54 protein-coding genes (1 of these 54 running past the window's edge) are annotated in these 56,108 nt (G+C 60.9%); 25 read left to right on the plus strand and 29 right to left on the minus strand.

The features are described from left to right. The 5 genes from AC07VV_RS27755 to AC07VV_RS27775 all read left to right on the plus strand — a co-directional run. Positions 1 to 335, plus strand: partial view of a PepSY-associated TM helix domain-containing protein gene (locus AC07VV_RS27755; RefSeq protein ID WP_495038066.1) — the 3' end only. Its footprint begins 1,252 nt before the window's first position; the window shows 335 of its 1,587 coding nt (coding positions 1,253-1,587); its start codon lies beyond the left edge, outside the window; the stop codon is at positions 333 to 335. Further along, the gene (locus AC07VV_RS27760; RefSeq protein WP_495038067.1) at positions 335 to 658 is read left to right on the plus strand and encodes a DUF3325 domain-containing protein; all 324 of its coding nucleotides are present in this window, start codon (positions 335 to 337) and stop codon (positions 656 to 658) included. Before AC07VV_RS27755 ends, AC07VV_RS27760 begins: the two co-directional genes overlap by 1 nt. Before the next feature lie 4 nt (positions 659 to 662). Further along, complete coding sequence (locus tag AC07VV_RS27765; protein ID WP_495038068.1) at positions 663 to 1,229, plus strand: RNA polymerase sigma factor; 567 nt, start codon at positions 663 to 665, stop codon at positions 1,227 to 1,229. After that, positions 1,226 to 2,215 (plus strand): FecR family protein, encoded by a 990-nt coding sequence (locus AC07VV_RS27770; RefSeq protein WP_495038069.1) that lies wholly within the window; start codon positions 1,226 to 1,228, stop codon positions 2,213 to 2,215. The genes AC07VV_RS27765 and AC07VV_RS27770 overlap by 4 nt, the downstream gene beginning before the upstream one ends. Before the next feature lie 104 nt (positions 2,216 to 2,319). Continuing rightward, positions 2,320 to 4,749 carry a TonB-dependent siderophore receptor gene (locus tag AC07VV_RS27775; protein WP_495038070.1) on the plus strand — a complete coding sequence of 810 codons (2,430 nt, stop codon included), beginning with the start codon at positions 2,320 to 2,322 and terminating at the stop codon, positions 4,747 to 4,749. Here the strand turns inward: AC07VV_RS27775 and AC07VV_RS27780 are convergent, their stop codons facing one another. Then, positions 4,750 to 5,625, minus strand: coding sequence for a helix-turn-helix domain-containing protein (locus tag AC07VV_RS27780; protein ID WP_495038071.1), 876 nt, complete (start codon positions 5,623 to 5,625; stop codon positions 4,750 to 4,752). A 139-nt stretch (positions 5,626 to 5,764) separates the two neighbouring features. Here AC07VV_RS27780 and AC07VV_RS27785 point away from each other — a divergent pair, with 139 nt between their 5' ends. Beyond that, entirely contained in the window at positions 5,765 to 6,667 is a 903-nt protein-coding gene (locus tag AC07VV_RS27785; protein WP_457382034.1) for a DMT family transporter, read from the plus strand. Between the two features lie 20 nt (positions 6,668 to 6,687). Here AC07VV_RS27785 and AC07VV_RS27790 read toward each other — a convergent pair whose 3' ends face one another. The 4 genes from AC07VV_RS27790 to AC07VV_RS27805 form a co-directional block, all read right to left on the minus strand. Further along, positions 6,688 to 7,197, minus strand: coding sequence for a DUF2165 family protein (locus AC07VV_RS27790; protein ID WP_495038072.1), 510 nt, complete (start codon positions 7,195 to 7,197; stop codon positions 6,688 to 6,690). Between the two features lie 138 nt (positions 7,198 to 7,335). Continuing rightward, positions 7,336 to 8,310 carry a 2-hydroxyacid dehydrogenase gene (locus tag AC07VV_RS27795; RefSeq protein WP_495038073.1) on the minus strand — a complete coding sequence of 325 codons (975 nt, stop codon included), beginning with the start codon at positions 8,308 to 8,310 and terminating at the stop codon, positions 7,336 to 7,338. Positions 8,311 to 8,427: 117 nt separating this feature from the next. Then, positions 8,428 to 8,883, minus strand: a complete 456-nt coding sequence (locus tag AC07VV_RS27800) for a hypothetical protein (RefSeq protein ID WP_495038074.1) — start codon at positions 8,881 to 8,883, stop codon at positions 8,428 to 8,430. Positions 8,884 to 9,025: 142 nt separating this feature from the next. Further along, on the minus strand, positions 9,026 to 9,994 hold the full coding sequence (locus tag AC07VV_RS27805) for a LysR family transcriptional regulator (RefSeq protein WP_085729683.1): 969 nt from the start codon (positions 9,992 to 9,994) through the stop codon (positions 9,026 to 9,028). Between the two features lie 182 nt (positions 9,995 to 10,176). On the opposite strand from AC07VV_RS27805, the gene AC07VV_RS27810 reads away from it, so the two are divergent. The 4 genes from AC07VV_RS27810 to AC07VV_RS27825 are packed head-to-tail and all read left to right on the plus strand — an operon-like array spanning position 10,177 to position 14,962. Beyond that, positions 10,177 to 11,688 carry an efflux transporter outer membrane subunit gene (locus AC07VV_RS27810; RefSeq protein ID WP_495038075.1) on the plus strand — a complete coding sequence of 504 codons (1,512 nt, stop codon included), beginning with the start codon at positions 10,177 to 10,179 and terminating at the stop codon, positions 11,686 to 11,688. 10 nt (positions 11,689 to 11,698) lie between these two features. Beyond that, positions 11,699 to 13,891: an FUSC family protein gene (locus AC07VV_RS27815; protein WP_495038076.1), complete on the plus strand. Its 2,193-nt coding sequence runs from the start codon at positions 11,699 to 11,701 to the stop codon at positions 13,889 to 13,891. Then, positions 13,881 to 14,081: a DUF1656 domain-containing protein gene (locus tag AC07VV_RS27820; RefSeq protein ID WP_003221811.1), complete on the plus strand. Its 201-nt coding sequence runs from the start codon at positions 13,881 to 13,883 to the stop codon at positions 14,079 to 14,081. The genes AC07VV_RS27815 and AC07VV_RS27820 overlap by 11 nt, the downstream gene beginning before the upstream one ends. 17 nt (positions 14,082 to 14,098) lie before the next feature. Further along, the gene (locus tag AC07VV_RS27825; RefSeq protein WP_096819130.1) at positions 14,099 to 14,962 is read left to right on the plus strand and encodes an efflux RND transporter periplasmic adaptor subunit; all 864 of its coding nucleotides are present in this window, start codon (positions 14,099 to 14,101) and stop codon (positions 14,960 to 14,962) included. A 44-nt stretch (positions 14,963 to 15,006) separates the two neighbouring features. Here the strand turns inward: AC07VV_RS27825 and AC07VV_RS27830 are convergent, their stop codons facing one another. After that, positions 15,007 to 15,405, minus strand: coding sequence for a DUF4440 domain-containing protein (locus AC07VV_RS27830; RefSeq protein ID WP_495038077.1), 399 nt, complete (start codon positions 15,403 to 15,405; stop codon positions 15,007 to 15,009). Continuing rightward, entirely contained in the window at positions 15,402 to 16,772 is a 1,371-nt protein-coding gene (locus AC07VV_RS27835; protein WP_495038078.1) for an MFS transporter, read from the minus strand. Before AC07VV_RS27835 ends, AC07VV_RS27830 begins: the two co-directional genes overlap by 4 nt. A 109-nt stretch (positions 16,773 to 16,881) precedes the next feature. Here AC07VV_RS27835 and AC07VV_RS27840 point away from each other — a divergent pair, with 109 nt between their 5' ends. Further along, the gene (locus AC07VV_RS27840; RefSeq protein ID WP_495038079.1) at positions 16,882 to 17,763 is read left to right on the plus strand and encodes a LysR family transcriptional regulator; all 882 of its coding nucleotides are present in this window, start codon (positions 16,882 to 16,884) and stop codon (positions 17,761 to 17,763) included. A gap of 7 nt (positions 17,764 to 17,770) precedes the next feature. Here AC07VV_RS27840 and AC07VV_RS27845 read toward each other — a convergent pair whose 3' ends face one another. From AC07VV_RS27845 to yaaA, 15 genes are all read right to left on the minus strand, one after another. Next, positions 17,771 to 18,595, minus strand: coding sequence for an SDR family oxidoreductase (locus tag AC07VV_RS27845; RefSeq protein WP_495038080.1), 825 nt, complete (start codon positions 18,593 to 18,595; stop codon positions 17,771 to 17,773). A 35-nt stretch (positions 18,596 to 18,630) separates the two neighbouring features. Beyond that, positions 18,631 to 19,095 carry a multidrug transporter gene (locus AC07VV_RS27850; protein ID WP_495038081.1) on the minus strand — a complete coding sequence of 155 codons (465 nt, stop codon included), beginning with the start codon at positions 19,093 to 19,095 and terminating at the stop codon, positions 18,631 to 18,633. A 138-nt stretch (positions 19,096 to 19,233) separates the two neighbouring features. Continuing rightward, positions 19,234 to 20,685: a mannose-1-phosphate guanylyltransferase/mannose-6-phosphate isomerase gene (locus AC07VV_RS27855; RefSeq protein ID WP_096819141.1), complete on the minus strand. Its 1,452-nt coding sequence runs from the start codon at positions 20,683 to 20,685 to the stop codon at positions 19,234 to 19,236. 106 nt (positions 20,686 to 20,791) lie between these two features. After that, on the minus strand, positions 20,792 to 21,448 hold the full coding sequence (locus AC07VV_RS27860; RefSeq protein WP_102619493.1) for an alginate O-acetyltransferase AlgF: 657 nt from the start codon (positions 21,446 to 21,448) through the stop codon (positions 20,792 to 20,794). Positions 21,449 to 21,462: 14 nt separating this feature from the next. Further along, the gene (locus AC07VV_RS27865; protein ID WP_495038082.1) at positions 21,463 to 22,638 is read right to left on the minus strand and encodes an alginate O-acetyltransferase; all 1,176 of its coding nucleotides are present in this window, start codon (positions 22,636 to 22,638) and stop codon (positions 21,463 to 21,465) included. A gap of 10 nt (positions 22,639 to 22,648) precedes the next feature. After that, the gene (locus tag AC07VV_RS27870; protein ID WP_495038083.1) at positions 22,649 to 24,214 is read right to left on the minus strand and encodes an MBOAT family O-acyltransferase; all 1,566 of its coding nucleotides are present in this window, start codon (positions 24,212 to 24,214) and stop codon (positions 22,649 to 22,651) included. Positions 24,215 to 24,301: 87 nt separating this feature from the next. Next, positions 24,302 to 25,426, minus strand: a complete 1,125-nt coding sequence (locus tag AC07VV_RS27875) for a mannuronate-specific alginate lyase (RefSeq protein WP_495038084.1) — start codon at positions 25,424 to 25,426, stop codon at positions 24,302 to 24,304. A gap of 8 nt (positions 25,427 to 25,434) precedes the next feature. Continuing rightward, positions 25,435 to 26,886 carry an alginate O-acetyltransferase gene (locus tag AC07VV_RS27880; RefSeq protein ID WP_495038085.1) on the minus strand — a complete coding sequence of 484 codons (1,452 nt, stop codon included), beginning with the start codon at positions 26,884 to 26,886 and terminating at the stop codon, positions 25,435 to 25,437. 10 nt (positions 26,887 to 26,896) lie between these two features. Next, positions 26,897 to 28,468 carry a mannuronan 5-epimerase AlgG gene (gene algG, locus AC07VV_RS27885; RefSeq protein WP_495038086.1) on the minus strand — a complete coding sequence of 524 codons (1,572 nt, stop codon included), beginning with the start codon at positions 28,466 to 28,468 and terminating at the stop codon, positions 26,897 to 26,899. Between the two features lie 26 nt (positions 28,469 to 28,494). Further along, a complete protein-coding gene (locus AC07VV_RS27890; protein WP_495038087.1) occupies positions 28,495 to 29,976 on the minus strand; it encodes an alginate export family protein in 1,482 nt (493 codons plus the stop codon). Further along, complete coding sequence (gene algK / locus AC07VV_RS27895) at positions 29,973 to 31,385, minus strand: alginate biosynthesis TPR repeat lipoprotein AlgK (RefSeq protein WP_495038088.1); 1,413 nt, start codon at positions 31,383 to 31,385, stop codon at positions 29,973 to 29,975. Before algK ends, AC07VV_RS27890 begins: the two co-directional genes overlap by 4 nt. A 9-nt stretch (positions 31,386 to 31,394) precedes the next feature. Next, positions 31,395 to 32,564, minus strand: a complete 1,170-nt coding sequence (locus tag AC07VV_RS27900) for a PilZ domain-containing protein (protein WP_495038089.1) — start codon at positions 32,562 to 32,564, stop codon at positions 31,395 to 31,397. 35 nt (positions 32,565 to 32,599) lie between these two features. Next, the gene (alg8, locus tag AC07VV_RS27905) at positions 32,600 to 34,081 is read right to left on the minus strand and encodes a mannuronan synthase (RefSeq protein ID WP_495038090.1); all 1,482 of its coding nucleotides are present in this window, start codon (positions 34,079 to 34,081) and stop codon (positions 32,600 to 32,602) included. 82 nt (positions 34,082 to 34,163) lie between these two features. Then, positions 34,164 to 35,480 carry a nucleotide sugar dehydrogenase gene (locus AC07VV_RS27910; RefSeq protein WP_096819160.1) on the minus strand — a complete coding sequence of 439 codons (1,317 nt, stop codon included), beginning with the start codon at positions 35,478 to 35,480 and terminating at the stop codon, positions 34,164 to 34,166. 810 nt (positions 35,481 to 36,290) lie between these two features. Continuing rightward, the gene (gene yaaA / locus AC07VV_RS27915) at positions 36,291 to 37,070 is read right to left on the minus strand and encodes a peroxide stress protein YaaA (RefSeq protein WP_495038091.1); all 780 of its coding nucleotides are present in this window, start codon (positions 37,068 to 37,070) and stop codon (positions 36,291 to 36,293) included. A 139-nt stretch (positions 37,071 to 37,209) separates the two neighbouring features. Between yaaA and AC07VV_RS27920 the strand changes: the two genes are divergently transcribed. The 6 genes from AC07VV_RS27920 (at position 37,210) to AC07VV_RS27945 (ending at position 42,308) form a co-directional block, all read left to right on the plus strand. Beyond that, positions 37,210 to 38,334, plus strand: coding sequence for a polysaccharide deacetylase family protein (locus tag AC07VV_RS27920; RefSeq protein ID WP_495038092.1), 1,125 nt, complete (start codon positions 37,210 to 37,212; stop codon positions 38,332 to 38,334). Between the two features lie 349 nt (positions 38,335 to 38,683). After that, positions 38,684 to 40,078, plus strand: a complete 1,395-nt coding sequence (locus tag AC07VV_RS27925; RefSeq protein ID WP_096819166.1) for a PhoH family protein — start codon at positions 38,684 to 38,686, stop codon at positions 40,076 to 40,078. Between the two features lie 102 nt (positions 40,079 to 40,180). Continuing rightward, on the plus strand, positions 40,181 to 40,654 hold the full coding sequence (moaC, locus tag AC07VV_RS27930; protein ID WP_007957321.1) for a cyclic pyranopterin monophosphate synthase MoaC: 474 nt from the start codon (positions 40,181 to 40,183) through the stop codon (positions 40,652 to 40,654). Next, positions 40,651 to 40,893: a molybdopterin converting factor subunit 1 gene (moaD, locus tag AC07VV_RS27935; RefSeq protein WP_096819168.1), complete on the plus strand. Its 243-nt coding sequence runs from the start codon at positions 40,651 to 40,653 to the stop codon at positions 40,891 to 40,893. The genes moaC and moaD overlap by 4 nt, the downstream gene beginning before the upstream one ends. A 3-nt stretch (positions 40,894 to 40,896) precedes the next feature. After that, positions 40,897 to 41,349 (plus strand): molybdopterin synthase catalytic subunit MoaE, encoded by a 453-nt coding sequence (gene moaE, locus AC07VV_RS27940; protein WP_219095795.1) that lies wholly within the window; start codon positions 40,897 to 40,899, stop codon positions 41,347 to 41,349. A gap of 182 nt (positions 41,350 to 41,531) precedes the next feature. Then, on the plus strand, positions 41,532 to 42,308 hold the full coding sequence (locus tag AC07VV_RS27945) for an ABC transporter substrate-binding protein (protein ID WP_085711691.1): 777 nt from the start codon (positions 41,532 to 41,534) through the stop codon (positions 42,306 to 42,308). Between the two features lie 37 nt (positions 42,309 to 42,345). On the opposite strand, the gene AC07VV_RS27950 is transcribed toward AC07VV_RS27945, so the two are convergent. The 5 genes from AC07VV_RS27950 to AC07VV_RS27970 form a co-directional block, all read right to left on the minus strand. Continuing rightward, positions 42,346 to 42,987 (minus strand): helix-turn-helix transcriptional regulator, encoded by a 642-nt coding sequence (locus AC07VV_RS27950; RefSeq protein ID WP_495038093.1) that lies wholly within the window; start codon positions 42,985 to 42,987, stop codon positions 42,346 to 42,348. 91 nt (positions 42,988 to 43,078) lie between these two features. After that, positions 43,079 to 44,206, minus strand: coding sequence for an NAD(P)/FAD-dependent oxidoreductase (locus tag AC07VV_RS27955; protein ID WP_495038094.1), 1,128 nt, complete (start codon positions 44,204 to 44,206; stop codon positions 43,079 to 43,081). Between the two features lie 14 nt (positions 44,207 to 44,220). Then, positions 44,221 to 45,165, minus strand: a complete 945-nt coding sequence (locus AC07VV_RS27960) for an ornithine cyclodeaminase family protein (RefSeq protein WP_495038095.1) — start codon at positions 45,163 to 45,165, stop codon at positions 44,221 to 44,223. A gap of 124 nt (positions 45,166 to 45,289) precedes the next feature. Further along, entirely contained in the window at positions 45,290 to 46,768 is a 1,479-nt protein-coding gene (rhlB, locus tag AC07VV_RS27965) for an ATP-dependent RNA helicase RhlB (protein WP_096819178.1), read from the minus strand. Positions 46,769 to 46,878: 110 nt separating this feature from the next. Next, positions 46,879 to 47,535 carry an alpha/beta hydrolase gene (locus AC07VV_RS27970; RefSeq protein ID WP_495038096.1) on the minus strand — a complete coding sequence of 219 codons (657 nt, stop codon included), beginning with the start codon at positions 47,533 to 47,535 and terminating at the stop codon, positions 46,879 to 46,881. A gap of 467 nt (positions 47,536 to 48,002) precedes the next feature. Between AC07VV_RS27970 and AC07VV_RS27975 the strand changes: the two genes are divergently transcribed. The 4 genes from AC07VV_RS27975 (at position 48,003) to AC07VV_RS27990 (ending at position 52,165) form a co-directional block, all read left to right on the plus strand. Further along, entirely contained in the window at positions 48,003 to 49,034 is a 1,032-nt protein-coding gene (locus AC07VV_RS27975; RefSeq protein ID WP_096819182.1) for an amino acid ABC transporter substrate-binding protein, read from the plus strand. Between the two features lie 65 nt (positions 49,035 to 49,099). Next, positions 49,100 to 50,281, plus strand: a complete 1,182-nt coding sequence (locus AC07VV_RS27980) for an amino acid ABC transporter permease (protein ID WP_102619510.1) — start codon at positions 49,100 to 49,102, stop codon at positions 50,279 to 50,281. Positions 50,282 to 50,291: 10 nt separating this feature from the next. Then, positions 50,292 to 51,389, plus strand: coding sequence for an amino acid ABC transporter permease (locus AC07VV_RS27985; RefSeq protein WP_096819186.1), 1,098 nt, complete (start codon positions 50,292 to 50,294; stop codon positions 51,387 to 51,389). An 11-nt stretch (positions 51,390 to 51,400) separates the two neighbouring features. After that, entirely contained in the window at positions 51,401 to 52,165 is a 765-nt protein-coding gene (locus AC07VV_RS27990) for an amino acid ABC transporter ATP-binding protein (protein WP_008080191.1), read from the plus strand. A 52-nt stretch (positions 52,166 to 52,217) separates the two neighbouring features. On the opposite strand, the gene AC07VV_RS27995 is transcribed toward AC07VV_RS27990, so the two are convergent. Together AC07VV_RS27995 and AC07VV_RS28000 are read right to left on the minus strand one after the other, a co-directional pair. Then, on the minus strand, positions 52,218 to 52,709 hold the full coding sequence (locus tag AC07VV_RS27995; protein ID WP_495038097.1) for a type II TA system antitoxin MqsA family protein: 492 nt from the start codon (positions 52,707 to 52,709) through the stop codon (positions 52,218 to 52,220). Then, positions 52,706 to 53,017, minus strand: coding sequence for a type II toxin-antitoxin system MqsR family toxin (locus AC07VV_RS28000; protein ID WP_074691191.1), 312 nt, complete (start codon positions 53,015 to 53,017; stop codon positions 52,706 to 52,708). The genes AC07VV_RS27995 and AC07VV_RS28000 overlap by 4 nt, the downstream gene beginning before the upstream one ends. 166 nt (positions 53,018 to 53,183) lie before the next feature. On the opposite strand from AC07VV_RS28000, the gene AC07VV_RS28005 reads away from it, so the two are divergent. The 4 genes from AC07VV_RS28005 to AC07VV_RS28020 all read left to right on the plus strand — a co-directional run bounded on the left by AC07VV_RS28005 (position 53,184) and on the right by AC07VV_RS28020 (position 56,053). After that, the gene (locus tag AC07VV_RS28005; RefSeq protein WP_096819192.1) at positions 53,184 to 53,843 is read left to right on the plus strand and encodes a FadR/GntR family transcriptional regulator; all 660 of its coding nucleotides are present in this window, start codon (positions 53,184 to 53,186) and stop codon (positions 53,841 to 53,843) included. Next, entirely contained in the window at positions 53,833 to 55,137 is a 1,305-nt protein-coding gene (locus AC07VV_RS28010; protein ID WP_495038098.1) for a CynX/NimT family MFS transporter, read from the plus strand. The genes AC07VV_RS28005 and AC07VV_RS28010 overlap by 11 nt, the downstream gene beginning before the upstream one ends. Positions 55,138 to 55,237: 100 nt before the next feature. Then, positions 55,238 to 55,711 carry a nuclear transport factor 2 family protein gene (locus AC07VV_RS28015; protein ID WP_064593559.1) on the plus strand — a complete coding sequence of 158 codons (474 nt, stop codon included), beginning with the start codon at positions 55,238 to 55,240 and terminating at the stop codon, positions 55,709 to 55,711. 39 nt (positions 55,712 to 55,750) lie between these two features. After that, positions 55,751 to 56,053: a GIY-YIG nuclease family protein gene (locus AC07VV_RS28020; RefSeq protein WP_495038099.1), complete on the plus strand. Its 303-nt coding sequence runs from the start codon at positions 55,751 to 55,753 to the stop codon at positions 56,051 to 56,053. Positions 56,054 to 56,108: the final 55 nt, after the last annotated feature.

The following is a 56,108-nucleotide window of genomic DNA, read 5'->3' on the forward strand; positions in this document are numbered from 1 at the left end:
GGGAAGTGAACGCGTTCTTCATCGCTTGGGCTTTGAGCCTGGTGCATGCCTTGCTCCGACCGGGTCGCAAAGCCTGGGTCGAACAATTGACACTGGCAGCGCTGCTGTTCACCACGGTGCCGCTGCTCAACGCGTTGACCACCTCGCATCACCTCGGCGTCACGCTGGCGCAGGGTGACTGGGCCTTGGCCGGTTTCGACCTGACCTGCTTCGGCGCCGGTCTGTTCCTGGCGTGGGCCGCCTGGAAAATGCAGCGTGCCGGCCACACCGTCCGCGTGAAAAAAACACCTCGCGAAACCGCCCGGCCGATCACGCTTGAGCAGGGGACGCACTGATGCTGCTGGCGCTGTTGCTGTGTTACGCCGGATTTACTGCGCTGTGTCTGTCGATGCCGCGGCATCACGATGAGCTGCTGGGTCACAAGCCTTCAACCCGACGCGCAAAAAGTCTGAAGCTCGCCGGTGGGTTGCTGCTGTGCCTTTCACTTTGGGCCGCCGTGGCTGCCAACGGCTGGGGTTTCGGTCTGGTCGACTGGTTCGCCGTGTTGATGATCAGCGCATTGTTGCTGGTGCTGCTGATGCCGTATCGACCGAAGCTGGCAATGGCACTGGCGGCGTTGAGCCTGTTGGCGACGCCGGTCGCCGCATGGGCGTGGTGATGCAATGCTGATCGGTCATCCCCCGGAATCCCGCGACGACGAACCGAGCGGCGCGCGTGCGCATTTTCTTCAGGTGTTCCTCTCGCAGCGTCCGCAAATGGAAGCGCTGGTGAACCGTCGCGTCGGTTGCCGGGCCACGGCAGCGGACCTGGTGCAGGATCTGTTCCTGCGATTCTGGCGCCGACCGCTGGTGCAGGTCGAAGAACTCAGCACCTACCTGCTGCGCTGTGCCGGCAATATCGCCATCGACCATTTGCGCAGCGAAGGCACGCGGGTTCGGGTCAACGAAGGCTGGAAGCCGGATGAGCCGGACAGCAGCGCCAGCGAGCCGCAAGCCGCACTCGAAGCAGGCAACGATCTGCGCCACGTCGAAGCGGCGTTGCGCGCATTGCCCGAGCGCACGCGGCAGATCTTTTTGCTCAATCGTATCCACGGGCGCAAGTACGCCGAGATCGCCAAGGCCATGGGCCTGTCCCAAAGCGCCGTGGAAAAACATATGATGCGCGCCCTCGAGGCCTGCAAGGCCAGCCTGCGCGAACCCGCGCCACGCCTGCCAGGGAAAGCACCGTGAATCACATCGACCGCGTCACCCCGACGCCCGCTCAGGAGCAGGCGGCTTTTGCCTGGCTGAGCCTGTTGCACGACCGCCCCAGCACCGGTGATCAACTGACCTTCAGCCAATGGTTGCGAGCCGATCCGGCCCACGCCGAGGCATACGCCCAGGCACAGGTCATCTGGGAATTGAGCGAAGGGCCGGCGCGCACTCTGGCCGATGAAGATTCGTTTGCGTTGCAGGGCTATCTGAATGCGATGGACCGGCCGCGCCGTCCGCAGATTCGACGTTGGGCCGGAGCACTGGCCATGGCGGCCTGCCTGTTGTTGATGGTCAGCCTCGGCACCGGTTGGCAGCCGCAGCGCTGGATCGATGATCTGGGCGCCGATTATGTTTCGGCACCCGGCGAAATCCGCACCGTGACTTTGGCCGATCAGTCCCAGGTCACGCTGGATGCCGACAGTGCCATCGCCGTGGATTTCAGTCATGGCGAGCGGCATGTCCAGGTGCGTCGGGGCGCCGGGTTTTTCAGCGTGACCCACACCGGCGAGCCGTTCGTGGTCGACGCCGAAAAGGGCCAGGCGCGGGTGCTCGGCACGCAGTTCGAAGTGCGCCTTCAACCGCATGGCGCACAAGTCACCGTGTTGTCCGGGCGCGTTGGCGTGACGGCGGCGCGGGATGCCGAGCAGCAGATTCTCACCGCCGGCCAGCAAGTGGCATTTGGCAAAGGCATCGCGGAAAAACTGCACGCCGTGGACAGCGAAGCGCAACTGGCCTGGCGTCAGGGCTGGCTGACTTACTACAAGTCGACACTGGCGGATGTGGTGCAGGATCTGCGGCGTTATTACCCCGGGCGCATCGTGTTGCTCAACGACGAACTGGGCGCGCGCAAGGTCAGCGGAAGCTTTCCGAGCAAGGATCCGCAAGCCGTGCTGAATTCGCTGCAGGGGGTTCTGGGATTCGAGCAGCATCAGGTGCTGGGCAAGCTGATTATCCTGCGCTGAAAATATTTTCAAATTTGTGGTGAGGTAAATCCCGACGCCATCCGTGTAGTGACTGAAACTGCGAGTCATTCGCATCCGTTGCGGTTCTACACAGGTCATGAGCAATGAAGTCCAGGGCAAAATCGGGTTCGGTCAAACAGTGGTTCGGTGCCTCGGCGCTGAGTTTTGCGGCGTTGGCGTTGCTGCCGATGAGCGTGGCGCAGGCCGCTGAAAGCAACAGCAGCCAGCCACAGAAACAGTTCAGTTTTTCCCTGGCCGTCAAACCGCTGCCCCAAGCCTTGAGCGATTTCAGTCGCGTGACCGGCCAGAGCGTGGTCTACACCGTTGAAGCGCCGTACGGCCTCGACGCCCCAGCGGTCAACGGGCAGATGAGCGCGGAACAGGCGTTGCAGCGTCTGCTCACCGGATCCGGCCTGACCTTCCGCCGCACCGACAGCCATACCCTGGCACTCGAACCGCAACCGACCGCAGGTGCGTTGAACCTCGGTGCGACCAACATCACCTCGGTTATGGATCAACCGATGAGTTACCAGCCACCGGAAACCAGTTCGGTGATGCGTTCCTCGGCCTCGCTTCAGGAAATCCCGCAGACCGTCAACGTGATCCCGGCCCAGGTCATTCGCGATCAGGCACCGCGCAACCTCGATGATGCGCTGGCCAACGTCAGTGGTATCACCCAGGGCAACACGCTGGGCAGCACCCAGGATTCGGTGATGACCCGTGGCTTCGGCGACAACCGCAACGGCTCGATCATGCGCGACGGCATGCCGGTGGTGCAGGGCCGTGGCATGAACGCGACCGTGGATCGTGTCGAAGTGCTCAAGGGCCCGGCCTCGCTGTTGTACGGGATTCAGGATCCGGGCGGCGTGGTCAACATGGTCAGCAAGAAACCCGAACTGACCCAGTACAACGCCCTGACCCTGCGCGGTTCGACCTACGGCGATGGCAAGAACGGCAGCGGCGGCTCGTTCGACAGCACCGGTGCGCTGGGTGACTCCGGTCTGGCCTATCGCATGGTGCTCGATCACGAAGACGAAGATTACTGGCGCAATTTCGGTACCCACCGTGAAAGCCTGATCGCGCCGTCGCTGGCCTGGTACGGTGAGCGCACCAAGCTGTTGTTTGCCTATGAGCATCGGGAATTCCTGACGCCGTTCGACCGTGGCACGCTGATCGATCCACGCACCAACCATCCGCTGGACATCTCGCGCAACGAACGTCTCGATGAGAAATTCAACGACATGGAAGGGCGCTCGGACCTCTATCACTTCGAGGCCGACCACGAACTCAACGACGACTGGAAAGCCCATTTCGGCTACAGCTGGAACCGCGAAACTTACGACGCCAGCCAGGTCCGCGTGACCGCGATCGACACCAAGAAAGGCACGCTGACCCGCAGCATGGACGGCACCCAGGGCGCGATCAGCACCGACCGTTTCACCACCGCCAGCCTCGAAGGCAAGGTCAATGTACTGGGCATGCAGCATGACCTGGTGTTCGGCGTCGATGACGAGTACCGCAAGATCTACCGCGCGGACCTGATCCGTCAGAAAAGCCTGAGCACCTTCAGCTACGTCAATCCGGTCTACGGCCGCGAAGTCGCCGGCACCACCGTCAGCCCGGCGGACAGTGCACAGACCGATCTGCTGCGCAGTGACTCGGTGTTCCTGCAGGACTCGATCCACCTCAACGACCAGTGGATTCTGGTGGCCGGCGGGCGCTTCCAGGAATACGACCAGTACGCCGGCAAAGGCGTGCCGTTCAAGGCCAACACTGACAGCAACGGCCAGAAGTGGGTGCCGCGTGCGGGCCTGGTGTATCGCTACACCGACGCGTTGTCGTTCTACGGCAGCTACACCGAGTCGTTCAAACCGAACTCGACCATTGCCCCGCTGAGCGGCAGCAGCACCGTGCTCGACGGTAGCATCGCGCCGGAAGAAGCCAAGTCCTGGGAGCTGGGCGCACGCCTCGACATTCCGGGGCGTGTCACCGGCAACATCGCCTTGTTCGACATCAAGAAACGCAACGTGCTGGTGGCCAACGCCGAAGGCCCGACCACAATCTACAGCGCCGCCGGTGAAGTGCGTTCCCGTGGCCTGGAAATGGACCTGACCGGCCAGCTCAGTGATCGCTGGAGCATGATCGGCAGCTACGCCTACACCGACGCCGAGGTTACGGAAGATCCCGACTACAAAGGCAACAAGCTGCAAAACGTGGCGAAGAACACCGGCTCGCTGTCGGCGGTCTACGACTTCGGCAGCGTGATCGGCGGCGATCAACTGCGCGTCGGCGCTGGTGCGCGGTATGTCGGTGAGCGAGCGGGTAACGCGGTGAATGATTTCGAGTTGCCGAGCTACACCGTGGCCGATGCGTTCGCCACGTACGACACCAAAGTCGAAGGGCAGAAGGTCAAGTTCCAGCTCAACGTGAAGAACCTGTTCGACCGCACCTACTACACCTCGGCGGCCAGCCGGTTCTTCGTGTCGATGGGCGATTCGCGGCAGATTTCGTTGTCGAGTACGCTGGAGTTCTGATCAGCGCAAAAACGCCTGGCGATACTCGCCGGGCGTTCCACCCAAAACCTGTTTGAAACGATTGGTGAAGTGACTGGCACTGGCAAATCCGCACGCCAGGGCAATCTCCCCCAACGGCAAAACCGTCCCCCGCAACAACTCCCGCGACCGGCTCAAACGCCGCGCCAGCACATACTGATGCGGTGGCAAGCCGAAGCTCACCCGGAACATCCGCGCAAAGTGGTATTCCGACAATGCACACAACCCCGCCAGTTGCCCGAGGCTGATCGGCTCGGCCAGTTGACTGTCGATGAACTCCACCAGTTGCCGGCGCTGGTGCGGCGCCAATCCACCTTTCAGACGCAAACCCTGACGCACGCCGACCTGGCTCAACAGGGTATGGCTGATCAATTCGTGGGCCAGGCTGCTGGTCAGCAAGCGCTCGGCAGGCTCGTCCCAGTTCAAGGTGAGTAACTGGCGAAACCGTTGGGCCTGCTGCGGATCTTCGAGAAAAGTCTGTTCGCGAAGCTGCATTTCCCGGGGCTCGCGATCCAGCAGGGTGACGCAACCCAGGGCAAATTGTTCAGCGCTGAAATACAGGTGGGCCAGACGAATATCGCCATTGATCACCCAACCCGATTCGTGGTCGGCCGGCAGGATGCACAGCTTGTCCGGGCCGCCCTTGTTACCGGGCTCACCACGGCGGAAAGTGCCGGTGCCGCCGGCGATGTAGCAGGAGAGGGTGTGATGGCTCGGCGCTTCGTATTCCTGGGCGTCGTGATGATTGGTCCACAAGGCTGCGGACAGGCCGTCACCCAACTCGGCGCTGTGCACAAGGCGTGCATTGGGCGAGTTGTTGAGGGCTTGAAAGACTTGCAGGGTATCGATGGCGGCCATGGTCGGTTCTCTTCAACGCCTTGCATCCTACTCCGTAGATTTCGCTCTGCCAGCCTGTGCTCCGACAAAAGCGCAAGTTTATGCAAGCGCGGGTGGAGGGCGTGGGCGGACACTGAAACCCAATCGAGGAGTGTCTGCCATGAACCTGTCGTTGTATTTGTTGACCGTGCTGATCTGGGGCACCACCTGGATCGCCCTGAAATGGCAACTGGGCGTGGTGGCGATTCCGGTGTCGATCGTTTATCGCTTCGGCCTTGCCGCGCTGGTGCTGTTTGCGCTGTTGCTGCTCAGCCGTCGTCTGCAACCGATGAACCGGCGCGGGCATCTGATCTGCGTGGCGCAGGGCTTGTGCCTGTTTTGCGTCAACTTCATGTGTTTCCTGACCGCCAGCCAGTGGATTCCCAGCGGTCTGGTGGCGGTGGTGTTTTCCACCGCGACCTTGTGGAACGCGCTGAATGCGCGGGTGTTCTTCGGTCAGCGCATTGCGCGCAACGTGTTGATGGGAGGGGCGCTGGGGCTGGGCGGTCTGGGTCTGTTGTTCTGGCCGGAACTGGCTGGGCATCACGCCACTCCGCAAACACTGCTCGGCCTCGGCCTGGCGCTCTGCGGCACCCTGTGCTTCTCGGCGGGCAACATGCTCTCGAGCCTGCAACAGAAGGCCGGTCTCAAGCCGCTGACGACCAATGCCTGGGGCATGGCTTACGGCGCGGCGATGCTGTCGGTGTGGTGTCTGGTCAAGGGTATTCCGTTCGAGATGGAATGGACGTCGCGTTACATCGGCGCGCTGCTGTACCTGGTGATTCCGGGTTCGGTGATTGGCTTCACCGCCTACCTGACTCTGGTCGGTCGCATGGGCCCGGAGCGCGCGGCTTATTGCACGGTGCTCTTCCCGGTAGTGGCGCTGAACGTTTCAGCGTTTGCCGAAGGCTATCAATGGACGGCGCCGGCGTTGGCGGGGTTGGTGCTGGTCATGCTGGGCAATGTGCTGGTGTTCCGCAAACCCCGCGCACCGATACTGCCGACCCAAGGCAAACTGGCCTGATGCACACGAGCGCTGAATGTTCAGCGCTCCACTTTTATAACGATGTAAATCAATAACGGAAATATGAAATCGACAATGTGTCGGGCCCAGTCCTTGGCATTCCACGTTTGTGACGTGTCCATGTCGAACCATTCAACACCGATGGTTTGCAGACCGACGTAATAAACGAACATGGCGATCAATAAACCAATGATCGAAAGTTTCTTCGCCTCATGGAAGGCTTCCGCTGATTCGTTGATTTTTCGAAAAAGGTGATAAGTGCCCAGCAGGCAGCAAACGGTGTAAATCACTTCCAGGGTAATGATCAGCCAGTAGATGCGGTGGTGCAGCATGGGTGAGGTGATTGCCCGATGTCGTATGTTTTCGTTGATCTGGGTGGTGTCCATGCTGAGGATGTGCCCGACATATTCATAGTTTGATGGGTAGTCGGTGAAGTTGCTGTACATCACGAGAAGGCCAAAGAAGCTGATATAAGCCATGAGTATGACTTTGCTGTAGCGGACAAGTTGATCGGTGGTCAGGTTTTTCAAGGTTGATGTTCTCCAGAAAGTTTTAATTTCTGGAGAGTCTATAGAGGCAGTGTCTGTTTCGTTGCTCAGTTCAATTGCAAGTTATGTTTGTTGGATAAATGATCGGGCAAGTGCCACACAGCACTTGCCCGACCTTTTTTAACCGCGCCAGACCTGTGGATTGACCAGATCCTGCGGCCGCTCACCGAGCAGGGCGCTACGCAAATTGGCCAGCGCACGGTTGGCCATGGCTTCGCGGGTTTCATTCGTCGCCGAACCGATGTGCGGCAAGGTCACTGCGTTTTTCAACTGGAACAGCGGCGATTCGGCCAGTGGCTCTTTCTCGTAGACGTCGAGGCCAGCGCCGCGAATACGGTTGTTCTGCAACGCTTCGATCAAGGCCGGCTCGTCCACCACCGGACCGCGGGAGATGTTTACCAGAATCGCCCCGGGCTTCATCAGCGCCAGTTCGCGATGGCTGATCAGGTGGCGGGTCTTGTCGCTGAGCGGCACCACCAGGCAGACGAAATCGGCCTCGGCCAGCAGTTGGTCAAGGCTGCGGAACTGCGCGCCGAGTTCCTGTTCGAGTTCGGTCTTGCGGCTGTTGCCGCTGTAGATAACCGGCATGTTGAAACCGAAACGCCCACGACGGGCGACAGCGGCGCCGATATTGCCCATGCCGACGATGCCGAGTGTCTTGCCGTGTACATCGCAACCGAACAGCGGTGCGCCGACGCTGGCCTGCCACTGGCCGGCCTTGGTCCAGGCGTCCAGTTCGGCGACGCGGCGGGCGCTGCTCATGATCAGCGCGAAGGCCAGGTCGGCGGTGCTTTCGGTTAGGACGTCCGGGGTGTTGGTAAGCATGATCCCGCGTTCGTTGAAGTAGGCGAGGTCGTAGTTGTCGTAGCCGACGGAAACGCTGGAGACCACTTCAAGTCTGGCGGCGTTTTCCAGTTGGGCCTTGCCGAGTTTGCGACCGACGCCGATCAGGCCGTGGGCGTGGGGCAGGGCTTCGTTGAACTGGGCGTTGATATCGCCGTTCTTCGGGTTGGGGACGATGACGTCGAAGTCCTGTTGCAGGCGTTCGATCATGGGCGGGGTGATGCGGCTGAAGGCCAGGACTGTTTTTTTCATTGAAGGAGAGCTCGTCGGGCGGCTGGATGCCAAGCAAGCTAACATTCTTGTCGAGGGTTATGCGAGTGCCTTGCTGCCTACCCGTTTAGGCGGCAGCAAGGGGCTGCGATTGCGGTATTAATTTTTTACCTCACTCCATCCAGAGGTATTGATTTTGCCAATTGCCTGGTGGCGGTTGCCTTCATCCAGAATGCCGACGTTGAACTCTGCTTTGAATTCACCTGTCTTGATATCAAATTTTTCGACAGTGAAATGTCCTGAGCTCTGGTCAGTCACGTAGTTCCTGCTGTGCGTTTCACCGTGCTCATCAATCCACACTTCTCGAAAGGTAGGGGCGATAGGAATGGCGGCATTAGGTAGCTCTTGGCGTCCTGTCTGGATGTTCGAAGAGAGCACGAGGCTGATTTCATTCCATTTGGTATCGCTGAGTTCATCTTTGGAAATTAAATAGATTCCAATGGAATTGCCATTGAAAAAGAATGTGACGTCACCTTTGAAATCGGGAAACTTGAAACCATGAATTTTGGCGTCAAGTGTGCCTACGTCTGCAACTGTTTTGATATCAGCGAACATGGTAGTGCTCCTTCGAATGAACTGTGAAATGACGTCACAGAGTTTCAATTCGAAGGAGTTTTTCGACCACTGTCATAAATGACAGTTTTTTAGAACGAATTGCTATAGCCAGGCTATCCGTTTCAAGTCGCGTGGCCATGAATCAGTTGGCCACCCGAACCCCCGCCAGACTCCCACTCATCTCATAAGCCGCCAACTCCGCCTGATGCCCCGCCAATATCTCTGGCAACGACCCACGCAGGTACTCAACCCAGGTCTTGATCTTCGCATCCAGATACTGCCGCGACGGGTAGATCGCATACAGGTTCAGTTCCTGCGAGCGGTAGTTGGGCATCACCCGCACCAACGAGCCATTGCGCAAGCCTTCAATCGCGGCGTACACCGGCAACACGCCGACACCCATCCCACTGGTGATCGCGGTTTTCATCGCGTCGGCGGAGTTCACCAGGAAGGGCGAGCTGTTGATGGTGACCATTTCCTGGCCGTCAGGGCCGTCGAAGGCCCATTTTTCCAAGGGGATCACCGGGCTCACCAGGCGCAGGCAGGCGTGGTTCAGCAGGTCGCTGGGTTTTTGTGCGCAGCCGTTGGCTTTCACGTAGGCCGGGGAGGCGCAGACGATGCTGTAGGTGATGCCCAGGCGTTGCGAGACGAAGCCCGAATCCGGCAGTTCGCGGGCCAGGACGATGGACACGTCGTAGCCTTCATCGAGCAGGTCCGGTACGCGGTTGGCCATGGTCAGGTCGAAGGTCACGTCCGGGTGGGTCTTGCGATACCGGGCGATGGCGTCGATCACGAAGTGCTGGCCGATGCCGGTCATGGTGTGGACTTTCAATTGTCCGGCCGGGCGGGCGTGGGCTTCGCTGGCTTCGGCTTCGGCCTCTTCGACGTAAGCGAGGATCTGCTCGCAGCGCAGCAGATAGCGCTTGCCGGCCTCTGTGAGCGCGATGCGGCGGGTCGTGCGGTTGAGCAGGCGGGTTTGCAGATGGGCCTCAAGGTTGGAGACCGCGCGCGAGACGTTGGCGGTGGTGGTGTCGAGTTGCACGGCGGCGGCGGTGAAGCTGCCCGCTTCGGCCACACAACTGAAGGCGCGCATGTTTTGCAAAGTGTCCATGGGGTGCTCTCAAGGGAGATGGCAAATTGTGACACGAAGTTTCAGGGGCTGAGACCCCCGACCAAGGGATTATCTCGTTAACGGTAACAAAGATTCACAGGAATCCCAGCTTATCGCCGTAAGGGCGCCCCCCTAGAATTGCGCCCACCTCGAAACATCCCCCACCTCAGGAATTCGCAGCAGTGCCGCGTCGCATCAACAGAGCGCTTTTGCCGCTCAGTGTTCTGGCTTTTACGTTAGGTCTCAGCGGCTGCATCGGAACCGGAGGCATTGCCCCGCAAGGCAAGGCACTGGAGGCCAATGAACTGGCCACCGACGACGCCATCGCCCACGCCGCCCGTGACGCAAACTGGCCCACCACCCAATGGTGGCAAGCCTACGGTGACCCGCAACTCAACCGCTGGATCGACCTGGCCGTGCAAGGCAGCCCGACCCTGGCCATGGCCGCCGCGCGAGTGCGTCAGGCCCGGTCGATGGCCGGTGTTGCCGAAGCCGCCGAGTCGTTGCAGATCAATGGCGAGTCGACCCTCAAACGCCACAACTGGCCGACCGACCAGTTCTACGGCCCCGGTGAGCTGGCCAACAGCACCACCTGGGACAACAACGCCGCGCTGGGTTTCAGTTACGCCCTCGACCTCTGGGGCCGTGAAAGCAACAGCACCGAACGTGCGGTGGACCTCGCGCACATGAGCGCTGCCGAGGCGCGTCAGGCGCAGCTGGAGTTGCAGAACAACATCGTGCGCGCCTACATCGAGCTCTCGCTGCATTACGCTCAGCGCGACATCGTCGCGGCGACGCTCAAGCAGCAACAGCAGATTCTCGAGTTGGCGCAGAAACGCCTGAACGGCGGGATCGGCACGCATTTCGAAGTCAGCCAGGCCGAAACCCCGCTGCCGGAAACCCATCGGCAACTGGATGCACTGGACGAAGAGATCGCCCTGAGCCGCAACCAGATCGCTGCACTGGCCGGCAAAGGCCCAGGCGCCGGTGCGCAGTTGCAGCGTCCGACCCTGTCATTGGGCGCGGCACTGAAGCTGCCTTCGGCATTGCCCGCCGGACTGCTCGGCCAGCGTCCCGACGTGGTCGCCAGTCGCTGGCAAGTGGCGGCGCAGGCTCGCGGGATCGATGTGGCGCATGCCGGGTTCTACCCCAACGTCGATCTGGTCGGCAGCCTCGGCTACATGGCCACCGGCGGCGGGGCGCTGGAGTTCCTGACCGGCAAGAAGCTCAACTACAACGTCGGGCCGGCGATTTCGCTGCCGATCTTCGACGGTGGGCGACTGCGCGCCGAATTGGGTGAAGCCTCGGCGGGTTATGACATCGCCATCGCGCATTACAACCAGACCCTGGTCAATGCGCTGAAGGACATCTCCGACCAGTTGATCCGCCGCGAGTCGATGGACAAGCAGCAGACGTTCGCCGCCGAATCGGTGGCTACGGCGCAGAAGACCTACGACATCGCGATGATCGCCTACCAGCGCGGGCTCACCGACTACCTCAACGTGCTCAACGCCCAGACCCTGTTGTTCAAACAGCAGCAGGTTCAGCAGCAGGTGCAAGCCGCGCGGTTGAGTGCCCATGCGGAACTGGTGACGGCATTGGGCGGTGGCCTTGGTGCGGGTAAAGACGTACCGACTGCCGAGCAGACCGCCGCACCGAAAACCCCGGCCCTTCTTCAAGCCCTCGACCACTGAGCAAGATTCAATGACTCCCTTGCCCGCACCTTTGCGCTGGCTCTACTCCCTGGAATGGCGCCGGGGTTTCTTCGACTGGTCGCGCAGCGACGGCGTGACCTGGGTCTACATCTTCAAGGTGTTGATCGCCGCGTTCCTGACCCTGTGGCTGGCAATGCGCCTGGAACTGCCGCAACCGCGCACGGCGATGATCACCGTGTTCATCGTCATGCAGCCGCAGAGCGGCCAGGTGTTCGCCAAGAGTTTCTATCGTTTCCTCGGCACCCTGGCCGGGTCGGCGATGATGGTCACGCTGATTTCATTGTTCGCCCAGAACACTGAACTGTTTCTCGGTTCGCTGGCGATCTGGGTCGGCATCTGTTCGGCCGGCGCGGCCCGTTGCCGCAACTTCCGCGCCTACGGTTTTGTGCTGGCCGGGTACACCGCCGCGATGGTCGGCCTGCCGGCACTCGCCCATCCCGATGGTGCGTTCATGGCGGCGGTGTGGCGGGTGCTGGAAATCTCGCTGGGTATTCTCTGCTCGACGCTGGTCAGCGCCGCGATCCTGCCGCAGACCGCCAGCGCAGCGATGCGCAACGCCTTGTATCAACGCTTCGGTGTGTTCGCCCTGTTCGTCACCGATGGCCTGCGCGGGCGCAGCAAGCCGGAGTCGTTCGAGGCCAGCAACGTGCGTTTCATCGCCGAAGCGGTGGGGCTGGAAGGGCTGCGCAGCGTGACCGTGTTCGAAGACCCGCACATGCGTCGGCGCAATGGACGGCTCAGTCGCCTGAACAGCGAGTTCATGGGCATCACCACCCGTTTCAACGCCTTGCACCAGTTGCTTGAACGCCTGCGCCGCAACGGCGCCGATCATGTGGAAGCGGCGATCAAACCGGGCCTGCAGGATCTGGCCGAAGTACTCGACGGCTTCAGTGGTCGTGCCCTGACCAGCCCGGATGCGGCGCGTCTGGTGACGGCGCTGACGGCGTACAAGGAAGGTTTGCCGGCGCGGGTGCGCAGTCTGCGGGCGGCCTTCCAGGAGAGTGGGCCGAGCGAGGCCGAGCTGCTGGATTTCCACACGGCGTATGAATTGCTTTATCGCTTCGTCGATGACCTGCACGGTTATGCACAGACCCACGCGTCGCTGGCCGATCACAGCCACGAACGCGAGCGCTGGGACGAGCCATTCACCCCGCAGACCAGTTGGTGGGCCGCAGCGGCTTCGGGGATTCGTGCCACGTTCATCCTGGTCGTGCTCGGCAGTTACTGGGTCGCCACCGCGTGGCCGAGCGGTGCGACCATGACCCTGATTGCCGCTGCCACCGTGGGCTTGTCGGCGGCGACACCGAACCCGAAACGCATGGCGTTCCAGATGGCCTGCGGCACTTTCCTAGGGGCGTTGATCGGCTTCGTCGAGATGTTTTTCATTTTCCCGTGGATCGATGGCTTCCCGCTGTTGTGTGTGATGCTCGCGCCGGTGATCGTGCTCGGCTCCTTCCTCGCCTCGCGGCCGCAGTACGCCGGCGTCGGCCTCGGTTTGCTGATCTTCTTCAGCACCGGTTCGGTGCCGGACAACCTGACGATCTACAACCCGTACACCTTCATCAACGACTACATCGCCATGGTCATGGGCATGCTGGTCTGCGCAGCGGCAGGCGCGATCATTCTGCCGCCGAACAGCCGCTGGTTGTGGCAGCGCCTGGAGCAGGACCTGCGCGGGCAAGTGGTGTACGCGATCAGCGGCAAACTCAAGGGCCTGGCGTCGAGCTTCGAAAGCCGTACCCGCGACCTGATGCATCAGGCTTATGGTCTGGCGGCCGGTCAGCCGCAGGTGCAGAAAAACCTGCTGCGCTGGATGTTCGTGGTGCTGGAAGTCGGCCACGCGATCATCGAGTTGCGCAAGGAACAGGCGATCCTGCCGGTGCATCCGGCGTATGCCGAATCCCAGCCGTGGCGTCAGGCGATCCGGGTCATGGGGCGTTCGCTGGTGCGGCTGTTCCTGCAACCCAATTCGAGCAATCTGGAACGCGCACTGGTTGCGGTCGATCACGCGATCAGCCGTGTCGCCGCCACCGATGAGCCGTTCGCACCGCACTTCGATACCTCGGCGCTGCGTCGGGTGAAGAGTTACCTGCACTTCATCCGCACCTCATTGCTCGACCCGCAATCACCCCTTGCTGCCTATGCCATCGCCAAGCCCGAAGGACTTGCCCATGCCTCGTGAAATCGCCTTCCACGGCGTGTACATGCCGACCATGACCCTGATGTTTTTTGTCGCCGCAGCACTGGCCTGGGCGCTGGACCGGTTTCTGTCAGGGTTCGATCTGTACCGTTTCTTCTGGCACCCGGCGCTGCTGCGTTTGAGCCTGTTTACCTGTCTGTTCGGCGCAATGGCGCTGACTGTCTACCGTTGAGTCTGAGAATTGTCCCGATGAAAAAGTTTTTCAGCCTGCTCGCGACCCTGCTGGTGCTGGCCCTGGCGCTGTGGATCGGCCGCACGTTGTGGGAGCACTACATGAACACTCCGTGGACCCGCGATGGCCGGGTCCGTGCCGATATCATCAACGTCGCGGCCGACGTCACCGGTGAAGTGGTCGACGTGCCAGTGCGCGACAACCAATTGGTGAAAAAAGGTGATCTGCTGATGCAGATCGACCCCGAGCACTACCGCCTCGCGGTGAAACAGGCGCAATCGCTGGTCGCATCGCGCAAAGCCACGTGGGAGATGCGCAGGGTCAACGCCCATCGCCGCGCCGATATGGACGCCTTGGTGATTTCCAAGGAAAACCGCGACGACGCCAGCAACATCGCAGACTCCGCACTGGCCGATTACCAACAGGCCCAGGCGCAACTGGAAGCCGCCGAACTCAACCTCAAACGCACTGAAGTGCGCGCGGCGGTGGACGGTTACGTGACCAACCTCAACGTGCATCGTGGCGATTACGCCCGCATCGGCGAAGCGAAAATGGCCGTGGTCGACATGAATTCGTTCTGGGTCTACGGATTCTTCGAAGAAACCAAACTGCCCCACGTGCGCGTCGGCGACAAAGCCGACATGCAACTGATGAGCGGCGAAGTCCTCAAGGGCCATGTGGAGAGCATCTCTCGCGGTATCTACGACCGCGACAACCCGGAAAGCCGCGAGCTGATTGCCGATGTGAACCCGACGTTCAACTGGGTGCGTCTGGCGCAACGGGTGCCGGTGCGGATTCACATCGATGAAGTGCCGGAGGGTGTGCTGCTGGCGGCGGGGATTACCTGCACCGTTGTTGTGAAGCAGGACGCTGTCGAGTAATTCGTTGGCGAGGGAGCATGCTCCCTCGCCCGATTGGCTGGTTGTTAGCCCTGGCAAAACGTCTCGTGCAAATGCCGCCAGATCACCCGTCCGGATTCGGTTTTTTCAAACACCACGGTTGAACGTCGATCCGTGTGCAAGCCGCTCGCATCGCTTTGCTGCTCGCGGTAACTCACTGTCGCGCCGTGTTCATGCAAGGCAATCCCGCAAAGCTCGTCGAGATCGATCCTGAAACCGCTCCTCTTCCCGCCCGCCATTTGAAACAGCGCACGTAACGCCTCGAAGTCCAGCACACGCCCCAGCGGCGTCACCATGGAAAACCGTGGCGAAAAACGCGTCAGCAATCGCTCCAGTGCGGCCTCTTCTTCCACAACGGCAAACCATCGTTCGATGGCCTCATGGGCCTGGATCACTTCGTCAAAGTAGTCGGTGTAGTCAGTCATGTGGATTTTTCCTGAAGGTGAGGTGAGTGCAAAAGGGCGAGCACGTTCGATGAGTCGAAACGCAGCACGGCGGCCATCGGCAACAGCGTGAGCAGTGCAGCTGCGAAAAAGCAGTATTTGAAACCGTTGGCGCCCAACGCGCCCAGCAGAGAGCTGAGCAGTGCCGCACCGAGGCAGAAGCCGAGTTGCCGGTTGATGTTCCACAAGGCGCTGGAGTGGCCCATTTTCTCTGGTGTGATACCGACAAACGCCAGGGTCTGCGCGGTAACGCTGCACAGACTGCCGCCCAGCCCCATCAGGGCGTAAGCGAGGATCAGCGGGCCACTTGCGGGTCGGTCGATCTGCATCAGTACGACGATGCCAAGGCATTGAAACAGCATGCCGACGATCAGCAATGGCTTGGGGCCGGTCCGGTTGAAGTTGCGTTTACCCAGCATGATCGCCACGCCCGAAGCCGCCGCCCAGGACAGCATCAGCGCCCCGGTTTGCGCTGCACCGAAACCGAGGTCATGCAGGTACAACACGGCGATCATGTTGGTGCCGGTAAAGATGCCGGGCACAAACAGGTAGATCAGCATCGCCAGGCGCAATGACGGGTTCCTGATCAGTTGCAGATCAAGGACTGCACCCAATTTGTTCCAGCCATCGCGCAGGTAGATCCACAAGGTGATGACGCTGAGCAGCAGGACACCGCCCGCGAGATGTCGGGTTGCGGGGGCGCTCGCCAGACTGACGGCCATCAGCAACAGACTCAGCGCTGCCACCGCCAGCAGCAGGCCGCGGGCGTCCAGTGTCGGGCGCTCACTCGTTGGCTGATCCGCTTTCAACCAGAGCAGGCCCAGACCGAAAGCGAAAAGCGCCACCGGCATGTTCAGGTAGAAAATCCAGCGCCACGACAGCGCCTCGACAATCAAACCACCCGCCGCTGGCGACAGCGCCGGCACCATCAGTGCCACCAGCAAAACCACACCGGTGAAGTGCGCGCGTTGTGTCGCCGGAAACTCCCGATAGGCCAAGGCCTGACCAACCGGAAGCAGCAACCCGCCACCCAACCCTTGCAGCAGTCGCCAGCCGATCAGGGTTTCAATCGAAGTCGCCTGAGCGATAAGCCCGGAGGCGATTCCAAACACCAGCAGCGAACCGAGGATCAGCCGCCGCTCGCCCACTCGCGCAGCCAGCCAAACGCTCATCGGAATGATCAGCGTCAGCCCGAGCATGTAGGCGTTGGTGATCCACGCCAGTTGCGTCACCGAGGCGTGCAACTGCGCGGCGATGTCCGGGTAGGCGATGCTCGCGGCGAACATGTTCAGCAGGTCGAGGGCGAACCCCAACAGATACACCAGCGCGACTTTCGAGCGATAGGCCATGGCAGCTTCCCTGTGATGAGGTGTGCAGGGTAGGGCGCTGGTGGCGATAGAAATACGCTGGTTTGGCTGCTAGTTTGTCAAAATTATTTTGACAGGGAGCGCTGCGAACATGGTCAGCCTGGATCGATTCGACACCTTCAAAGCCGTGGTCGAGGCCGGCTCGCTGACCGCCGCCGCTGACACGCTGGGGCAAACGCGGGCGGTGGTGAGCTTCAACCTCAAGCGTCTTGAGGAAGAGTTGGGCGTCACTTTGCTCACCCGCAACACCCGGCAACTGGCCCTGACCGATGCCGGCGAACGCTTTTACCGACGCTGTCTGCGCACCCTCGACGAAGCACGCTTGGCCATCGAGGAAGCACGCTCGGAACACTCGCAACTCAAGGGCACGCTGCGCATCACTACGACCGTGGAGTTCGCGCTGGCGCAGGTGGTGCCGGCGCTGGAGGTGTTTCGACAGCAGCAGCCGCAACTGAATATTCACTTGTCCACGTCTTCGACCCATGCCGATCTGATCTCCGAACGGTTCGACATGGCAATTCGTCTGGGCCGCATGCACGACTCCAATCTGCGGGCGGTGCAGCTGTCGACGTTCGAAGTGTTTGCCGTGGCGGCGCCGGGGCTGGTCGAGCGATTTGTGCCGGTCGATACGCTGTCGGTGCTGGAGTCGATGCCGACGCTGGGGCATGGGCGAGTGCCGGAAATGACGGTCAGCGACCCGGCCGGCACCGAGCATGTCTACCAGCCAAAACCGGGAACCACCGCCATCGTCGCCGACAACTCGGCGACCCTGCGTGCCTTTGCGCTGACCGGGCAAGGCGTTGCGATTCTGCCGCAGTGGCTGATTCAGGAAGACCTCGACGCCGGGCGATTACAACGTTTGCTGCCGAATTACCGTTTCGCCCAGCAAGGTGTGTACGCGCTGTACCCGGACACCCGGCACCTGCCGCTGAAGGTGCGGGCGTTCATTGATTTCATGAAAGGGTGGGGCTGACTCGATCTCAGAGTTGCCCGCGCAACCCGAACCGCTTCATCAACGTCGACTCCAGCAACCCTTTCGGCAACAAGGTCGCCAGCAACGGCAACGCCCGGCTGCCATTGCCGATGCGGATCAGTCGCGGCGGCTTGCTCTGCTGCACAGCCTTGAGCAACTCGGTGGCAAAGTCGCTGGCCGGGGTCGGTTTGTCCTGGGACGCCTTGGCCCGCGCCCGAATGCCTTCACGCAGGGGAAACCACGGCGATTGTTCGTTGATCAGTTGTTCGGCCTCATGGCCGGCATTCTTGGCGAAGCTCGATTGAATCGCCCCCGGCTGCACTTCCAGCACGCGAATGCCGAACGGTGCCAGTTCCATGCGCAACGCATCGCTCAACGCGTGCACTGCCGCTTTCGACGCGCAATACGCACCAGCGAACGGTGTGACCAAAACCCCGGAAACACTGCCGACATTCACCACCAGGCCTTTCGCCCGGCGCAACACAGGGAACAGCGCGCGGGTCACGCCGACAATCGAAAACACGTTGGTTTCGAACTGGCGCTGCATGGCCGGAACACCGCCGTCGAGCAGCGGGCCCATGGCGCCGTAACCGGCATTGTTGATCAGCACATCGAGGCCGCCGTGTTGCTGGTTGATTCGCTCGGCGAGTTGCTCCAGCGCTGCGTTGTCATTGACGTCGAGCTGCACGGCCGTGAACCCGGCCGCGCCGAGCGCCGCGACATCTTCAGCCCTGCGCGCACTGGCCCAGACTTCAAAACCGGCCGACTTGAATGCATCGGCGAGGGCGCGGCCGATGCCGCTGGAACAACCGGTAATCAACGCAACGGGCATGGCGCATTCCTTGTGCAAAAGAGTGGAAGAGGGGATCAGTCGGAGAAACTACCCTGCAATCGCTCGGCGCGAAACTCCAGGGTTTGCGGGCGATAACCGGGACGCAGCGGCGGCATCGGCAAGCAGTCTTCCCAGTTGCCGCCGGCCTGCAGTTCGCCGGGGCCGCGATAGCGTGGAGCGGCGTATTGATTGTCGGCCAGGTTCACGGTGTCGCCCGGCGCGTAGGCTGCAATGCGCCAGCGCAGTTCGGTCAGCGGCACGTTGTTGCCGTTGTTCATCTTCAGCTGCAACGGGCGATCTGCCGGGCACTGCTCAGGCGCATACGTGATACGCAACTCAAGCCGCGCCAGTTGCTTGATCTCGCGGTTGTCCAACCACACCACCCACATCGCCACCAGCCCGAGCCCGACAGCGGCGGCCATGGACACCGGCAAGGCCTTGGCCGGGTAGCGCAACAGCAGGATCAGCCAGGTGATGACCAGCAAGACGCCGATGAACATGTCGCGAAACCTCGTGGGCAGGGAAGGTTCATCCTACCTAAGCCTGGAGGCGGTTGGCGAACAAAAAAGCCCCCGCCCAACCCGCTGCGGATAGGGGACGCAGCGGGCTGGACGGGGGCTTCTTGTTTTACGGAACGCTTACTGCGCGATGGTTTTCACCGACACGCCGCGTTCGATCGGGGTCGAGCGACCGTAGATATCTTCGAAGCGCTCGATGTCGTCTTCGCCCAGGTACGAGCCCGACTGCACTTCGATGATTTCCAGCGGGATCTTGCCCGGGTTGCGCAGGCGATGGACCGAGGCGATCGGGATGTAGGTCGACTGGTTTTCGCAGAGCAGGAACACGTTCTCGTCGCAGGTCACTTCGGCGGTGCCGCTGACCACGATCCAGTGTTCGGCGCGGTGATGGTGCATCTGCAGCGACAGGCACGCGCCCGGCTTGACCGAGATGTGCTTGACCTGGAAGCGCCCGCCCATGTCCACCGAGTCGTAGGAGCCCCACGGGCGGTAGACCTCGCAGTGGTTCTGGGTTTCGCTGCGGCCCTGCTCGTTGAGGGTGTTGACCATCTGCTTGACGCCTTGGACCTTGTCCTTGTGGGCGATCATCATGGCGTCCTTGGTTTCGACCACCACGATGTTCTCCAGACCGATCACCGACACCAGTTTGCCGTTGCCGTGGATCATGCAGTTCTTGCTGTCCTGGATGACCACGTCACCCTTGCTGACGTTGCCGTTGGCGTCCTTCTCGTTGACTTCCCACAGCGACGACCAGCAACCGACATCGCTCCAGCCAGCGGTCAGCGGCACCACGCAGGCGCGCTGGGTTTTTTCCATCACGGAGTAGTCGATGGAGTTGTCCGGGCAGCAGGCGAAGGTAGCTTCGTCGAAGGTGATGGTGTCGGCGTCTTGCTGGCTGCGCTCGAGGGTCAGCAGGCAGGTGTCGTAGATGTCCGGATCGTGCTTTTTCAGCTCTTCGAGGAAGCGGCTGGCGCGGAACAGGAACATGCCGCTGTTCCAGTAGTAACCGCCGGACTCGACGTACTCGGTGGCGCGTTTGACGTCGGGTTTTTCCACGAAGTGCGAAACGCGGCTCACGCCTTCCGGCAGCAGTGAATCGCCGGTGGACTTGATGTATCCGTAGCCGGTTTCCGGTTTGGTGGCCGGCACGCCGAACAGCACCATTTCGCCGTTTTCGGCGGCGACGGTGGCCAGGGCGAGGGCGCGTTGCAGGGCTTTCTGGTCTTCGAGAACGTGGTCGGCCGGCAGTACCAGCATCAGTTCGTCGCGACCTTCATTGACCAGCATCATCGCGGTCAGCGCCACGGCCGGCGCGGTGTTGCGGCCGAACGGCTCCATCAGGATGCGCTGGCATTCCAGCTTGCGATTGGCCAACTGCTCGTTGACGATGAAGCGGTGATCCTTGTTGCAGACCACGATCGGGGTGTCCATGCCTTCGAACACCAGACGTTCGAGGGTTTGCTGGAACAGCGTGTGTTCGCCGGTCAGGGCGAGGAACTGCTTGGGAAACTGCTTGCGCGAAAGCGGCCAAAGACGTGAGCCGCTACCACCTGACAAGATCACCGGAATCATATTGTTTACTCCATAAAATCGATTGGGTCAGAGCCACGAACGTTGTGTCGTTTCACTCTTGTTGTTATTCCGTACCGGGCAGCGACGGCTGCCCGGTTTCATGTGCTTAGCGGGTCGACACCGGGCGTTTCACCCAGACTGGCGACAGGTTGCTGCCGTTGCCGGTGACGTACAGCACCGCGGCTTCACCGCGTTCCAGCGCCACCGGTTTCACGTCGCCGACTTTCTTGTCGCCCTCGTACAGCGCGAGGCTGACTTTCACCGGGTTGATTTCGCGCTCGCCACGGCCCTTGGCGGCCACGTTCGGCACCACGTCGGTCTTGCCGTCGGCGGTCTTCAGGGTCAGCGGCTTGTCGCTGAGGTTCTGCACGCGCACCAGGGATTTCTGCTTGTTCTTGAACGGCGGTTCTTCGATCAGTTGCGGCGCGCCGGAGGCGTTGTTGACCAGGGTGTAGTAGTGATCACCGGCGAGTTTCACCGGCAGGGTCTGGCTGCCGACCTTGGCGCTGTAGTCGCCGCCCGGCATGAAGCTGAAATCGCTGCTGGCCAGCGGCGCGACATCGGCAAGGTTGGTGCTGCCGACAGTGGCGCTGACTTCAGCGTTGCTGGCGTTGTAGATGCGCACGAAGGTCGAGCCTTTCGGTGCAGTCGGGCCGTACAGCGCAGCGTCGCCGCCGGCAAACGCCTGGACCGACAGCACGCTGAGGCCAGCGACCAGTGCGAAGCGTTTTGCGAGACGACGAGGAGTAGTAGTGAAAGTCATGGTGTACCTCTCTTTCAGTTTTGCGCCCGATCGGGCGTCTCGGATTTAGTGTTGATTGCTACGTTTTGTTGGCGCGCGCCGGCTTGTTTGAGCTCTGCGACCCACTGCGGGTCGGCGTCGCCGATTTCGTTGTTCACAGGCAGATATCGTTCAGGAAACTCCCAGATCAGCACCTGTGGCGGGCTGTTCTTGAAGTCATCGCTTTTCAGGTAGCTGAGCATCGGCAGGATCGGGCCGTGGCCGTCCTCGGCGTAGTTGACGACGTCGCTGTGCAGCGCTTGCTTGAGCGCACCGACGAAGTTCCAGTTGGGGTTGGCGCTGTAGCTGGTGCCGATCAGCGCGACCGGCACTTCGCTGTTGGCGAACAGCGCGTCGTCACCGGCAGGCTGCTCGGTGGCGGCCACGGTGCTGCGCTTTTGCAGCGGCTCCTGCGCCGGCATCAGGTTTTCGAACAGCGGATCCAGCGGCAGGAACAGACGCAGGTCGCCCTTGTGCGTGACCTTCTCGGCTGGCGTGGTGACAAAGCGCTGCGGCTCGCCGCTGAGCGGGAACTTGTCGGCGATGGTCTTGGCCAGGGTGTTGGCGGCGATTTCCGCGCCTTCCGGGGTCCAGTGGGTGTCGGTGCGCAGGAACACTTGCTGACCGTTCTGCTTGGCCTTTTGCAGCGGGCCGAGCAGGTCCGGGGCGAGGATCTTGTCCGCCGCGACACGGGCGTGGAAGTCTTGATAGAGGTTGGCGTGGATGCTCGCCGGTTTCACTTCACCCAGATGTTCCGGGTACAGGCGAACCTTGGCCGGCACAATCGCCATCACCAGTTTCACGCCTTTCTCTTTCAGGGTCTGGCGCACGCCTTCGACCAGCGCGTAGTTGCCTTGCAGGTTCAGCTCTTCGTTGACGATCGGGTTGAATTCCTCATCGCTGTACAACCACTGATCGCGACCGAGCACCACGCCCGGACGACCTTCGTTGAACAGTTTGAAATCCAGCGCGGCCCAGAGATTGGTGCCCAGACGCTTGATCGGGAATTCATCGTCGTAGTGGGTTTCCACGGCTTTGGTCCAGCGGCCGTTGAGCACCGTCGCGTCGGCATTGGTGCTGAAGCCGAAGAAGCTGCGCACCGACCACAGACCGAGCACCAGCAGGGTCACCAGAAACAGCGCGATGTAGAAGATGCGTAATGAGCGGGTCATGTCAGATCCCTCAGAACTGGAAGTAAAGGAACGGCGAGAAGCTTTGCGCCGAGAGTTTGAGAATCGAGGCGATGAACAGCAGCAGGATCAGCCCGCGCATCACGTAGCGCGACCAGTCCGCCGTCCAGTACGCCGGTTGCACCTGGGCGTCGACGCCGACGGTGTAGCCAGGTTCGTGGATGCTCGCCGGGTTTTCGCCCGGAGCAGCCTTGATCAGACCCGGTTGAGCACCGGCAGGGCCGTCGCTTTCGACGTTGACCACAGGTTTGGTCTTCACCGGAGGCTGATGGGTGTACAGATCACGCAGACCGAAGAACGCCAGGGTCACGTAAGCCACCACCAGAGTCGCCACTTGCAGGCCGGTGAGGCTGGCCTGATTGAGTTCCGACAGCGACCAGTTGCCGAAGCTGAACATCGCGCCGTACATGCGGCCGGCAACATGCAAGTTCTCGGCGCGGAAGATCACCCAGCCCATGACCACCAGCAGGAAGGTCAGCGCCCAGCGGATCGGATTGAGGCTGCGCGGCGAGGTGTTGAGGCCGAGCATTTTCTCGATCGCCAGCCACATGCCGTGCCACGCACCCCAGACGATGTAGGTGATGTTCGCGCCGTGCCACAGACCACCGAGCAGCATGGTCAGGAACAGGTTGCGATAGGTCATCAGCGTGCCTTTGCGGTTGCCGCCGAGGGTGATGTAGAGGTAGTCACGCAACCAGGTCGACAGGCTGATGTGCCAGCGGCGCCAGAACTCGGTGATCGACTGGCTGATGTAAGGCTGCTTGAAGTTTTCCATGAAGCGGAAACCCATCATCAGGCCCAGGCCGATGGCCATGTCGCTGTAGCCGGAGAAGTCGAAATACAGCTGCGCGGTGTAGGCCAGCGCGCCGAGCCAGGCATCACCCGTGGTCGGGTTTTGCAGGGCGAAGCAATGGTCGGCCACCACGGCGAGGGTGTCGGCGATGAAGACTTTCTTGATGAAACCCTGCATGAACCGTGTGCAGCCCTCGGAGAACTTGTCGAGAGTGTGGGTGCGGTTGTTGAACTGGTCGGCCAGGTCGCGGAAGCGCAGCACGGGACCGGCGATCAGGTGCGGGAAGATCGCCACGAACGCCGCGAAGTCGATCAGGTTGCGGGTGGCCGGGGTGTCGCCGCGGTAGACGTCGATGATGTAGCTGATCGACTCGAAGATGTAGAACGAGATACCGATCGGCAGCAGCACGTGGGTCAGGATGAACGGTTCCAGCCCGACCGACGTCATCATTGCGTTGATGCTGTCGACGCCGAAGTTGGCGTACTTGAAGTAGCCGAGGATGCACAGATCCACCGCCACGCCGAGCAACAGCCAGCGCTGGGCCGGTTGGGTGCGCACACCGGCGGCGCCGACTTTCAGGCCGATCCAGTAGTTCCATAGGGTGACGCCAGCGAACAGCGCCAGGAAGTCCACCCGCCACCACGCGTAGAACACGTAGCTGGCGATCAGCAGCAGCAGATTGCGATAGCGTTGCCCGCTCAGGTAGTACAAGCCGAGAAAGATCGGCAAGAACAGAAACAGGAACACGTTGGATGAAAATACCATCCCGATCTCTCCATGTTTGAACCAACAGTCAAGGGCCAAAGCCCCCCCAAACCCCCCGTGGTGTTGGAGGGGTGAAACGATCAGCGATTAACTGCCCTTGTTGCCTTTCTCGTGGGACGGGTCGTAGACCTTGGTCAGGTCGCCGCCGAGGCGGAAGGTCTTGAACGGTTGCATGCCGTGCTTCTTCTCAATCACATCCGGCGAACAGGTGTAGAGCGTGCAGAACGGCTCAAGCCAGGCGAATTTCATGTCCTCTTTCAAATCGGTCATGTCCTGTTCCTTGCCGTTCTTCTTCTCGAAGTCCTCGGGATCTTTCACCCCGGCCAGCACCCGGTCACCCAGACGCTTCAGCGCGCCATTGTTTTCCTGACGCAGATCCACACCATTGATCTGGGCAAAACTGGCGATCATCGCCAGCGGCGGCAGGGCGTAGTTGTGGTAGGCGAGGGCGCGTTGCTGGCGCTTGAGTTCGTTCGGCAGGTAGCCGTCGGCGTCGATCTGATTGGCGCCGACCTTGTATTCCTTGACCGCCCAATCGAACAGGTCGCGGCGGTTGGTGGCGATGGACGTCGCCATCACCGACCAGGCGGCCCAGTACGAGTGGTTGTTGGTTTTTTCCAGCGGCAGGTTGTCCCAGTCGCTGACCACCTGATCGGCCATCTTGCTGAACCAGGCTTCGATCACCTGGGCTTCCTGCTGGTGCTGGGCCAGCGGATGGGAGTCGGAGAACTTCAGGCGAATGTACGAAGAGGCCATGCTGCCCAGCGCCCATTTGCGCATCGACTTGCCGGTGTGGTTGAAGTCTTTCGACATCAATGCATCCGCCCGAGCCCAAGTAGCCAGCCAGTTCAGTGTGCAGTCGAGCTGTTCCGGACGACCGTCGCGCATGAACTGCATCACCCGCTTGGCGGTGCCTCGCTCCAGGGTGGTGATGTCTTTGGTGGTGTCGCGGAAAGCTTTTTCCGACTGCACGTTCAGCGTGGCGCGGGCCTTGTCCGAGCCTTCGTACTTGCTGCGAAATTGCAGCGGCCCGGTGTACGGCGCCGGCATCGCATCGCAGCCTTCGCTCTTGTCGCCGGTCTTGAATTTATCCACAGGCGCGAAATAGCCCTGTGGCGGACGCAGTGGTGCAGCGGCCTGCGCGGTGCCGGCGAAGATCGCCAGCCCGAGCAGCGTCGGTGCTAAAAGAGTTTTCAGTTTCGGATTTCGCATAGCAGACCTCATTGCCCGACCTGAGCGGTTTGTTGCCCAGCGCCCGGGAATACGTTGCGTTTGCAGATTTTCGCTTCGACTTTCTGTGGCGCGGCGCCGGCTTCAGGGCCCTGGACTTCGACTGCCAGCAGGTTTTGCGAGGCCCAGTCTTCGTCCGTGCGCAGCTCAAAGGCGAAACGACCGTCGGTGTCGGAGGTTTCCGGTTTCTCGATCTTGATGTCCTCGTGGCGACCGTTCATGTACCAGAGGGTGGCTTGCAGGGTTTTCACCGAGGGATCGGCGAAGCGGATGTCGACCTGATGGCTGCTGTTCTGCAGGTTCAGGTTCTTGCTGTTGACCAGCAGTTCTTGTTTGCCGCCCGGCTTGAGCGTGGTGCTGGCGGACATTTGCGCGTCTTTGCCTTCGCAGCCGTTGTCGAGCAGGGACATCATCTGGCGATAGATGGTTTCCTGGTCAAGGCGGTACAGCGGCGAGAATTCCCAGATGAGAATCTTCGGCGGAGTCTTCTGGAATTCGTCGCTGCCCAGGTACTGCAACATCGAGCCTTCCAGACCGCCGCCGGGGAAGGCGACGTTGAGGATGTCGGCGCCGATGGCTTCTTCAAGGAACCCGGCGAAGTTGTAGTTCTTGCCGCTGTGGGAGGTGCCGACCAGCGTAATTTGCGGGTTGCCGGAATCACCGAACAGGTCTCCGTCACCGGCTTCGCCTTTCGGCTCGGTGGTGAACTGGTCCATGTACTGGATCGCGTAACTGGTGCCGCACAGTTGCCCGGCCATGTTGTGCAGGGTGCCGGTCTTGCCCATGCGCCCGGAGCGCTTGGTTTCGAATTCACGCTTGGGAATGTCGGCGAAGGCCGGGATCTGCTTGACCTTCTCGGCGACGATTTTCGCCGTGCGCTGCGCACCGTAAGGCGTCCAGTGCTGGTCGCCACGGAAGTAGAAATCGTGGGCGGGCAGGGTGTCGGGCAGCGATTCGTTGGTCAGCGGCGACAGGTCCGGCACCACGTAACCCATCTGCGCGAAACGGCCGAGCATGGTCTTGTAGTTGCCCAGCGCTTTCTCGTAATCGAACGCGGCTTTTTCCTGCGGGTTGAGCTTGTTGCGGTTCACCAGACCACGGGTCGGCTGGTAGACGATCACCAGTTCGACGCCTTTGGCCTTGAACGCATCGTGCAGCTGTTGCAGGCGTTTGTAGCCGGCCGGGGTGGTGTTGAACTCGGTGCGCAAGTCTTCCTGAGTCCGGAACAGCCAGTCGCCCTGCGCCTGCACCAGCGTGGTGAAGTTCTGCTGGTAACGGGTGGTGTAGTTCTTCGCGTCATGCGCTGCCGGGCACAGGCTGCAGCACGGTTCGGCGGTGAACTCGGGGGCTTTCACTTCGTCCGCACGGGCGCCGTTGCTGGCCGCCAGAATGCCCACGGTCAGGGCCGACAGGCTGAGTAACTTGATCAGGTGTGGGTGCATAAAATTGTCCTCAGTCCCGCATTTCGGTCTGGCGTTCGACAGGGTCGATCAGTACGGCTTTCTGCTGGCGCACCAGCAGGTCGAGAATTTCATCCTGACGCTCGCCGAGAATGCCGTTGAAGCTGATGCCGCTGGATTTGGTCGGCGCCAGCATCGACACGCGATACAGCTCGACACTCAAGGGCGAATCGATCGACAGCGGGCCGCTGCCGTTGGCGGCCAGCTCACCGCCGACCACGATCAGCGAAACCTGAGCGTCGAACGGGTCGAGCTTGATGTCGCGGTCGGTGTCGGTCAGGTCCTTGATGTGGCCGTAGACGCCGGTCAGGCCGTTGGCCATGGCGACGTTTTCGTAGAGGCGGATGTTCACGCTGTTACGAATGCGGATGCCGTGGCGCTTGTTACTGATGACCTTGTTGCCCCACAGCAGGTTGTCGGCGGACTCGTAGAGGGTGATGCCGTCGGTGTGGTTCTTGTAGATCTCGTTGTAGGCAATGATGTTGTTGACGCTATTACGGTCGATCACCAGGCCCGAGAGGTGGTTGTCGAAACTCTTGTTGTTGAAGATGAAGCTGTCGTTCACCTCACGGGAAATGATGATCCCGTGCTTCTTCTTCGTGCCGTACACCGTGTTCTCGGCAATGATCAGACCGTGGGAACGGTCGTGGGGGTCGATGCCGTAGACGATGTTGTCCTTGTAGGTGTTGCCCTTGACCACGAAGTCGCGGGTCTCGTAGCAGTAGAAGCCGTACCACATGTCCGAGAACTCGGAGCCGACGATCCAGCCGGTCGGCTCGGGACGCTTGAGCACCTTGGCCATGTTCGGCGTGTACTGGGAAATACTCACGCCGTAGGACTTACTGTTGGCGTAGCCGAAGCTGGCCATCTTGCTGTTGACGATGTAAGTCTCGGTGCCGCCCCAGGCCAGCAGGAACGGGCGGAATTCCTTCGGCGAACGGAACGTTGCCGGGCCGTTTTCCTTCTCGCGCCAGCCGGTGACTTTGGTGTCACGCACGAACAACTGGCCGTCGTTGACCAGGAACGAACCGGCCTCTTGGGACAGGCGCAATTCCTGGGTCTGGCCGTCGATTTCGAGGATGCCTTTGCGGCCGACCACGATCGGCAACTTCGCCAGGTACACGCCCGGCGAGGTTTCACTGAAGTATTGCTTGGGCAGTTTCTGCGCCAGCTCTTTCAGGTTCATGTAACCGTCGTCGACGAAGATCGCCTGCGGGATGCCGTGCTGACGCACCACCCATTCGGCCATCTTGTTGTCGCCGCCGATGAAGTCCTTCAGGGCGTCCTCCTGCATCATCCGGCGCACGCTGATCTTGCCCGGTTTGCTGCGCACGATTTTCGCGGCAGCGGCTTCGGCGGTGAAACCGGAGAGGTCGGGCAGTTTCGGCTTGGCTAGTTCCAGCGCCTCGGTCGGCGCGCTGCTGACGGTGTAGGTCTTGGCCTGTTGCAGCTCTTTCGCCGTGGTCACCGGCTTGGCCGGCTCAACGTTGGCGAAGGCGCTAGCCGAGGCCAGCAGCATCGCGCCGGCCAGCAGGCTGAGTGAGCCTTTGCGGGCACTGTTCATGTCGGGCACTCCCTTGGCGGTCAGCATCAGAAGCGCCAGATCACGTCGATGAACGCGCGGTGCATGTACGAATCGACCTGGCTGCCATAGGCATCACCCGGCTTGAACACGCCGCCACGGAACCGTACCAGGGCCGCAGGTTCGTCGATCGACTGGCTCAGCGCTGCCGGCAGCAGGCCTTGCTTGAAGTACTTGGTGACCACCAGATCCATTTCCTGGCCGAGGTCTTTCTTGCCATCGTCCAGCGGCAGGGAGGTGCTGGAGAGGATTGCGCCGGTGACGTCGTCGGTGTTGTTTTCCACGGCGTTGATGCCGTTGCTGCCGACCGGTTTGTTACCGTCCACACGCCAGAACTTGTGGTAGATCAGGCTGGCGTCGTACTGGTCGTTGAGCATCCAGGAACCGAACAGCGTGGCGGTCTGCATGTTGTTCATTTCGCCCCGGAAGGCTTCGCCGAAACGGTGAACCCGCGAGCGGGTGCCGGTGTAGTTCGAGCGGTTGCTTTCCAGGCCGTTCTGTTCGTAATCGGCGCTGGCGCGGGCATACGCCGCACCGACTTGCCACTGCGGATCGAGGCGCAGACGCACGCCGATGTCGGTGGCCCAGCCGTTGATGTCTTCGCTGCGCTTGGCTTGTGCCGGGCGGCTGCCATCGGCGTTCAGCGGGTTGACCGTGTCGCGGTCGCCACTCATGCCGGTGATGCTGCCCCAGTAGTTGACGGTGTTGGTGTTGCGCCAGTTGTAGGCGTCGCTGTCGGCGGTCAGACCGAGCCAGCTGATGTCGCCGTTCTGGGTCTTGTCGAGCGAGTCGCGGGGTACACCCGGTTCGGCGTAATCGAGTTTGCCGTCATCGTGGGTGTGGTGGCCGCGAATGCCGACCCAGTTGCCCGGCGTCCACTGATAGGAGGCATCGGCGTAGGCGTGCAGGCGATCCTTGTCTTTCGGCGCCAGCTCTTTGAGGTCGGTGCGGTATTCGCTGAAACGTTCGGCGACACCGGCGTTGGCCCGCAGCAGGGTGGTGTCGAAGGTCCAGTTCAGCGCTTCGATGTTGGTGTCGCGCCACTGGCCATCGTCGTTGCGCAGGCGCTGGCGACCGAACTTGAGCATCTCGCCGGGGTAGGGCGTGAAGCCGCTGTAGCCGACCCAGAACTCGCGCATTGCCAGGTAGTTTTTCTTGGTCTTGCGATCACCGCTATCGGTGTTTTCGGCACCGTCGGATTGCTGCAGGGTGTCGGTCTCGATGATGTCGCTCGAGGCGACCGCCTGACCCATGGCGTAGGCGCTCCACGCGCCGCTTTCGCCATAGACCCACGGACGCAGGTCGAGGCCGACGCCGTTGACGTCGCCACCCTTGGCGGTGCCGAGGTCGCGGTCGTCTTCGGACTGGCCGGTGATTTTCACTTCGAGGCCGAAGTTCTTGGTTTCAGTGATCGCGGCCAGTGTCGGGCAAGACCAGATCAGCGCGAACGAGAGGCCAATGCCGGCCTTCACGAATGGATTCAACTTCATAATTTTTCCTCGCCGTCTTCTTCTTGCAGGGCGTGCAGTTGCAGCGTGTTCTGGTTCAGGGCGCCTCGGCTGGCCTGTTCCTGCTGCAACAGACGCTGGGCTTCGGCCAGGCGCTCGGGTGGCAATTGCGCCGCGAGGGTGGTTGCCAGCTCATCGGCTTGCGGGGTGTTTTGCGCCTTGGCCAACTGACTGAACACGTAGGCGTTGAGCGGGTCAGGCTTTGTGCCCTTGCCTTGGGAGAACAGCTGGGCGATGGCAAAGTCGGCGCTGTTCTGGCCGTTGCGCGCAGCGGTCAGCAGATGGTCGAGGGCTTTCTGCGGGTAGACTTTGCCGAGGTAGCCACGGCGATAGATCTGGCCGAGGTAGTAGTCGGCGGCGACTTCGCGGCCGACGGCTTTCTGGAAATGTTCCTCGGCGACTTTCGCGTCGGCCGGCACCAGTTTGCCTTCGTAGTAGAGCTTGCCCAGCAACAGTTCGGCGCGGGGCTGATCGGCGGCGCGGCCGTTGTCCAGGTACTTCATCATCTGGTCGGTGTCGCCGAGTTCCGGGAAGTCGTAGAGCAGTTGCGCCAGCGTCACCCACGACGCCGGGTAGCCCGGAGCGATCGGTTCGAGCAGCGACTGCGCGGTTTTTTCGTCGGTCTTGCCCAGGGTCGAATCGGCGAGCACACGGGCAACGGAATCCACGCGCTGGGCGCTGACGCTGCCACGGCTGTGAGCAGCCTGCAGTTGTTTGATCAGCTCGGCCTGTTGCTCCGGCGCGCCACGTTTCTGATAGACCGTGGCCAGTTCGACGTAGCAGATGTCGGTGGTGTTGAGCGCGGCCTTGCAGATCTTTTCCACCTCATCCAGATGCTGGTCGTAGGTGCCCTGGGTGCGATACAGCAGCACCTGGGCCAGACCGGCTTCCGGGTAGCCGGATTTGCGCCACTGATCGATCTGCTGCTGGGCGTTGATGTTCGGGAAACTGTGCGGGTATTGCAGGTACAGCATCGCGAGCGGGATCAGCGTGTTGCCTTCGCCGTTGGCAGCGGCTTTCTTCAGCAGGGTTTCGGCCTCCTGATGCTCGGCCTCGGTGGCGCCGGGCTTGGCCACCAGCAAGCGACCGAGACGGGCCTGGGCGCGCGGCGAAACATCGGCCGCTGCGCGATAGGTCGCCTCAGCCTGTTTGATCTGCGCGGGGTCACGGCTGTCGACCTGAATGTCGGCAAGGCCCACCTGAGCTTCGCTGTAACCCAGGTCGGCCAGCGCACGGTAGTTCTGCGCGGCGGTCGCGGTGTCACCGCGCTTGAGCGCTTCGTTGGCCAGACGCTGGTCGGGCAGGCCGGCGCAACCGGCCAGGGCGATTGCCATGGCCATGGCCAGGCTCAGTGGGGCCGGCGGGATTCTGATAGGGCTCGTCACAGGCATGTCCTCGACTTAAAGACCGGCAGCCATGGCTTTGTCGATCAGCCAGTTCAGGTTCGGGCCACGGTCGCTGTTCACCTCCACCGGACGGCCGGCGAAGCTGCTGTCCAGCGGCTCGTCAGGCTGGATCTGCACACGGATGTCGGAGGACAGGTCGGCGCTTTTCAGGCTGGTGCTGCTGACGATCTTGCCGGTGCGGGTCTTGTCTTCGCCGGCGATCTGGAAGCTCACCGGGGTGCCGGGACGCACGTCGCCGAACTGGCGATAGGAGAAGCGTGCATCGACGGTGGCCTGGGTGTTGCGCGGCACCAGCGAGAAGATCACGTCACCTTTGCTTGCGTATTGACCGTCAGCCACCAGTTGTTGGGCCACGGTGCAATCGCACGGCGAGGTCAAGGTTCCGGTCATTTGCTTGCCGAACAGTTCTTCAACCTTGGCCGGTTGCAACTGGTCTTCGTCCAGATGGCCCTTGAGCACGTCGAGCATGCTGGTGCTGAACGTCGCTAGCGGTGCGCCCTTGGCGGCGACACCGTCGGACTTCACCAGGCTCTGCACAGTGCCGTCGCGCGGCATGGTGATGTTCATCCCCGGCACGCTGACCAGACCGGCCTGTGCGTGGCTGACGAAGTACATGCTGTACACCGATTTGAAGACGAAACCCGCTGCCACGAGGCCGATCGCGAAGATACCGGCGCTGAAGGTCACGGCTTTCAGGCGACCGAACGGGGTCATGCCGTGGCCGCCGTCCTTGACCTTGCGCGCCTTGGTGAAGTTGTCGCGCTGCAGGGTTGCCAGCACTTCGCCGATGCTGACGATGTCGCCGGCCAGGTGCGAAGTGATCAGGTGGCGCAGGGTGGAAATGTCCTGCGGTTCGAGGTTCTGGAACTGGCAACCGGCGCGACCGGTCTGGCGGTCGTAGGAGCGCACTTGCAGTTCTACGTCCATGGCAATGCCGAGGTTGTCGATGACGAATTGCAGACGTGCCTTGCGCACCTCGCCAAGGGTCAGCGGCAACTGACCGGCATTGAACGCCAGACCACCGGCAGACAGGTCGATGACCCGTGCTTCGACCGGTGTCCGGTCGGGGCCGAAGAACCGCAGCTTGGCCGGGATTTTCACCCTGGCGTGCTGGCGCTGGGCTTCGGATTCATGCACTACGTTGGCGTTGACGGCGGTATTCATAGGGGCGATTTCCTTGTTAATTCAAGAGGGGCGGGTCAGACCATCATCAGCAGCACGGCGACGAAAATGCTGCCGGCGGAGAAGGTCATGGTCCGAGACGACCAGGTGTTGAACCAACGTTGAAAGCTGGCGAGATCACGGGTCAGGGAAGTGGGTTGGCGAGTCCAGGATTGTTGGTCGAGGCGGAAGAACACGTAGATCTTCACCAGCGCGCCGACGATCTGGTTGTAATAGAGAATCACTGGATACGCCGGGCCGATGCGGTGACCGGAGCAGGACAGCAGCAGCGTCAGAATCAGGCGGGTGATGCCGATCCACAGCAGGTACGCGAGGATGAACGCGCCGCCGTATTTGAAGCTGACGATGAGCGCCACGGTCAGGCCGAGCAGCGAGGTCCACATCGATACGCGCTGGTCGAACAGCACCACCGAGGTGAAGGCGCCGAGGCGTTTCACGCCTAGGCCCAGAGCCCGGGAGTTCTGCCGCAGGTTGTTGCCGTACCAGCGGAACATCAGTTTGCGACTGGCCTTGATGAAGCTCTTTTCCGGCGGATGTTCAACGGTGTTGATCGCGGCATCCGGCACGTAGAAGGTGTCGTAGCCCAGGCGCATCAGACTGAACCAGCTCGACTTGTCGTCGCCGGTCAAGAATTTGAAACGGCCCAGACGCCAGTGTTGCAGTGAGTCGCTTTCGACGTCGGCGATGAATTCAGGGTCGGTCACCACAGTGGCGCGGAACACCGACATGCGGCCGGTCATGGTCAGTACGCGCTTGGACAGGGCCATCGAGCACATGTTGATGTGGCGCTGGGCGAAGCGCAGCTTGTGCCATTCGCTCATGATGTAGCCGCCGCGTACTTCGCAGAATTCGTTGGTGGTCAGGCCACCGACGTTGCCGAACAGTTGGAACCACGGCACGGTCTTGCGCACGGTGCCTTCGCCGAGCACGGTGTCGCCATCGATCACGGCGACCACGGCGCGGTCGTCCGGCAGGTGACGGGAGATCGCGCGGAAGCCATAAGCCAGGCCATCGCGCTTGCCGGTGCCGGGAATGCGCACGAAGTCGAGCTTCACTCGCTCTGGCGGATTCATTCGCGCCCACAGCGCCTTGACCAGCAACTCATCGGACATTTCGACGATCGAGCAGACCACGGTGGTCGGCAGTTCGCAGTCGATGGCTTCGCGGATCACCGAGCTGTAGACCTGCGCAGTAGTCAGCGCGTCGATACGGAAACTGGTGACCATCAGGAACACATGCGACGGATCCGCCGCTTTACCCAGCTTGCGAACCTTGCGGCGCAGGTGCGGGTAAACGATGTAGAGGAAAATCATGCCGCGCACAAAGTGTGTGGCACCCATCGAGTAGCGCCAGATACCCACGGCGCCAATCAGGAAAATGAAGTCCTTCGACTCGGAGTCGAACGTGGACGTGGGCAGCATCAGGGCCAGGCCCATCAGCAGGCTCAGAAACAAAAGCCAGCCGGCGGATTGCAGAAAAAAATGTTTGAGCTTGGACATGACCGTCATCCGAAGGTGATGGGGGCTTCAGGCCGCCGCCGATTCACGGCGTGCGGCTTGAAGCTCGAGGCTTGCTGCTGCGTTACCAGCAGATGCCTTCGGTGCGGGTGCCGGCATCGGTGGCCTTGGCCATGAAGCCGACCAGGTCGATGACCTGCTTGCCGTGCGGTGCCTGCTGGGCCAGCGCGCGGAACTTCTCGTCGCGGTTGCCGAGGATGATCACGTCGGAGTTGTCGATCACCGAATCGAAGTCCGCATTGAGCAGGGACGACACGTGGGGGATCTTCGACTCGATGTAGTCCTTGTTCGCGCCGTGGACACGGGCGTACTGGACGTTGCTGTCGTAGATGCTCAAGTCGTAACCCTTGCCGATCAGCATTTCGGCCAGTTCCACCAGCGGACTTTCGCGCAGGTCGTCGGTGCCGGCCTTGAAGCTCAGGCCGAGCAGGGCGACTTTGCGTTTGTCGTGGCTTTCAACGATGTCGAAGGCGTTCTGCACTTGCGATTCGTTGCTGCGCATCAGCGAGTTGAGCAGCGGCGCTTCGACGTCCAGGGAACCGGCGCGGTAGGTCAGGGCGCGCACGTCTTTCGGCAGGCACGAACCGCCGAAGGCGAAGCCCGGGCGCATGTAGTACTGGGACAGGTTGAGGGTCTTGTCCTGGCAGACCACGTCCATCACTTCGCGGCCATCGACGCCCACCGCTTTGGCGATGTTGCCGATCTCGTTGGCGAAGGTCACTTTGGTCGCGTGCCAGACGTTGCAGGTGTACTTGATCATCTCGGCGACGGCGATGTCCTTGCGGATGATCGGTGCGTCGAGTTCTTCGTACAGCGATTGCAGAACGTCGCCCGAAGCCTTGTCGAACTCGCCGATGACGGTCATCGGTGGCAGGTCGTAGTCGGCGATCGCGGTGGATTCACGCAGGAACTCAGGGTTGACCGCCACGCCGAAATCGACGCCGGCCTTCTTGCCGGAGCAGTCTTCGAGGATCGGGATCACCACGTTGGCCACGGTGCCCGGCAGCACGGTGCTGCGCACGACGATGGTGTGACGGGTGGATTTTTCACGCAGGACAAAACCGATCTCGCGGCACACCGCTTCGATGTAGTTCAGTTCCAGGTCGCCGTTCTTCTTGCTCGGCGTGCCGACGCAGATCATCGACAAATCGGTGTCACGAATCGCCTCGGCGAAGTTGGTCGTACCGCGCAGACGACCGGTCTCGATCCCTTGCGCCAGCAACTCGCCCAGGCCCGGTTCGACAATGGGGGATTTGCCCGCGTTGATCATATCGATCTTGTCTTTGGCAACATCGACGCCAACCACGTCATGGCCCCGTGCAGACAGGCAACCGGCACACACTGCGCCGACGTAACCCAAACCAAATATGCTGATGCGCATCGCAATTACCTCTGTATATATCAGGCCGTTAAAGGGCCGGAGTTAATGGTGTTCAGCGGTCTTAGTGCACTCGAAAGTGTGACTTGCAGGCGCCACAATGCCGTGTGCAGGCATACTAAGTTTCGAGTGTCTAAATAAGTGCACTCAAGATGTGCGCAACCAGGCCTTATTGTTGTGACGTGCCCTGTTATGCAGCTGATCCTCTGGCAAGAGGACTCTTGTGCAATCTCGTATTGCGCGCTCGATGTCAGGCGCAGGCCTGTGGATCGGGCGGTTGGGTGCTCAGGCGAGCACGTTTATAAGGGCGCGGCCTTGGCCTTGTAGGGGATATTGATGGTGCGTATCTCCTGTCCTTCGATAGTTGTCCAGAGTTGTTATCCATTCAGGCAAGTTGCTGTGACAACTTGGTTACATGGTTTTGATCTCTGCGTAAGTTATCTCGTACATGTTCGGCGAGAATCGTTACCGGTGGTATGAGCTATGCATTTGGACATAGTTCCAGTCCGCCCATCGCCAAATCTGAAATTTCTTGAAATATTGAGAAAGATGGCACTGCTCTCATATTGATAGCACTTTCGATTTCGCCCTTTATTGATAGGCAGATAATCGCGTTAGATGGTTTTGTGCCACTACCGGTAAAAAATTTACGTGCCACTACTGAAAAAAATGACAACTGTCGAGTGAAAGAAAAGATAGAAATCGAGGCGATGTTTTTATGGCGCCAATAAAGCGGCGAAAAGAGGGGAGGTTTTTTTGACGTCGTGCGAGCTGCACGACTCTCACTATAAAGAGTCGTGCAATGAGCATGCTTTATTCCGGGGCGTGGTCGCGCAGAAACACCAGATTGTCCGGTTTCGACTGTTCGGCACTGTAGCGATAACCCTGAGCATCGAACTGTTTGAGAGCGGCCGGATCGTTGATGCGCTCCTGGATCACGAAGCGACTCATCAGGCCGCGGGCTTTCTTGGCGTAGAAGCTGATGATCTTGTACTGGCCGTTCTTCAGGTCCTTGAACTCGGTGTTGATGATCCGCGCGTTCAGGGCTGAGCGTTTGACCGCCGAGAAGTACTCGTTGGAGGCCAGGTTCAGCAGCACGTCATCGCCCTGATCGGCCAGCGCTTCGTTCAGCCATTCGCTGATGCGCGTGCCCCAGAACGCGTACAAGTCCTTGCCCCGGGCATTGACCAGTTTGGTGCCCATTTCCAGGCGATATGGTTGCATCAGGTCGAGCGGGCGCAGCAGGCCGTAGAGGCCGGAGAGCATGCGCAGGTGCTGTTGCGCGTAATCGAAGTCGGCTTCGTTGAAGCTTTGGGCGTCGAGCCCGGTGTAGACGTCACCCTTGAAGGCCAGCAGCGCCTGCTTGGCGTTCTCGGGGGTGAACGCTGGTGTCCAGCTGCCGAAACGCGCGGCGTTGAGGCCGCCGATCTTGTCGGAGACGTGCATCAGTTCGCTGATCTGAGCGGGCGTCAGCTCGCGCAATTGCTGGATCAGCTCCTGGGAATGGTCGAGGTATTGCGGCTGGGTAAAGCGCTGGGTCGCCGGCGGTGTTTCGTAATCGAGAGTCTTGGCGGGGGAAATCACCATCAGCATGAAGTCGTCTCCTTTAATCGTGGGGGCGATTCTAGGGGGTTGAGGCGGATGACTCCAGCTATCAGGTCCATAGGTGATCGGCGGTTTGCGGGCCGGATCGGCTATAGTGCCGCGCGGGTTTTGTTATGGAGACACCCCTTTGCGCATTGTTCTTTTATTCACCGTGTGGCTGTTGAGCTTCGGGGCTGTTGCGGCGCCGGGCGATATCGCCACGCTCGATCGCAGCACCTGGCCGGAGAAACTCGACAACCCGACCCTGTTCGACGTCGCCTCGCGGGCGGAAATCCTGATGTTTGCCCGGGGCCTGCTGGGCAGCGAGTCGCTGGATGAGGCCGCGCTGGCCCAGCGTCTGGGGCTGCGCACGGTCAATCTGGAGGCGATCAACAGCCTGCGTGAGCGTCTGTGGCAGCGGCTGCTCGCCAATTACAACTTCGCCCAACAGAGCTGCGATCAGGACGCCTCGTTCTGCTTCCTCGTCGAAGACCTGCCGACCCTGCGCGAGCAGGCGACCAAGTTCGTGGTCAGCGATGAAAGCTATTACACCCAGTGGGCCGAGCCGAGCCGGATCTTCCATCTGCAGTACCTGGACGAACTGATGCGCAAGGCGGCGCTGTCGCCGCAGACCACCAGCGAAGTCGATCATTTCGGCGACTACGAGCGCAACGGCGACGAGATGCACGACCGGTTGTTCCTGCTCAGTTTCGACAGCGCTGCGAACCTGCAGCCGGATAACACCGACTGGATCGCCGACTACCTGCGCAAATCCAGTCTGAGCGGCACCTTCTTTTTGCTGGGCAAGGATGTGCAGGCGCGGCTGGCTGATCGCTCGGTGAACAACCTGCAATCGGAATTCTCGAAACTCTGCGTGGGCGTGCAGGGCTGGGAGTTCCGCTCCCACAGCCACTGGCAGGACTGGCAGGACTCGGTGCGCCGCAGCAGCGATCTGGTGAAGAACAAGCTGCCGGAGAACTACGTGCCGCTGTTCCGTCCTCCGGATGGCCAGCGCCGCAGTGATGCCGGCGGTTTCTTCCGCAATCAGGGTCTGCAAGTGGCACTGTGGGACATCGATGCCCAGGACGGCGCCGGCAAGCTCAAGGGCAATCCGAGCGCGCAGCGGGTGCTGACCCTGATGCTGTTGTGGCGCCACGGGGTGATCAATTTCAACATGAAGCAGGATGCGGTGAAGACGGCGTTGCCGTGGCTGATCACACAAACCGCGCAAAGCGGCATCGGCTGGGAAGACTGTCAGGACGCTTTTCGCTGACAAGCGGCGAGAGCCCGGAAACATTGGGCTTGGGGTGAATTTTTTGCAAAATTCGATGCAGGCGGACTTCCGACTCTAACGGGGGGCGGGCGGTCCGCCAAGGGCTTTTCGTCACTTTGCAAAATAAACTTCAAAAAAGCGTCAAAGTGCTTTTTTCTGTCACGGGTTTTGGAGTATTACGAAGTCAGACCGCCGAAACCTGCAACACAGGTGGCGTCTTCCAAGACCCATTTTGTGTGCGGTTCACCTGCTATCCCGACAAAAGCTGTGCAGGTGGATTCGGCAGTCACTTCGAGGCGCAGCACCGTCCAGGTATTGCGTCGAATGGCTCCCACAAAGGTGACCGAGTATGGATGATCACGGACGTAGCCCTTCCTCCAACCAGCCAATCCTTTATGTACTCGATACCAACGTACTGATTCACGATCCAAACGCCCTGCTGAATTTCGAAGAACACCACGTCGCGATCCCGATGACCGTGCTTGAAGAGCTGGACAAGCTCAAGAGTGGGCATCACAGCGTGGCCGCCGAATGCCGCCAGGCCATCCGGCTGATCGACAAGACGCTGGGCGATGCCTCGCCCGAAGACGTCGAGCAAGGGGTGCCGATCCAGCGCGGAAAGAGCGGGCCGAAGGGGTTGCTGTCAATTCTGATGAGCAAACAGGCGGAGTCGAACCTGATTCTGCCCGAGCACCTGAACGACAACAAAATCATCAACCAGTTGATCGATCTGCACACCCGCGATCCGAAGAAACCGGTGGTGCTGGTCACCAAAGACATCAACATGCGCCTCAAGGCGCGCGCCTGCGGGATTGCGGCCGAGGACTACAGCACCGACCAACTGGTCGACGACGTGTCCCTGCTGCCCAACGGCTATCACAACATGACCGGCTCCTTCTGGGACCGCGTGAGCAAGGTCGAAACCCGTCAGGACCATGGCCGCACCTGGCACCAGGTGCAATTGATCGACAACCTGCCGGCCGTGCACATCAACGAGTTCATCATCGATGAGCAGGGGTTCGTCGGCTGGATCAAGGAGATTGAAGAAGACCGGCTGCTGATTCTCGACCTGCACCAGGAACCGCTGCTGCACCAGGAAGCCTGGGGCCTCAAGCCGCGTGACATCTATCAGAGCCTGGCGCTGTACGCCTTGCTCGACCCTGACATTCACCTGGTCAACCTGTCCGGCGCCGCCGGTTCCGGTAAAACTATTCTGGCGCTGGCCGCTGCGATCGAGCAGACCATGGTCAGCAAGCGCTATCGCCGCATCATCGCCACCCGCAGCGTGCAGGGCCTGGACCAGGAAATCGGCTTCCTGCCCGGCACCGAAGCGGAAAAAATGGAGCCCTGGCTGGGCGCCATCACCGACAACCTCGAAGCCTTGCACATGGATGACGAAAACACCCATGGCAGCGTCGACTACATCCTCAGCAAAGTGCCGTTGCAGTTCAAATCGCTCAACTACATTCGCGGTCGCAGCTTCCAGCAGAGCCTGATCCTGATCGACGAATGCCAGAACCTCACGCCGCACCAGATGAAAACCATCATCACCCGGGCCGGCGCCGGTTCCAAAGTGGTGTGCCTGGGCAACCTGGCACAGATCGACACCCCTTACCTGTCCGCGACCAGTTCCGGGCTGACCTACCTGACCGAACGTTTCAAAGACTTCCCCAACGGTGTGCACATCACCCTGCAAGGGGTGCCGCGTTCGATTCTGGCCGAATACGCCGAATCGCATCTGTAACCCTTACAAAGGAACCGGGCGACTGCAAAGTCGCCCGGTTTTTTATGTGCGGAAATTTGACCCGCAGGTTTACAATCGGTGCTCCTGATCAGGAGTAATCCCGTGCTGACTCATCTCGATTCCCAAGGTCGCGCCAACATGGTCGACGTCACCGAAAAAGCCGTGACGTTCCGCGAGGCGACGGCCCAAGCGCTGGTGCGCATGCTGCCCGACACCCTGCAGATGATCGTCAGTGGCGGCCATCCCAAGGGCGACGTGTTCGCCGTGGCGCGCATTGCCGGCATTCAGGCGGCGAAGAAAACCAGTGACCTGATTCCCCTGTGCCATCCGCTGATGCTGACCGGCGTCAAGGTCGAACTCAGCGCCGAAGGTGACGACGCCGTGCGCATCGTGGCTCGCTGCAAACTTTCCGGGCAGACCGGTGTCGAGATGGAAGCGCTGACCGCCGCCAGCGTCGCCGCGCTGACGATCTATGACATGTGCAAAGCTGTGGATCGCGGCATGACCATCGAAAGCGTGCGTCTGCTGGAGAAAGTCGGTGGCAAGAGCGGGCATTTCCAGGCGGAGCAGCCATGAACCTGACCGTGAAGTTTTTTGCCCGTTACCGTGAGGCGCTGGGCGTGGATTCGGTGAAGGTCGAGGGCGATTTCGCAACGGTCGACGATGTGCGCGCATTGCTCGCCAAGCGTGACGGCGCCGAGGTGTTGAGCGAACAGAATCTGATGTGCGCGCGCAACGAAGACCTTTGCCAGCTCGACGAGCCGGTGGTCGATGGCGACGAAGTGGCGTTTTTCCCCACCGTGACCGGAGGCTGAGACATGGCGATTCGTGTGCAGTCCACCGCGTTCGATCCCGGCGCTGAAGTCAACGCGATGCACGCGGCCAATGTCGGCGTCGGCGCGGTGGTGAGTTTTGTCGGCTACGTGCGCGACTTCAACGATGGGCTCGATGTTGCCGGAATGTTCCTCGAACACTATCCGGGCATGACCGAAAAGGCCTTGGGCAAGATCGCCCTCGAGGCCGAACAGCGCTGGCCGCTGTTGAAGCTGGAAGTGCTGCACCGTATCGGCGCGCTGGAGCCGGGCGAACCGATCGTGTTTGTCGGCGCCGCCAGTGCCCATCGTCAGGCGGCATTCGACGCCTGCGCCTTCGTCATGGATTACCTGAAAACCCGCGCGCCGTTCTGGAAGAAAGAGAACACCAGCGACGGCCCGCGCTGGGTCGAAGGTCGTGACAGCGATCATGCAGCGGCGGATCGCTGGAAGCAGTAAATCCTCTCCTCAATCAATCTCCCCTCGACTCCCGACCATCGGCTGACGCCGATGGCGTTTGTCCAATTGACGGCTTGTACGTAAAAGTCCAGTATGGATTTACAAGTACAAATAAAGCTTTTCCCTGTTTCAGCTCTTTCTTCTGTCTTGCCAAACCAACAACAACCCGCGAGAGAACGAACATGAAGAAACTCCCCCTCATCACCGGTCTGGCGCTGAGCCTGTTGGCGTGCAGCAGCGTGTTTGCTGCCGAGAAAACCCTGCGCATCGGAATCGAAGCGGCGTACCCGCCCTTCGCCTCAAAGACCGACCAGGGTGAAATCGTCGGTTTCGACTACGACATCGGCAATGCCTTGTGCGCGCAGATGCAGGTCAAGTGTGTGTGGGTCGAGGGCGAGTTCGACGGTCTGATTCCTTCCCTGAAAGTGAAGAAAATCGACATGGCGCTGTCGTCCATGACCATCAACGAAGACCGCAAGAAGTCCGTGGACTTCACCCACAAGTACTATTTCACCTCGTCGCGGCTGGTGATGAAGGAAGGCGCGACCGTCGATGACCAGTACGCCAGCCTCAAGGGCAAGACCGTCGGCGTGCAGCGTGCGACCACCACCGATCGCTACGCCACCGAGGTGTTCGAGCCCAAGGGCATCAACGTCAAGCGCTATGGCAACAACGAAGAAATCTACATGGACCTGGCGGCAGGGCGTCTCGACGCGATTTTCGCCGACACCATTCCACTGACCGACTTCCTGTCGATGCCGCGCGGCAAGGGTTACGCGTTTGTCGGGCCGGAACTGAAGGATCCGAAGTACGTGGGCGAGGGTGCCGGGATCGCGGTGCGCAAGGGCAACACCGAACTGGTCAGCCAGTTGAATACCGCCATCGACGGCATTCGTGCCAGTGGCGAGTACCAGAAGATTTCCGAGAAGTACTTCAAGTCGGACATCTACGGCGACTGATGTTGAAAACCGTGCAGCCTTCGCAGGCTGCACGGTTTCAGCCCTTCAATTCCTTCAAATGCTTGTACACCGTCGCCCGCCCCATGTTCAGCACATTGGCCACATAGTTCGAGGCACTCTTGCCCTTGAACGCCCCCTCGGCGTGCAGCGCCAGTACCAGCTCACGTTTGTGGTCGCGGGTCAGCAGATTCAGGCTCAGTTGCCGCTCGCGCAGCCAGGCGTGAAGGAAAGTGTTGATGCGCTCCTGCCAGTCATCGCGAAACAGTGAGTCCGGTTGCGGGATCAGCTTGCTCGGCGAGAGGAAAAGATCCAGCGCAGCCTTGGCATTCTCGAACAGCGAAATATTCAGATTGATGCACAGTACCGCCAGCGGATGCCCTTCGCTGTCGCGCAGCACAGTGCTCAGGCTGCGAATCTTTTGTCCGTCCCAATTGAGCTTTTCGTACGGGCCGATGTTCCGTTCGCTGACGTCTTCGCTGAGCATGTCTTCCAGCGAAGATTCATCGCCGATCACCCGTTTCGACAGGTTGTTGGCGATGTAGTCGACCTTCTGCGTGCGCAGGTCATGCAACACCACTTCGGCGTGGGGAAAGAACAGGGTGGCGATGGCGTCGGCGATGGCGTGGTAGTTATCCAGCGCGGCGTCATTCGGCTCGGGAGATTGTTCGGGGGCGGTCATAACTGTGGAGCTCCAGGCAACGTCAACGCCCCCGTGGTCCGGGGGCGTTGCGAGTGTGCCGCAATCCGTTGGGCGCGTCATCCGGGGGCGGTCAGGCCAGGCGGGCGGGGGAGAGCATGGCGGCGTTCAGGCCGAACTGCTTGAGGTGCTCGGGCAGTGACTCACCGCGCACCAGCGCCGCGCTGGCCTGGCCCATCGCCGGCGAAGTCTGGATGCCGTAACCGCCCTGGGCCGCGACCCAGAACAGTCCCGGCACCTGCGGATCGAATCCGGACAGCAAATCCCCATCGGCGACGAAGCTGCGCAGGCCGGCCCAGGTGCGGGTCGGGCGGCGGATGGTCAGGGTCGTCGCTTCTTCGATCTGGTAGATGCCCATGGCGATGTCCAGTTCTTCCGGCTGCACGTCGTGCGGCTCGACCGGGTCGGCGTTGGCCGGGGAGCCGAGGAACATGCCGGCATCGGGCTTCATGTAGAACGATTCGTCGAGGCTGACCAGCATCGGCCAGTGGTGAATGTCCACGCCTTCGGGGCCGGCGAAGATGAACGCGGCACGGCGTTTTGGTTGCAGGCCCAGCGGCCGGGCGCCGGCCAGGGCACCGATCTTGTCGGCCCAGGCGCCTGCCGCGTTGATCACGATGGGCGCGCTGAAGGTCTGGCCGTTGGTCTGCACTTGCCAGACGCCGTCGGCATCACGGCTCAGCCCGAGCACTTCGCAATCGGTCAGGATTTGCCCGTTGTTGCGACGGATACCACGCAGATAGCCTTGGTGCAGAGCGTCGGTGTCGATGTCGCTGGCGGTCGGGTCGTAGATCGCACCGTGGACTTTTTCCCGGCGCAGGATCGGCAGCCGCACGCACGCTTCTTCCGCGCTGAGCAGTTGCATCTCCGGCACCGTGGCCTTGGCGCTGAGGTATTGATTGTTCAGCTCGGCGGCGTCACCGGTGAAATCCACAGTCATTTCGCCACGCGGGGTCAGTAGCGGGTGCTCACAGAACCCGCTCGGCGGATGGTCGAAAAAATCACGGCTGGCCTGGGTCAATGCCCGCACTTGCGGGTTGCCGTAAGCGGCGGAGTAGAGCGCGGCCGAGCGCCCGGTGGAGTGATAGGCCGGGTGCGACTCGCGCTCCAGCACCACGACCTTGCCATGTTGCGACAGCCAGAAACCGGTGGAAGCGCCGGCAATCCCGCCGCCGATGATGATGAAATCTGCATGACTCATGAAAATCTCCGGTGTCAGCGCTGCAATTGATAGACGGCGTTGGCCAGGGCGATGTCTTCCAGGCCCAGACCGATGGAGCGGAAGAACACGTGACGGTCGTAACCCGGGCGCTGCACTTTTTCGCTGAGCAGATCCGCGAGGTCACCGATGATCGCGCTGTTGTCCCAGCCATGTTGTTCGCTGGCGATCAGCATCTCGCCGGCCGAACCCGGCGTGGTCAGACGATAGTCGCAGAACACCTGCATGTCGTTGAGGCTCCGCGGCGGCACTTCGTGGGCGCGTGGTGCATTGGTGCTGATCGAGGTGATCAGCGCCGGTTTGTTCAAGGTTGCCGGGTCGATCACAGGTCCTGCGGACGAGGTGCAGAGCATGATCACATCGGCCTCGGCGATGGCGGCTTCGCGGCTGTCGGCGATGCTCACCCGTGGATCGAGGGTTTGCAGCAGGCTGGCGGTTGCCGGGTCTTCGCTCAAGGTGGGCGAGTACACGCGGATGCTCTGCCATTCGCGCAACGTCTTGACGTAATGCAGGTGCGCCTGGGCGACCTTGCCGCTGCCGATGATCGCCAGGCGCGAGGCTTTCAAAGGGGCGAGGGCGTCGACGGCGACTGCTGTGGTTGCCGCCGTGCGGGCAGTGGTCAGTTCACCGGCATCGCAGAGCAGCAGCGGCTGGCCGGTCTGCATCGACATCAGCAGGGTCCACGCCGTCACCAGCGGGCCTTGTTCGCGAACGATGTACGGCGAGGTCTTGACCCCGTACACGCCGTCTTCGGCCAGCACGCCCAGATAGTTGATGAAGTCTCCGGCGCCCTGGGGGAATTCCACCAGTTGCTGCGCCGGTTGCACCGCATGCCCGGCCGCCAGATCGCGGAACAGCTTGCGCAGGATCTGCGGCACATCGATCCGGGCCAGAAGCTCACGGGCCTGGGTTTGGTCGATCACGTAAGGCGTACTGGACATGTCGGACTCCGGAGGCTGTATATAAACTAATTTGTCCATTATGGACTTTTAGTTTTATTGAACAATATCCGGGCAAAAAAAAAGCGCAGTCCGTTGCCGGCTGCGCTTCTCTTTATGGCGTCGCTTACTGTGGACGCTTGCGCTCAACCGCCCGCAATAGATGCGTCGGTGGTGTTTCACAGCTGATCTTGCGACCCAGTTTTTCTTCGATGGACGGCAACTGATAGGAGTCGTCTTCACCGGCAAAGCTGATCGACACGCCATCGGCGCCGGCCCGACCGGTACGGCCGATGCGGTGCACGTAGTCGTCCGGGACTTCCGGCAGGGTGAAGTTGATCACGTGGCTGATGCCGTCGATGTGGATACCGCGACCGGCCACGTCGGTGGCGACCAGTACGCGAATCTTGCCTTCGCGGAAGCCTTCCAGCGTCTTGATCCGCTTGTGCTGCGGCACGTCGCCGGACAACTGAGCGGCGTTGATGCCGTCACGCACCAGGCGTTCTTCGATGCGCCGCACTTCATCCTTGCGGTTGGCGAACACGATGACCCGCTCCCAGCCGTTGTCGTTGACCAGGTTGAAGAGCAGTTTGTATTTGTCGGCACCGGCCACCGCGTAGATGTGCTGTTCGACGTTTTCGTTGGCCACGTTGGTGACTTCGATTTCGACGATGGCAGGGTCGGTGGTCCACTGTTTGGCGAGATTCATCACGTCTTCGGTGAAGGTCGCGGAGAACAGCAGGGTCTGGCGTTCACTTTTCGGCGGGGTCTGGCGAATGATCTGACGCACTTGCGGGATGAAACCCATGTCGAGCATGCGGTCGGCTTCGTCCAGCACCATCACTTCGACCATGTCCAAGTGCACATCGCCACGCTGGTTGAAGTCGAGCAGACGGCCCGGGGTGGCGACAAGGATGTCACAGTGGCGGGCTTCGAGGTGCTTGAGCTGCTTGTCGAAGTCCATGCCGCCGACGAACGTCATGACGTTGAGGCCGGTGTACTTGGTCAGGTCGGCAGCGTCCTTGGCGATCTGCACTACCAGTTCACGGGTCGGTGCGATGATCAGTGCCCGTGGCTCGCCCATATAGCGCTCTTTCGGCGGCGGGGTCTGCAACAGCTGGGTGATGATCGAGATCAGGAACGCGGCCGTCTTGCCGGTACCGGTCTGGGCGCGGCCGATGGCGTCTTTGCCGGCGAGGGTGAAACCCAGCACCTGCGCCTGGATCGGCGTGCAATACGGGAAACCCAGGTCCTGGATGGCGTGCATCAGTTCCGGGGCGAGTTTGAAATCGTGGAAACGGGTCTTGCCTTCCTGTGGCTCGACGACGAAATCTTCGAGTTTCCAGGGAATGACCGGCGCCTTGGGCTTCGGTTCGCGGCGTGGTTTGGCCGGTTTGGGTGTTTCGCTGCGGGCGCTTTCTGGAGCGGGAGCTGAAACAGCAGCGGGTGCCGGTTCGCGTTTCGGTGTGGCTACGGGAGCCTGGCGGTCCGCCGGTTTGGCATCGCTGCGATGACCGGGGGCGTGCGACGGCGCACTGGGAGCTGGCGCGAGCTGCTCAGCCTCGCTTTTTCCGAACATCTTTTTGAGTGCTTTGAGCACGGTCATCTCATCAATTGGTTAAGGAATGTACGCCGGCCAGTGTAATGCAAGAAACGGGCGCGGCGTAGTGGGATGATCAAAGGGGCCCGACCACTGGAAAATCGAGCCCCGAACGATCAGCGCAGGCGTTCGCTCAGCCACACGCCGATGTCGCGAATTTCTTCGGGTAACACTTCGTGCTCCATTGGGTATTCCTGCCATGTCACGGTGACACCATGGGCCTTGAGATACTCATACGCCGTGCGGCCCATGGAGTTCTGCACCACGTTGTCGAACTGGCCGTGCAGCGCCAGCACCGGAATCCGTTGCTGGCTGGCGGACAACTCCAGTTCGTCGCTGAACGTCGGCGCGTAGGTCGACAACGCCAACACGCCGCCCAACGGCCCCTGCCATTTCAGATACGCGGTGTGATAGACCACGGCGCCGCCCTGGGAAAATCCGGCAAGGAAAATCCGCGAAGCGTCTATTCCGCTGGCGCGCTGTTGTTCGATCAATTCGATGACGTGATCGGCGGACGCTTCCAGCTCATCGCGGTCGATGGCACGAGCCGGGCTCATCGCCTTGATGTCGTACCAGCTCGGCATGGCATAACCGCCATTTATTGTCACCGGGCGGGTCGGTGCCTGGGGCAAAACGAAGCGCGTGCTCAGCAGGCTTTCCTGCAAGGCCTCGGCCACCGGCAGAAAGTCATAGCGGTCGGCGCCGAGGCCGTGCAGCCAGATCACGCAGGCGTCGGCTGCCTTAACAGGCTGAAGAATCAAGGGCTCGGTCATGGCTGCTCCAAAAATGTGCGGGCGCTCTCATTAAGTGCGTGATTGGGGGGCGCGCCCGGTTGATCCGTTAAGAAGATGTCGCAAGGCTACAAGTTTTGCTATTGACCTGTCGCTCAATCGCTTCAGCGAGCGGTGTGGTACGGGCTTTGCTATGAGGTAGTCGTGCAATCGATCTCGCGCCTGGCGGTAACACTATCAGTGAACGCCCGGCGACGGGATAGCAAAGAATCCGGTGATGGATGTTCGCCAATGGCCGCAATGGGCTTCGCGAACGTGAAAGGGCTACAGCCCGTTCGGCCGACTGGTGAGAAGTGAGTTGTCCATGATGTGGATTTTCTCCTACTAGACTCATAGCGAAGGTCCTGCGTCGGTTGACCCCATAAAAAGCCAACACGGGTCAACAACGCCTCAAAAGGGTGCGACTGGACTCAAGCTCCGACACAACAAGAGCAAAACTGGAGGTTTGAATGAAGATGTTGAAATCCACTCTGGCGGTCGTGACTGCTGCAGCAGTCCTCGGCGTCAGCGGGTTCGCTCAGGCGGGTGCAACCCTGGATGCGGTACAGAAGAAAGGTTTCGTGCAGTGTGGCGTCAGCGACGGTCTGCCGGGCTTCTCCGTACCGGATTCGACCGGCAAGATCCTCGGCATCGACGCCGACGTCTGCCGTGCCGTGGCCGCTGCCGTGTTCGGCGATGCGACCAAGGTCAAGTTCAGTCAGTTGAACGCCAAGGAGCGTTTCACCGCGCTGCAGTCCGGCGAGATCGACATCCTGTCGCGCAACACCACCATGACCAGCTCCCGTGACGCGGGCATGGGCCTGAAATTCCCTGGCTTCATCACTTACTACGACGGCGTGGGCTTCCTGGCCAACAACAAGCTGGGCGTGAAAAGTGCCAAGGAACTCGACGGCGCGACCATCTGCATTCAAGCCGGTACCACCACCGAGCTGAACGTCTCCGACTACTTCCGCGCCAACGGCCTGAAGTACACCCCGATCACTTTCGACACCTCCGATGAAAGCGCCAAGTCGCTGGAATCCGGTCGTTGCGACGTGCTGACCTCCGACAAGTCCCAACTGTTCGCCCAGCGCAGCAAGCTGGCCTCGCCGAAGGACTACGTGGTTCTGCCGGAAACCATTTCCAAGGAACCTCTGGGCCCGGTCGTGCGTAACGGCGACGACGAGTGGCTGGCCATCGTTCGTTGGGTCGGCTACGCGCTGCTCAACGCTGAAGAAGCCGGCATCACTTCGAAAAACGTACTCGAAGAAGCCAAGTCCACCAAGAACCCGGACGTTGCCCGTCTGCTGGGTGGCGACGGCGAGTACGGCAAGGATCTGAAACTGCCGAAGGACTGGGTCGTCAAAATCGTTTCCCAGGTAGGTAACTACGGCGAAATCTTCGAGAAAAACCTCGGCAAGAGCACTCCGCTGGAAATCGACCGTGGCCTGAACGCGCTGTGGAACAACGGCGGCATTCAGTACGCACCACCAGTGCGCTAATGGTTCTATCACCCGGCGGGCCAACCGCCGGGTGATGTTCTGTTCCATTTCTTGCGGGGCACTTCATGCAAAATTCAATCGGCGCACCAAAGCAGAGGTTCAGCCTCAGCGATCCACGTGTGCGTGCGTGGCTATTCCAGATCATCACCGTTGTGGCGGTGGTCGCCATGGGCTGGTATCTGTTCGACAACACCCAGACCAACCTTCAGCACCGGGGCATCACGTCCGGGTTCAGCTTTCTGGAGCGCAGTGCCGGGTTCGGCATCGCTCAACACCTTATCTCCTATACCGAAGCGGACAGCTATGCCCGCGTGTTCGTGATCGGCCTGCTCAACACCTTGCTGGTGACCTTCATCGGCGTGATCCTGGCGACCCTGCTGGGCTTCATCATCGGTGTGGCGCGGCTGTCGCCGAACTGGATCATCAGCAAGCTGGCGACCGTGTATGTGGAAGTCTTCCGCAACATTCCGCCGCTGCTGCAAATCCTGTTCTGGTATTTCGCGGTGTTCCTGACCATGCCGGGGCCGCGCAACAGCCATAACTTCGGCGACACGTTCTTCGTCAGCAGCCGTGGCCTGAACATGCCGGCCGCGCAGATGGCCGACGGCTTCTGGGCGTTCGTGGTCAGTGTCGTGGTGGCGATCGTCGGCATCGTGCTGATGAGCCGCTGGGCCAACAAGCGTTTCGAGGAAACCGGCGAGCCGTTCCACAAGTTCTGGGTCGGCCTGGGAATCCTGCTGGTCATCCCGACGCTGTGTGCGCTGATCTTCGGCGCGCCGCTGCATTGGGAAATGCCGAAGCTGCAAGGCTTCAACTTCGTCGGCGGCTGGGTGCTGATCCCGGAACTGCTGGCCCTGACTCTGGCCCTGACCGTGTACACCGCGGCGTTCATCGCAGAGATCGTGCGTTCGGGGATCAAGTCGGTCAGCCATGGCCAGACCGAAGCGGCCCGCTCGCTCGGCCTGCGCAACGGTCCGACCCTGCGCAAGGTGATCATTCCGCAAGCGCTGCGCGTGATCATTCCGCCGCTGACCAGCCAATACCTGAACCTGGCGAAGAACTCCTCGCTGGCGGCCGGTATCGGTTACCCGGAAATGGTTTCGCTGTTCGCCGGCACCGTGCTGAACCAGACCGGTCAGGCGATCGAAGTCATTGCCATCACCATGAGCGTGTACCTGGCGATCAGTATCAGCATTTCCCTGCTGATGAACTGGTACAACAAGCGCATTGCGCTGATCGAGCGGTAAGGAATAGCGCATGAGTACTCATACTTTCAAACCCGACATGCCACCGCCGGCCAAGGTCTTCGGCCCGATGGCGTGGATCCGCGCGAACATGTTCTCCAGCTGGCTCAACACCCTGCTGACCCTGTTTGCGTTCTACCTGATCTACCTGGTGATTCCGCCGTTGCTCAGCTGGGCGATCTTCGATGCCAACTGGGTCGGCACTACCCGCGCCGATTGCACCAAGGCGGGCGCTTGCTGGGTGTTCATCGAACAGCGTTTCGGTCAGTTCATGTACGGCTACTACCCGGCGGATCTGCGCTGGCGCGTGGACCTGACCGTGTGGCTGGCGGTCATCGGTGTGGCACCGCTGTTCATCAAGCGCGTGCCGCGTAAAGCGGTATACGGGCTGAGCTTCCTGGTGGTGTATCCGATTGTTGCCTGGTGCCTGCTGCATGGCGGCGTGTTCGGCCTGAGCGCCGTTGCCACCAGTCAGTGGGGCGGCCTGATGCTGACCCTGGTGATCGCCACCGTCGGCATCGCCGGCGCGTTGCCGCTGGGGATCATGCTGGCGCTGGGACGACGTTCGAACATGCCGGCCATTCGTGTGGTCTGCGTGACGTTCATCGAGTTCTGGCGCGGCGTGCCGCTGATCACCGTGCTGTTCATGTCTTCGGTGATGCTGCCGCTGTTCCTGCCTGAAGGCATGAACTTCGACAAGCTGCTGCGGGCACTGATCGGCGTGATCCTGTTCCAGTCGGCCTACGTCGCCGAAGTGGTGCGCGGTGGTCTGCAAGCGATCCCCAAAGGTCAGTACGAAGCCGCTGCCGCGATGGGCCTCGGTTACTGGCGCGCCATGGGCCTGGTGATTCTGCCGCAAGCCCTGAAGCTGGTGATTCCCGGCATCGTCAACACCTTCATCGCGCTGTTCAAGGACACCAGCCTTGTGATCATCATCGGCCTCTTTGACCTGCTCAACAGCGTCAAACAAGCCGCTGCCGATCCGAAATGGCTGGGCATGGCCACCGAAGGCTACGTGTTCGCCGCCCTGGTGTTCTGGATTTTCTGTTTTGGTATGTCGCGCTATTCCATGCATCTGGAACGCAAGCTCGACACTGGCCACAAGCGTTAGGAGTTTTTTCGATGAGCGAAGCAATCAAAAAGCCAGTGGGCCCTGAAGGCATCATTCAGATGCAGGGCGTGAACAAGTGGTACGGCCAGTTCCACGTGCTGAAAGACATCAACCTCAACGTCAAGCAGGGCGAACGTATCGTGCTGTGCGGCCCGTCGGGCTCCGGCAAATCCACTACCATCCGCTGCCTGAACCGTCTGGAAGAACACCAGCAGGGCCGCATCGTGGTCGATGGCGTCGAGCTGACCAACGACCTCAAGCAGATCGAAGCGATCCGTCGTGAAGTCGGCATGGTGTTCCAGCACTTCAACCTGTTCCCGCACCTGACCATTTTGCAGAACTGCACTCTGGCGCCGATGTGGGTGCGCAAGATGCCCAAGCGCAAGGCCGAGGAAATCGCCATGCATTACCTGGAACGCGTACGCATTCCGGAGCAGGCGCACAAGTTTCCGGGGCAACTGTCCGGCGGTCAGCAACAGCGTGTGGCGATTGCCCGCGCGCTGTGCATGAAACCGAAAATCATGCTGTTCGACGAACCGACCTCGGCGCTCGATCCGGAGATGGTGAAGGAGGTTCTCGACACCATGATCGGCCTGGCCGAAGACGGCATGACCATGCTCTGCGTGACCCACGAAATGGGCTTCGCCCGTACCGTGGCCAACCGCGTAATCTTCATGGACAAAGGCGAAATCGTCGAGCAGGCGGCACCGAACGACTTCTTCGACAATCCGCAGAATGAGCGGACGAAGTTGTTCCTGAGTCAGATTCTGCATTGATATCTGATGGGTAAAACAAACCCGGCCTTGTGCCGGGTTTGTTTTTTGGGGATCAGGACACGGTGAGGGTTTCGTGTTCTTTGTGCTCGGTATACTTGAAGGCGTTCCTCAGATCCGCCCCTTCACCCAAGGCTTTCGCATCGGCGAGCAAGTGCGGATAGCGATCGAGCAGGCGCATCAGCAGCATCAACGCCTTCGGCGGAAGCACTTCGCCGCGCTCATAGCGGGAAAATGCGTTGTGTCCGCCACCAGACAGCAGTTGCACCGTTTCTTTTTGCGTCAGGTGCAATTTGCGCCGGATGCGCTTCATCTCGTTACCGATCATTTGTCGGGCAGCAATCACCAGATCATCACCGGCTTGCGTGTAGCGTTCTGCACTATCGGTATCGGCGTCCCACTCGACCTCACCGCATTTGCGGCATTCCCAGCCAGCAAGGTCATCGATACGACGTTCCATGCCTTTGACACTGATGGTTTCGCCGCGGCCCTCGAAATGTGTCATTCCCTCACGTGCACCGCAGCTGAAACATTGCTGGGTCTTCATTGGTTTTTCTCCTTGAAGGAGATTACCGGTGGGCCACCTTCGGGGCGGTATGTCACCTTGATGTAAATCTCCAGATCGTGTGAGTGCGTGTGATAAACGTCTTGCCAGACTCGATGATCGTCATAGGTGGTCATCGACTTGTACAACATCCTGTTCTGCAGTTCGAAAACGATTTCTTGCATCTCTATGATGCTGAAGCCGAGATCCAGTCCGGTTTTTTCTGCGCTCTTGGTGAATGCCTGTCTTCCCCGTCGCCTGACCTCAGCCTTGATCACCACCAAGTCGTAATGGGGTGTGTTCTTTTCCATAAGAAACCAAAACCCTGTCCCTGAAATTACCCTTAAAGGGTAATTTTGACCAATCGAAAATCCCGCTTCATTTGCCTCCTAATCAACCTAGGTGGTTGCCGTCCTACACGGAGCTGACTAACATGTCAGAAAATTCATCCCATGATTGGATGAAAGGGCGAATCCTATGTCAGACATTTCTCCACTCATTAAGCGATCCCTGGTCGATCAGGCCCTGGATCTATTGCGACAGCGCATCACCGACGGCACCTGGCAGGTCGGCCAGCGCTTGCCGACCGAGCCCGAGCTGTGCGCCGAACTCGGCATCAGCCGCAATACCGTGCGCGAGGCGATGCGGGTATTGGCGTTCTCCGGTTTGATCGAAATCCGTCAGGGCGACGGCAGTTACCTGCGGGCGGTGGTCGATCCGATGGACACGCTCAAGGCGCTGTCCAAATGCTCGCTGGATCAGGCCCGGGAAACCCGGCACATCCTTGAGGTCGAGGCCATCGGCCTGGCGGCGTTGCGCCGCACCGATGAGGATCTGGCGGGCCTTCGCGAGGCGCTTGGCGTTGCCGGCAGCCATTATCACGGTGACCTCGATAGCTACATCGCCTGTGACCTGGTGTTTCACCGCCGCCTGGTGGATGCCGCGCACAACCCGACCCTCAGCGAGCTGTATCGCTATTTCTCCAGCATCGTCGGCGCGCAACTGCGCCAGACCTTGAACATCGTCCCTCGTCGACAGGAAGTCTTCGATTTGCACATCGCCCTGTTCGAAGCCGTCGAACAGCGTGATCCGGAACGGGCCAAAGCCCTGTCGAGGCAACTGATCAATGAACCCTGAAACCGAGAAATCCATGTCCCGCCCTGAAGCCGTCAACGCCCCGAAGCGCACCGCCGAACTGGAGGAGTTGCTGATCGATGCCGAGGCCGACGACGAGCAGGTGCAGCAAAGTCATCCGCTGGTACGTCGCCCGTGGTTGTTGCTGCTGGGGCTGATTCTGGTGGCGTTGAACCTGCGTCCGGCGCTGTCGAGCATGGCGCCGCTGCTCAGTGATGTGTCGAAAAGTCTTGGCCTGTCTGCTGCACAAGCGGGGTTGCTGACGACGTTGCCGGTGTTGTGCCTTGGTCTGTTCGCCCCGTTGGCTCCGGTGCTGGCGCGGCGTTTCGGTGCCGAGCGGGTGGTGCTGGGGATTCTTCTGACACTGGCCGGCGGCATCATCCTGCGCAGCAACTTCGGTGAAATCGGTCTGTTCGCCGGCAGCGTTCTGGGTGGCGCAAGTATCGGCATCATCGGCGTCTTGCTGCCCGGTATCGTCAAACGCGACTTCGCCAAACACGCCGGCACCATGACCGGTGTCTACACCATGGCCCTGTGCCTGGGCGCGGCGATGGCGGCGGGTTCGAGCGTGCCGTTGAGCGAACACTTCGATCACAGCTGGGCCATGGGGTTGGGGTTCTGGGTGATTCCGGCGCTGGTTGCAGCGGTGTTCTGGCTGCCGCAGATCGGTCAGAAGCATGGTGCACACAATGTCGCCTACCGGGTGCGCGGCTTGCTGCGTGATCCGCTGGCCTGGCAGGTGACCTTGTACATGGGCCTGCAATCGTCGCTGGCCTACATCGTGTTCGGCTGGTTGCCGTCGATTCTGATTGGACGCGGGCTGACGCCGACCCAGGCCGGTCTGGTGCTGTCCGGTTCGGTGATCATCCAGCTTGCCAGCTCCCTGGCGGCACCGTGGCTGGCCACGCGTGGCAAGGATCAGCGGCTGGCGATCGTGGTGGTGATGGCGCTGACCCTCGGTGGTCTGTTCGGTTGCCTGTACGCGCCGATCGAAGGCCTGTGGGGTTGGGCGATTCTGCTGGGCCTGGGGCAGGGCGGGACGTTCAGTCTGGCACTGACCCTGATCGTGCTGCGCTCGCGCGATTCCCATGTCGCGGCGAACCTGTCGAGCATGTCCCAGGGCTTCGGCTACACCCTCGCGTCCATGGGGCCGTTCGCGGTCGGCGTGGTGCATGACTGGACCGGCGGCTGGAACGCCGTGGGCTGGATCTTTGGCATCGTCGGTGCGGGTGCGATCCTTGCCGGCCTCGGTGCCGGGCGCGCGTTGTACGTGCAGGTCGAAAGCGAAAAGGTTTGACGCGCACACACTGTCGGTATTCGGAATGCGAATGCCGATAGTGTTTCGGGCGTTTGCGGATTATCGTGCTGGCAATCTGTACCTTTCCTGGAGATTGCCCATGAGTGAAGAAGCCCACAGCGCGTTGATCACCCGTTTCTATCAGGCTTTCCAACGCCTCGACGCCGAGGCCATGGCCGCCTGCTACACCGACGACGTGGTGTTCAGCGATCCGGCCTTCGGCGAACTGCGCGGCCGCGATGCCGGCGACATGTGGCGCATGCTCACCACTCGGGCGAAGGACTTCTCCCTGACTTTCGACAACGTCCGCGCCGACGAGCGCAGCGGCGGCGCCCACTGGGTGGCGACTTACCTGTTCAGTCAGACCGGCAACGTCGTGATCAACGACATCCAGGCGCGTTTCGTCTTCCGCGACGGCAAGATCTGTGAACACCACGACCACTTCGACCTGTGGCGCTGGTCCCGCCAGGCTCTGGGCTTCAAGGGCCTGCTGCTGGGCTGGACGCCGCTGGTGCGCAACGCTGTCCGCGCCCAGGCGCTGAAAGGGCTGAAGGCATTTCAGGCGAGTCGCTGATAAGATCGCGGCCTGTTTTCCCTACGCCTGAATTGTCCCGTGACCAGCCTCAGCGAAAATCCTCTCGATGCCGACGTTCCAGTGAGCAAGTCCTGGTTCGTCTATCTCGTGCGCGCCGCCAACGGTTCGCTGTACTGCGGGATCAGCGATGATCCCGTGCGCCGCTTTGCCAAGCACCAGAGCGGAAAGGGCGCGCGATTCTTCCTTTCAAGCCCGGCGATGGCGCTGGTCTACACCGAGCTGTGCCGCGACAAGAGTGATGCGTTGCGCCAGGAAAGGTTGATCAAGAAGCTCAGGAAGAGTGCGAAGGAGTGTCTGGTGGCGTCTTATCGTTCTGACTGATCAGGTGCGAGCGGTAGAAATCCCTGCACATCGAAGCGGTGCTTTCAGGCAAACG

It is taken from the genome of Pseudomonas sp. GW821-FHT02C04 (assembly GCF_059421845.1).

Excerpts from the sequence above, each read along its gene's own strand:
- AC07VV_RS27760 (WP_495038067.1), top strand. The coding sequence starts at position 335 with ATGCTGCTGGCGCTGTTGCTGTGTTACGCCGGATTTACTGCGCTGTGT.
- AC07VV_RS27765 (WP_495038068.1), top strand. The coding sequence starts at position 663 with ATGCTGATCGGTCATCCCCCGGAATCCCGCGACGACGAACCGAGCGGC.
- AC07VV_RS27775 (WP_495038070.1), top strand. The coding sequence starts at position 2,320 with ATGAAGTCCAGGGCAAAATCGGGTTCGGTCAAACAGTGGTTCGGTGCC.
- AC07VV_RS27780 (WP_495038071.1), bottom strand. The coding sequence starts at position 5,625 with ATGGCCGCCATCGATACCCTGCAAGTCTTTCAAGCCCTCAACAACTCG.
- AC07VV_RS27785 (WP_457382034.1), top strand. The coding sequence starts at position 5,765 with ATGAACCTGTCGTTGTATTTGTTGACCGTGCTGATCTGGGGCACCACC.
- AC07VV_RS27795 (WP_495038073.1), bottom strand. The coding sequence starts at position 8,310 with ATGAAAAAAACAGTCCTGGCCTTCAGCCGCATCACCCCGCCCATGATC.
- AC07VV_RS27800 (WP_495038074.1), bottom strand. The coding sequence starts at position 8,883 with ATGTTCGCTGATATCAAAACAGTTGCAGACGTAGGCACACTTGACGCC.
- AC07VV_RS27805 (WP_085729683.1), bottom strand. The coding sequence starts at position 9,994 with ATGGACACTTTGCAAAACATGCGCGCCTTCAGTTGTGTGGCCGAAGCG.
- AC07VV_RS27815 (WP_495038076.1), top strand. The coding sequence starts at position 11,699 with ATGACTCCCTTGCCCGCACCTTTGCGCTGGCTCTACTCCCTGGAATGG.
- AC07VV_RS27820 (WP_003221811.1), top strand. The coding sequence starts at position 13,881 with ATGCCTCGTGAAATCGCCTTCCACGGCGTGTACATGCCGACCATGACC.
- AC07VV_RS27825 (WP_096819130.1), top strand. The coding sequence starts at position 14,099 with ATGAAAAAGTTTTTCAGCCTGCTCGCGACCCTGCTGGTGCTGGCCCTG.
- AC07VV_RS27830 (WP_495038077.1), bottom strand. The coding sequence starts at position 15,405 with ATGACTGACTACACCGACTACTTTGACGAAGTGATCCAGGCCCATGAG.
- AC07VV_RS27835 (WP_495038078.1), bottom strand. The coding sequence starts at position 16,772 with ATGGCCTATCGCTCGAAAGTCGCGCTGGTGTATCTGTTGGGGTTCGCC.
- AC07VV_RS27840 (WP_495038079.1), top strand. The coding sequence starts at position 16,882 with ATGGTCAGCCTGGATCGATTCGACACCTTCAAAGCCGTGGTCGAGGCC.
- AC07VV_RS27845 (WP_495038080.1), bottom strand. The coding sequence starts at position 18,595 with ATGCCCGTTGCGTTGATTACCGGTTGTTCCAGCGGCATCGGCCGCGCC.
- AC07VV_RS27850 (WP_495038081.1), bottom strand. The coding sequence starts at position 19,095 with ATGTTCATCGGCGTCTTGCTGGTCATCACCTGGCTGATCCTGCTGTTG.
- AC07VV_RS27855 (WP_096819141.1), bottom strand. The coding sequence starts at position 20,685 with ATGATTCCGGTGATCTTGTCAGGTGGTAGCGGCTCACGTCTTTGGCCG.
- AC07VV_RS27860 (WP_102619493.1), bottom strand. The coding sequence starts at position 21,448 with ATGACTTTCACTACTACTCCTCGTCGTCTCGCAAAACGCTTCGCACTG.
- AC07VV_RS27865 (WP_495038082.1), bottom strand. The coding sequence starts at position 22,638 with ATGACCCGCTCATTACGCATCTTCTACATCGCGCTGTTTCTGGTGACC.
- AC07VV_RS27870 (WP_495038083.1), bottom strand. The coding sequence starts at position 24,214 with ATGGTATTTTCATCCAACGTGTTCCTGTTTCTGTTCTTGCCGATCTTT.
- AC07VV_RS27875 (WP_495038084.1), bottom strand. The coding sequence starts at position 25,426 with ATGCGAAATCCGAAACTGAAAACTCTTTTAGCACCGACGCTGCTCGGG.
- AC07VV_RS27880 (WP_495038085.1), bottom strand. The coding sequence starts at position 26,886 with ATGCACCCACACCTGATCAAGTTACTCAGCCTGTCGGCCCTGACCGTG.
- algG (WP_495038086.1), bottom strand. The coding sequence starts at position 28,468 with ATGAACAGTGCCCGCAAAGGCTCACTCAGCCTGCTGGCCGGCGCGATG.
- AC07VV_RS27890 (WP_495038087.1), bottom strand. The coding sequence starts at position 29,976 with ATGAAGTTGAATCCATTCGTGAAGGCCGGCATTGGCCTCTCGTTCGCG.
- algK (WP_495038088.1), bottom strand. The coding sequence starts at position 31,385 with ATGCCTGTGACGAGCCCTATCAGAATCCCGCCGGCCCCACTGAGCCTG.
- AC07VV_RS27900 (WP_495038089.1), bottom strand. The coding sequence starts at position 32,564 with ATGAATACCGCCGTCAACGCCAACGTAGTGCATGAATCCGAAGCCCAG.
- alg8 (WP_495038090.1), bottom strand. The coding sequence starts at position 34,081 with ATGTCCAAGCTCAAACATTTTTTTCTGCAATCCGCCGGCTGGCTTTTG.
- AC07VV_RS27910 (WP_096819160.1), bottom strand. The coding sequence starts at position 35,480 with ATGCGCATCAGCATATTTGGTTTGGGTTACGTCGGCGCAGTGTGTGCC.
- yaaA (WP_495038091.1), bottom strand. The coding sequence starts at position 37,070 with ATGCTGATGGTGATTTCCCCCGCCAAGACTCTCGATTACGAAACACCG.
- AC07VV_RS27925 (WP_096819166.1), top strand. The coding sequence starts at position 38,684 with ATGGATGATCACGGACGTAGCCCTTCCTCCAACCAGCCAATCCTTTAT.
- moaD (WP_096819168.1), top strand. The coding sequence starts at position 40,651 with ATGAACCTGACCGTGAAGTTTTTTGCCCGTTACCGTGAGGCGCTGGGC.
- moaE (WP_219095795.1), top strand. The coding sequence starts at position 40,897 with ATGGCGATTCGTGTGCAGTCCACCGCGTTCGATCCCGGCGCTGAAGTC.
- AC07VV_RS27945 (WP_085711691.1), top strand. The coding sequence starts at position 41,532 with ATGAAGAAACTCCCCCTCATCACCGGTCTGGCGCTGAGCCTGTTGGCG.
- AC07VV_RS27950 (WP_495038093.1), bottom strand. The coding sequence starts at position 42,987 with ATGACCGCCCCCGAACAATCTCCCGAGCCGAATGACGCCGCGCTGGAT.
- AC07VV_RS27955 (WP_495038094.1), bottom strand. The coding sequence starts at position 44,206 with ATGAGTCATGCAGATTTCATCATCATCGGCGGCGGGATTGCCGGCGCT.
- AC07VV_RS27960 (WP_495038095.1), bottom strand. The coding sequence starts at position 45,165 with ATGTCCAGTACGCCTTACGTGATCGACCAAACCCAGGCCCGTGAGCTT.
- rhlB (WP_096819178.1), bottom strand. The coding sequence starts at position 46,768 with ATGACCGTGCTCAAAGCACTCAAAAAGATGTTCGGAAAAAGCGAGGCT.
- AC07VV_RS27970 (WP_495038096.1), bottom strand. The coding sequence starts at position 47,535 with ATGACCGAGCCCTTGATTCTTCAGCCTGTTAAGGCAGCCGACGCCTGC.
- AC07VV_RS27975 (WP_096819182.1), top strand. The coding sequence starts at position 48,003 with ATGAAGATGTTGAAATCCACTCTGGCGGTCGTGACTGCTGCAGCAGTC.
- AC07VV_RS27980 (WP_102619510.1), top strand. The coding sequence starts at position 49,100 with ATGCAAAATTCAATCGGCGCACCAAAGCAGAGGTTCAGCCTCAGCGAT.
- AC07VV_RS27985 (WP_096819186.1), top strand. The coding sequence starts at position 50,292 with ATGAGTACTCATACTTTCAAACCCGACATGCCACCGCCGGCCAAGGTC.
- AC07VV_RS27990 (WP_008080191.1), top strand. The coding sequence starts at position 51,401 with ATGAGCGAAGCAATCAAAAAGCCAGTGGGCCCTGAAGGCATCATTCAG.
- AC07VV_RS27995 (WP_495038097.1), bottom strand. The coding sequence starts at position 52,709 with ATGAAGACCCAGCAATGTTTCAGCTGCGGTGCACGTGAGGGAATGACA.
- AC07VV_RS28000 (WP_074691191.1), bottom strand. The coding sequence starts at position 53,017 with ATGGAAAAGAACACACCCCATTACGACTTGGTGGTGATCAAGGCTGAG.
- AC07VV_RS28005 (WP_096819192.1), top strand. The coding sequence starts at position 53,184 with ATGTCAGACATTTCTCCACTCATTAAGCGATCCCTGGTCGATCAGGCC.
- AC07VV_RS28010 (WP_495038098.1), top strand. The coding sequence starts at position 53,833 with ATGAACCCTGAAACCGAGAAATCCATGTCCCGCCCTGAAGCCGTCAAC.
- AC07VV_RS28015 (WP_064593559.1), top strand. The coding sequence starts at position 55,238 with ATGAGTGAAGAAGCCCACAGCGCGTTGATCACCCGTTTCTATCAGGCT.